This is a genomic window from Sphingomonas sp. Leaf67, from assembly GCF_001421965.1.
Classification (GTDB): Bacteria; Pseudomonadota; Alphaproteobacteria; order Sphingomonadales; family Sphingomonadaceae; genus Sphingomonas.
This window is the reverse complement of the sequence record NZ_LMLP01000001.1, coordinates 732591-786284: the sequence shown is the minus strand read 5'-3', so window position 1 is coordinate 786284 and position 53694 is coordinate 732591. Positions and strand designations below refer to the sequence as shown.

Here is a 53694-nt window from a genome sequence, read left to right as displayed (position 1 = left end):
AGGGGTTGAGCTTGTCGAAAGCCCGTATCGAAGCACCGCCCCAAACGCGGTCCTTCGATGCGCTGCTTCGACAGGCTCAGCGGCTAGTCGGGACGAACGAGCAGAATAGTCTCACCGTCGCACGTCGATCAGCCACACCTTGGGCTGGCCGGTCGGCTTCGGAGTCCCGTCCAGCCTGCGGGCGCGGAGGATGCGAACCGGGTCGAGGATCATCTGCCCCTTCATCGCATCCGATCCGCCGCCGGTCGGCTTGGCGAGGATGCGCTTGACCGTCGCCATGCCGCCGACCACCCGCCCGAAGGCGGCATAGCCGGGAAAGTCGCCTTTCGCATCCATGCTCGGCATCGCGCCGACCAGCAGCACGAAATTGCCGCCCGCCGAATTGGGTTCGGGCCGCCGCGCCATCGAGATCGCGCCGTCGACGTGTTTGACGCCGGTCCGGTCGGTCCGTTCGTGGGGGAAGGGCGGCAGGATGCGTCGCGCATCGGTGCGGATGCCGCCCTGCACGAAGCCCAGCGACGGGTCGGCCTTGCGCCGCGCCGACCGGTAGAAGATCGTGCCGTCGAACCGGCCATCATCGACATAGGCGAGGAAATTCCTCGACGTCGCGGGTGCCCGCTTCACGTCGAGCGCGACGATGATCGGCCCCGCCGATGTGTCGAACCGGACCCGGACATAACCGGGTGTCGCACGGGTGGCGGACTGGGCGGACGCGGGCACGGCGAAGGCCAGCAGGATCAGGGCAAGCAGGATACGCATCGCCGCTACCTAACGTCCCGAACCGTCCGGCGAAAGCGCGTCAACCTGCTTGGGTGGCGGCCGTCGGCTCTACGCTCTCGGTTCGTCCGGGTACATCGATCGGGGCGCGGTCGGTGCCGTGTCCGCCCGTTGCGGTGGCGGCACCGGATCTAGCGGTCGGAATCGCATCGGTCGCCGCGCGGACCGGTCGGCGCGGTGGCGGACGCTAACGGAACGGGCAGCGGGCTTTGACGTTGACCGGGAAATCCTGCTGGGAGAATGTCATGACCCGCTTCGCCGCCGCTGCCACCTTGCCCGTCCTTGCGCTGCTCGGCGCCTGCGGGGGGCAGGAGATCACGACGACCAACGACAACAATGTCGTGCTGAACGATGCCTATGCCAATGCCGCCTTCCGCAACGATGGCGAGGTCGGCAACGAGATGATCGCGATCAATCCGATGGAGACCGAAGCCAATTCGGTGACGACCGCGGGCGACGCGATGATGGGCAACACCCCCGACGCGATGAACGCGACGATGGGCAACAGCGCCAACTGATCGCGTCCGATCGACGGGCCTGTGGCGGGCGGCGGGGCAGCGGCCTCGCCGCCCGTTCGTACATGCGGCGGTCCGCCGCGTGCCATTGACCGACCGGGGTGCCGCCTATATAGGCCGCCCGTCCCGCTGGGTCGGCGTCGTAGCCGTCGCTGGCCTGCATGTGGGTTGAAAGAGCTGAACATTGCTGGAGACATCGGCCTCGTGGCGATTCGCACACGTGGCCTTTGCGCATTTCTGACAGGAACGGCTCCGGCAAAGTAACCGCAAGATAAGGTGAAGGGCTTCATGCCGACGATCAACCAGCTGGTCCGCAAGGGCCGCGAACCGCAGAAGGCCAAGTCGAAGGTCCCTGCGATGGACCAGAACCCGCAGAAGCGCGGTGTCTGCACCCGTGTCTACACGACGACCCCGAAGAAGCCGAACTCGGCTCTGCGCAAGGTGGCCAAGGTCCGCCTGACCAACCAGCGCGAAGTCATCAGCTACATTCCGGGTGAAGGCCACAACCTCCAGGAGCACTCGGTCGTGCTCATCCGCGGCGGTCGTGTGCGCGATCTTCCCGGCGTTCGCTACCACGTCCTGCGCGGCGTGCTCGATACGCAGGGTGTCAAGGATCGTCGCCAGTCGCGTTCGAAGTACGGCGCCAAGCGTCCGAAGTGATCCCGCGCCGCGCTGATCACCAGCGCGGCCAGAGGTCCATCTACCCCCAGTAAGCCCCCGACAGGTTCGGGAACCGGCTGAAGATTGAAGGAATATCTGATGGCTCGTCGTCGTCGTCCCGAAAAGCGGGAAATCCTGCCTGATCCCGTATACGGGGATGAGGTTCTGACCAAGTTCATGAATTCGGTGATGCTGGACGGCAAGAAGTCCGTCGCCGAAGGCATCGTCTATTCGGCCTTCGAAACCGTCGAGAGCCGCGCGAAGCGCGATCCGCTGGGCGTGTTCCACGATGCGTTGAACAACGTGAAGCCGAACATCGAAGTACGTTCGCGCCGCGTCGGCGGTGCGACCTATCAGGTCCCGGTCGAAGTCCGCTTCGAACGCGCCCAGGCACTGGCAATCCGCTGGCTGATCACCTCGGCCCGCAATCGCAGCGAGAACACCATGTCGGCGCGCCTGTCGGGCGAGCTGATGGACGCTGCCAACAACCGCGGCAACGCGGTGAAGAAGCGCGAAGACACGCACCGCATGGCGGAAGCGAACCGCGCCTTCTCGCACTACCGCTGGTAAGTCTCGGCGGTGGCTTTTCACCGCTGATGCAACCGACTATATCGTGGGGAGCGGGCGACATGCCTCGCTCCCCACATTGCTAAGGAAGCACGATCATGGCCCGCAGCCATCCGCTCGAACGGTATCGCAACATCGGCATCATGGCGCACATCGACGCCGGCAAGACGACCACCACCGAGCGTATTCTTTACTACACCGGCAAGTCCTACAAGATCGGCGAAGTGCACGAAGGCACCGCCACCATGGACTGGATGGAGCAGGAGCAGGAACGCGGCATCACCATCACCTCGGCGGCAACCACCTGCAAGTGGCGTGCGGAAGAGGGCAAGGGTGAAGAGCACCTGATCAACATCATCGACACGCCGGGCCACGTCGACTTCACCATCGAAGTCGAACGCTCGCTGCGCGTGCTCGACGGCGCGGTCGCCTGCTTCGACGGCGTTGCCGGCGTCGAGCCGCAGTCGGAAACCGTGTGGCGTCAGGCCGACAAGTACGGCGTGCCGCGCATGTGCTTCGTCAACAAGCTCGACCGCACCGGAGCCGACTTCTATTTCTGCGTCGATTCGATCATCGAACGTCTGGGCGCACGTCCGGCGGTCCTGTATCTCCCGATCGGTATCGAAGGCGGCTTCAAGGGTCTCGTCGACCTGGTCGAGAACCGCGCGATCATCTGGCTCGAAGAGTCGCTGGGCGCGAAGTTCGAATATCAGGACATCCCGGCCGACATGGCCGAGAAGGCCGCGAAGTATCGCAGCGAACTGATCGAAATGGCCGTCGAGCAGGACGACGACCTGATGGAAGCCTATCTCGAAGGCAATGAACCGTCGGTCGCCGATCTGAAGGCACTGATCCGCAAGGGCACGCTGGCGATGAGCTTCGTGCCGATCGTCTGCGGTTCGGCGTTCAAGAACAAGGGCGTGCAGCCGCTGCTCGACGCCGTTGTCGACTATCTGCCTTCGCCGCTGGACATTCCGGACGTGCAGGGTGTGAAGCTTGACGGCGAGACCCCGGATTCGCGTCCGCCGGCCGACGACGCGCCGATGTCGCTGCTCGCGTTCAAGATCATGAACGATCCGTTCGTCGGCACGCTGACCTTCGCCCGCATCTATTCGGGTACCCTCACCAAGGGCGGGTATCTGAACTCGGTGAAGGACAAAAAGGAAAAGATTGGCCGTATGCTCCTGATGCACGCGAACTCGCGTGAGGACATCGACGAAGCGCGTGCGGGCGACATCGTCGCGATCGCGGGTCTGAAGGAAACGACGACCGGCGATACGCTGTGCGACACGTCCAACCCGATCATCCTCGAGCGGATGGAGTTTCCGGAACCCGTCATCGAACTGTCGGTGGAACCGAAGACCAAGGCCGACCAGGAAAAGATGGGCATTGCGCTCAATCGTCTGGCTGCCGAGGATCCCTCGTTCCGCGTGTCGACCGATCACGAATCGGGCCAGACGATCATCAAGGGCATGGGTGAGCTTCACCTCGAAATCCTCGTCGATCGCATGAAGCGCGAGTTCAAGGTCGAGGCGAATGTCGGCGCACCGCAGGTGGCGTATCGCGAATATCTCGCCAAGCCGGTCGAACTGACCTACACCCACAAGAAGCAGTCGGGTGGTTCGGGCCAGTTCGGCGAAGTCAAGGTCAAGGTCATTCCGGGCGAGCGCGGCACGGGTTACCAGTTCTTCGACGAGATCAAGGGCGGCAACATCCCGCGCGAATATATCCCGTCGGTGGAAAAGGGTATGCGCGAGACGGCGCAGACCGGTTCGCTGATCGGCTTCCCGATCATCGACTTCGAAGTCCACCTGATCGACGGCAAGTACCACGACGTCGACTCGTCGGCACTGGCGTTCGAAATCTGCGCGCGTGGCGCGATGCGCGAAGCGGCCCAGAAGGCCGGCATCAAGCTGCTCGAGCCGATCATGAAGGTCGAGGTCGTTACCCCGGAAGATTATCTGGGCGACGTCATCGGCGACATGAACAGCCGTCGTGGCCAGATCCAGGGCACCGACAGCCGCGGCAATGCGCAGACCGTCGAAGCGATGGTCCCGCTCGCCAACATGTTCGGCTATGTGAACCAGCTCCGCTCGTTCACCCAGGGTCGCGCGCAATACTCGATGCAGTTCTCGCACTATGACGAAGTGCCGCAGAATGTTGCTGACGAAGTGAAGGCGAAGATGGCCTGAGGCGCACGGAGCTAAAGCTTGCTTAGCTCCGAGACGCCGAAAGGCCGGCCGGCGGGGCGGTCAGAAGACCGTCCCGACCGACGGCAAGGGATTTACTCCCTTGTCGGCTCCCCCGCACGGGGGCTGGCATTACGAAACAACACCCGCTAAAGGGCCGCGTTCGCGTGGCCCCGGCGGCACCGAATTCGAATCAGAAGGTAGGAAAATGGCTAAGGCAAAATTCGAGCGGAACAAGCCGCACCTCAACATCGGTACCATCGGTCACGTCGACCACGGCAAGACCTCGCTGACCGCCGCGATCACCAAGGTGCTGGCTGAAACGTCGGGCGGCGTCGCCGTCGACTTCGCCAACATCGACAAGGCTCCGGAAGAGCGCGAGCGCGGCATCACCATCTCGACCGCCCACGTCGAGTACGAAACCGCCGCCCGCCACTATGCGCACGTCGATTGCCCGGGTCACGCCGACTATGTGAAGAACATGATCACCGGTGCCGCGCAGATGGACGGCGCGATCCTCGTCGTGTCGGCCACCGACGGCCCGATGCCGCAGACCAAGGAGCACATCCTGCTCGCCAAGCAGGTCGGCGTTCCCACCATGGTCGTCTTCCTGAACAAGGTTGATCTGGTCGACGACGAGGAAATCCTCGAACTCGTCGAGATGGAAATCCGCGAAGAACTATCGAAGCGTGAATTCGACGGCGACAACATTCCGATCATCCGTGGTTCGGCCACCTGCGCGCTGTCGGGTTCGAACGACGTGTTCGGCAAGGAAGCGGTTCTCGCGCTGATGGCGGCGGTCGACGAGTCGATCCCGCAGCCGGAGCGTCCGCTGGACAAGCCGTTCATGATGCCGATCGAAGACGTGTTCTCGATCTCGGGTCGTGGTACCGTGGTCACTGGTCGCGTCGAAACCGGCATCGTCAAGGTCGGTGAAGAAGTCGAAATCGTTGGCATTCACGAATCGGTCCGCAAGACCGTCGTCACCGGCGTCGAAATGTTCCGCAAGCTGCTCGACCAGGGCCAGGCCGGCGACAACATCGGCGCGCTGATCCGCGGCGTTGCCCGTGACGAAGTCGAGCGTGGTCAGGTTCTGGCGAAGCCGGGCTCGATCACCCCGCACACCGACTTCCAGTCGTCGGTGTACGTGCTGTCGAAGGACGAGGGTGGCCGTCACACGCCGTTCTTCGCCAACTATCGTCCGCAGTTCTACTTCCGCACGACCGACGTGACCGGCACCATCGAACTGCCGGAAGGCACCGAAATGGTCATGCCGGGCGACGAAGTCGCGCTGGGCGTGAAGCTGATCGCACCGATCGCCATGGACGTCGGCCAGCGTTTCACCATCCGTGAAGGCGGTCGTACCGTCGGCGCAGGGGTTGTCAGCGGCATCGACAAGTAATATAGCGACTCGAACAGGCGGCGGTCCCCGGAGACGGGGGCCGCCGTTTGCTATTTAATGAGGGCACCCCGCTTTTTGGCCGGTGTTTCCACCAAGCCTTTTGTTAATCAAGAGCCGTCCCAACGGCCCGCTCTTTCGCATCGGTAGGACCATGGACAACAATATCCGTATTCGCCTGAAGGCGTTCGACCATCGCGTGCTCGACCAGGCGGCCGGCGATATCGCCGACACCGCGCGTCGCACCGGCGCCCTGATCCGTGGACCGATTCCGCTGCCCACGCACATCGACAAGTTCACGGTCAACCGCGGCCCGCACATCGACAAGAAGTCGCGCGAGCAGTTCGAGACCCGGACCTACAAGCGTCTGCTTGACATCGTGCAGCCGACCCCGCAGACCGTTGACGCGCTTATGAAGCTCGACCTCGCGGCAGGGGTGGACGTAGAGATCAAGCTGGCGTAATAGCCGGCTTCCGCGACGCAGGGTGATTCCGCCCTGTGTCGCGCTTTCGCTTCCCGCGTATGTGAAATGACACGCGCACGGTCGAAGCCGGGAAAGCAACCACAGGGATACCGAACGGCACGACGCTTCCGGGCAAATGCCGTTGTCCGCGTCCCCGCTATCGTCGATGCAACTCCCTCATGGAGCAATTCGGCGATGTCTGGCCCTGGCGGGGGCGTGCAGATCGCAAGGGCTGGGGCTTCGGAGGCGGGTGACCGCGCACCGGAGCCTTTTTCGTTAGGCAAGCTCGTCGTCAAGACGAGCCTCTGTTGGAGGAGTTGGTCATGCGTACTGGTGTGATCGCGAAGAAAATGGGTATGACCCGGCTGTTCCAGGACGATGGGCGCCACGTGCCCGTCACCGTCCTGCAGCTGGAAGACGTGCAGGTCGTCGCCCGTCGTGAACTGGATCGGGACGGGTACGTCGCGGTGCAGCTCGGTGCCGGCGTCGCCAAGGCGAAGAACGTCGCCAAGCCGCAGCGCGGCCATTTCGGCAAGGCCGAAGTGACCCCGAAGGCGCGCGTTGTCGAGTTCCGCGTGGCGGACGATGCGTTGCTCGATGTCGGTGCCACCATCGGCGCCGATCACTATGTTGCCGGCCAGCTGGTCGACGTTTCGGGCCGTACGCAGGGCAAGGGCTTTGCGGGTGCCATGAAGCGCTGGAACTTCGGCGGTCTGCGCGCGACGCACGGCGTGTCGGTGTCGCACCGTTCGCACGGTTCGACCGGTCAGCGTCAGGATCCGGGCAAGGTCTTCAAGAACAAGAAGATGGCCGGCCACATGGGCGACCGTAACCGCACGCAGCAGAATTTGCAGGTCGTGTCGACGGACGTCGAGCGCGGGCTGATCTTCATCAAGGGTTCGGTTCCCGGTCACAAGGGAAGCTGGCTGACGGTCAAGGACGCGGTGAAGGTCGCGCGCCATGCCGACGCTCCGTATCCCGCTGGTCTGAAGAGCGCCAACAGCAACGACGCCGCCGCATCGGCTGCGACCGACGGCCAGGAGGGCTGATCATGAAGGTCAAGGTACAGACCCTCGATGCCGTCGAAAACGGCGATATCGAGCTGAACGACGAGGTGTTCGGCCTCGATCCGCGTGCGGACATCCTGCACCGGGTCGTGACGTGGCAGCTCGAAAAGCGTCGCGGCACCGCCCGCGGCACCCGCGAGCGTGCAGACGTTGCCCGCACCGGCAAGAAGCTGGGTCGCCAGAAGGGCGGCGGTGTCGCCCGTCACGGTGATCGCCGCGCTCCGGTGTTCGTCGGCGGCGGTAAGGCGCACGGCGCCCGCGTCCGCGACTTCAACCCGGGGCTGAACAAGAAGGTTCGCGCGCTCGGTCTGAAGATGGCGCTGTCGAGCCATGCCAAGGCGGGTTCGCTGGTCATCCTCGACGGTCTGACCGTTGCGGACGGCAAGACGCAGGTCCTGCTCGGCAGCCTTGCCAAGCTGGGCTTCGGCAAGAAGTCGCTGGTGATCGATGGCGATGCCGTCGAAAACAGCTTCGCGCTGGCCGCTCGCAACCTGCGTCAGGTCAATGTCCTGCCCGCCGGTGGCGCGAACGTCTATGACATCCTGAAGCACGACACGCTGGTGCTCACCCGCGCCGCCGTCGAAAAGCTGGAGGCCCGCTTCAATGGCTAAGCAGCAACAGTCGGCTATCGACATCCGTCATTACGACGTGGTGCTTAGCCCCCACATCACCGAAAAGTCGACGATGCTCTCCGAGCATAACGCCGTCGTCTTCAAGGTCGCGAACAAGGCGTCGAAGCCGGAGATCAAGGCAGCGGTCGAAGCACTGTTCAACGTCACCGTCACCGGCGTGAACACGATCGTGACCAAGGGCAAGACCAAGAAGTGGAAGGGCGCGCCCTACACCCGGTCGGACTTCAAGAAGGCGATCGTGACCCTGGCCGACGGCCAGTCGATCGACATTACCGAGGGGGCCAAGTAACATGGCACTCAAGCAATATAATCCGACCACGCCGTCGCAGCGTGGCCTGGTCCTGATCGATCGTTCGGCCCTGTACAAGGGTCGTCCGGTCAAGGCGCTGACCGAAGGCAAGACCAAGTCGGGCGGCCGCAACAACAAGGGCCATGTGACCTCGCGCGGCATCGCCGGCGGTCACAAGCAGCGCTATCGCATCATCGACTTCAAGCGTCGGCTGTGGGATGTCGAAGGCACCGTGGAACGGATCGAATATGATCCCAACCGCACCGCGTTCATCGCGCTCGTCAACTATGGCGATACCGATGGCAAGGCCAACGTCGCCTACATCATCGCGCCGCAGCGTCTGAACGTCGGTGACAAGGTCGTCGCCGGCAAGAAGACCGACGTGAAGCCGGGCAACGCGATGGAACTGGGCCAGGTGCCGGTCGGTACGATCGTCCACAACGTCGAGATGAAGCCGGGCAAGGGCGGTCAGATCGCCCGTTCGGCCGGCACCTATGTGCAGGTCGTCGGTCGCGACAAGGGCATGGTCATCGTCCGTCTGAACTCGGGTGAGCAGCGCTACATCCACGCCGCCTGCATGGCGACGATCGGTGCGGTGTCGAACCCCGACAACCAGAACCAGAATCTGGGCAAGGCCGGTCGTAACCGCTGGCTCGGCAAGCGTCCGCTGACCCGCGGCGTCGCCAAGAACCCGGTCGACCACCCGCACGGCGGTGGTGAAGGCCGGACTTCGGGCGGTCGTCATCCGGTCACCCCGTGGGGCAAGCCGACCAAGGGCGCGCGCACGCGGCACAACAAGGCGACGGATAAGATGATCATCCGTAGCCGTCACGCGAAGAAGAAGGGCTAAGCGATGGCTCGTTCCGTATGGAAGGGTCCGTTCGTGGACCTCAATCTGCTGAAGAAGGCGGAAGTGGCGCAGGACGCCGGCACCCGTTCGGGTCCGATCAAGACCTGGTCGCGCCGTTCGACGATCCTGCCGCAGTTCGTTGGCCTGACGTTCAACGTTTATAACGGCCGCAAGTTCGTGCCGGTTTCGGTCAACGAGGACATGGTGGGCATGAAGCTCGGCGAATTCGCGCCGACGCGCTTCTTCCCCGGCCACGCCGCCGACAAGAAGGGCAAGCGCTGATGAGCAAGCAGGCAGCACCGCGCCGCGTCGGTGACAAGGAAGCTCTGGCGGTCGCGACTCAGGTCCGCGGCTCGGCCCAGAAGCTGAACCTCGTCGCCGCACTGATCCGCAACCGTCCGGTCGGCGATGCGATGAACATCCTCGCCTTCTCGAAGAAGGCGATGGCGATCGATGTCCGCAAGTGCCTCGCTTCGGCGATCGCGAATGCGGAAAACAACCACAACCTCGACGTTGACGCACTTGTCGTCAAGGAAGCCTCGGTCGGCAAGTCGATCACGATGAAGCGTTTCGCGACCCGTGGTCGCGGCAAGTCGACGCGCATCCTGAAGCCGTTCAGCCGCGTGCGCATCGTCGTGTCCGAGGTGGAGGAAGCGTAATGGGTCACAAATCCAATCCCATCGGTCTGCGTCTGCAGATCAACCGCACCTGGGACAGCCGTTGGTACGCCGAAGGCGCCGACTATGGCCGTCTGCTGCTGGAGGATCTGAAGATCCGCCAGTTCATCATGAAGGCGCTGCCGCAGGCGGCGATCTCCAAGGTGGTGATCGAGCGTCCGGCCAAGCTGTGCCGCATCTCGATCTTTGCAGCACGTCCCGGCGTGATCATCGGCAAGAAGGGCACCGACATTGAAAAGCTTCGCAAGAAGCTCGGTTCGATGACCTCGTCCGACGTGTCGCTGAACATCGTCGAGATCCGCAAGCCGGAAATCGACGCGAAGCTCGTCGCGCAGGGCATTGCCGATCAACTCGAGCGTCGTATCGCCTTCCGTCGCGCCATGAAGCGCGCGGTGCAGTCGGCGATGCGTCTGGGTGCCGACGGCATCCGCGTCGCTTGCGGCGGTCGTCTGGGCGGTGCGGAAATCGCCCGTTCGGAAGGCTATCGCGAAGGTCGCGTTCCGCTGCACACGCTGCGTGCCAACCTCGACTATGCCGAGGCACAGGCGCACACCGCGTATGGCGTCTGCGGCGTCAAGGTCTGGATCTTCAAGGGTGAGATCCTCGGCCATGACCCGATGGCGCAGGACCGGCTGATGATGGAGGCTCAGACCTCCGGCGTGCGCCCCGCGCGCGACGATCACCGCCGCTAAGGATAATTTGAGATGCTGCAACCAAAGCGCACCAAGTTCCGCAAGGCCTTCAAGGGCCGTATCCATGGCGATGCCAAGGGCGGTACGTCGCTGAACTTCGGGTCCTATGGCCTGAAGGCGATGGAGCCGGAGCGGATCACCGCCCGCCAGATCGAGGCGGCTCGCCGCGCGATCACGCGTCACATCAAGCGCCAGGGCCGCTTGTGGATCCGGATATTCCCGGATCTGCCGGTGTCGTCGAAGCCTGCCGAAGTCCGCATGGGCTCGGGCAAGGGTTCGCCCGAATTCTGGGTCGCCCGCGTCAAGCCGGGTCGCATCCTGTTCGAACTGGACGGCGTGCCCGGCCCGCTCGCCGCGGAGGCGTTCGAACGCGCCGCGATGAAGCTGCCGATCGCGGTCAAGGTCGTTGCCCGTCTGGGCGACACCTCGCACCTGGAGGGTTGAGAATGACGAAGGCAACCGATCTTCGCGCCAAGAGCGACGACCAGCTGGTCGATGAACTGTCGAGCCTGAAGCGTGAGGCGTTCAACCTCCGTTTCCAGGCGGCGACCAGCCAGCTGGAAAAGCCGACCCGCGTGAAGGAAGTCCGTCGCGACATCGCGCGGATCAAGACGCTGCAGGGCGAGCGTTCGCGCTCGTCCGACAAGTAAGGACGAGAGACATGCCGAAGCGCGTGCTGACCGGGATGATCGTCTCGGACAAGACCGACAAGACGGTGGTGGTCAAGGTAGAGCGGAAGGTCAAGCACCCCCTCTACGGCAAGATCATCCGCCGTTCGAAGAAGTATCATGCCCATGACGAGGGCAATGAATATCGCGAAGGCGAGACCGTGCGCATAGAAGAGACCGCGCCGATCTCGAAGCTGAAGACCTGGAAGGTGATCGAGCGGGTGAACACCCACGCGACGCCGGCGGAAGTCGCAGCCGAGGCGTAAGCCTTTGCACGGGGTGGGTGCCATCGGCTTCTCACCCCGACGCAATTCCGGGGTCAGATCCGGATATGACGGACATTCGCGGAAGGGCGCTTGCCTTTTCGCCATGGGGCGGTTATTGGGCCGCTCCCCCCGGCCCGGCGTGGTCCGCAGCCGGGGGTTCATTTTTCAAGGCGGGGTCCGGTCGGAATCGGCCCCATAGGGTAAGGAATCGCATCCATGATCCAGATGCAATCCAATCTCGACGTCGCTGACAACAGCGGCGCGAAGCGGGTGCAGTGCATCAAGGTGCTGGGCGGCTCGAAGCGCCGCACGGCCGGTGTCGGCGACGTCATCGTCGTCAGCATCAAGGAAGCCGCTCCGCGCGGCCGCGTGAAGAAGGGTGACGTGCACCGTGCCGTCATCGTTCGGACCGCCAAGGACATCCGTCGCACCGACGGTTCGGTGATCCGTTTCGACGGCAACGCCGCGGTGCTGGTCAACAAGAACGAGGAGCCGATCGGCACCCGTATCTTTGGCCCGGTGGTCCGCGAGCTGCGCTCGAAGGGCTTCATGAAGATCATCTCGCTCGCCCCAGAGGTGCTGTAATGGCTGCTGCGAAGATCAAGAAGGGCGACACCGTGATCGTCCTGTCGGGTAAGGACAAGGGCAAGACCGGTCAGGTCACCCAGTCGCTGCCCAAGGATGGCAAGGTCGTCGTGTCCGGCGTGAACATCGCCGTTCGCCACAAGAAGCCGAACCAGGCCGACCCGCAGGGTGGTCTGGTGCGTTCGGAAGCGCCGATGCACGTCAGCAAGGTCGCGCACGTCGTCGACGGCAAGCCGACCCGCGTGCGCTTCGAAGTGCGCGACGGCAAGAAGGTCCGGGTCGCCGTAAAGGGCGGGGAGGTCATCAATGGCTGATAAGTACACGCCGCGCATGAAGTCGATCTATGACGATCGCATCGTGAAGGCGATGACCGAGAAGTTCGGTTACAAGAACGTGATGGAAATCCCGCGCCTCGACAAGATCGTCCTGAACATGGGCGTTGGCGAAGCGACGCAGGACAAGAAGAAGGTCGAGCAGGCCAGCTCCGAAATGGAGCTGATCGCCGGCCAGAAGCCTGTCGTCACGAAGGCGAAGAAGTCGATCGCGCAGTTCAAGCTGCGTGAAGGCATGGCGATCGGCTGCAAGGTCACGCTGCGTCGCGAGCGGATGTACGAATTCCTCGATCGCTTCATCACCATCGCACTTCCTCGCGTTCGCGACTTTCGTGGGCTGAACCCGAAGTCGTTCGATGGCCGCGGCAACTATGCTTGCGGCATCAAGGAACAGATCGTGTTCCCCGAAATCAACTATGACCGCATCGACAAGGTGCGCGGCATGGATGTGATCGTGACCACCACCGCCAAGACCGACGAAGAGGCTCGCGAGCTTCTGCGTCTGTTCGGTTTCCCCTTCCCGCAGGAAGAGGGCGCCGAGGAAAAGAAGGCGGCATAACCAACCCGCTCCCCTTCGCCGGGGAGCGGTCTGTGCTTTAACGAAGAGAGCTTAAGTCCATGGCGAAACTGAGTTCCGTGAACAAGAACGAGCGCCGTCGTGCGCTCGTCAAGAAGTTCGCACCCAAATATGCGAAGCTGAAGGCGATCGCAGCCGACCAGTCGCTCGACGAGACCGAGCGTCTGATCGCGCGGCTGAAGATGGCCGAGATTCCCCGCAACGGGAATCCGACCCGCATCCGCAACCGTTGCGAGCTGACGGGTCGTCCCCGCGGCTATTATCGCAAGTTCCGTCTCGCCCGCGTCATGCTGCGTGAACTGGCCAATAAGGGCCTGATCCCCGGCGTCACGAAGTCGAGCTGGTAAGGAACACAGCAATGGCATTGACCGATCCCCTGGGTGACATGCTCACCCGCATCCGCAACGGCCAGCGCGCGCGCAAGGACTCCGTCCTGACGCCTGCCAGCAAGTTGCGGGCCCGTGTCCTCGACGTGCTTCAGCGCGAGGGCTATATCCGTGGCTACAGCGAAGAGCAGATGGGCCCCGCGGCCGGCATCCGCATCGAGCTGAAGTATTTCGAAGGCCAGCCGGCGATCAAACACGTCGCGCGCGTCTCGAAGCCTGGTCGTCGGGTCTATTCGGGTTCGCAGGAACTGCCGAAGGTCCGCAACGGCCTTGGCATCACCATCGTCTCGACGCCGCGTGGCGTTCTGTCCGACGCCGAAGCGCGCGAACAGAATGTCGGTGGCGAAGTGCTCGCGGAGGTCTTCTGATGAGCCGCATCGGTAAGAAGGCAGTCCCGGTTCCGGCCGGCGTCACCGCCAACATCGCAGGGCGCGAGCTGAGCGTCAAAGGTCCGAAGGGCACGCTCACGCTGCCGCTGGCCGATGACATCGCCTATGCCGTCGAAGGCGACACCATCTCGGTGCAGCCGGCGAACGAAACCAAGCGCGCTCGCGCGTTCTGGGGCATGCAGCGTACGCTCGTGCAGAACCTGATCACCGGCGTGACCACCGGCTTCACCAAGAAGCTGCTGATCACCGGCGTCGGCTATCGCGCCGCGGCCCAGGGCAGGAACCTGAAGCTGCAGCTCGGCTACAGCCACGACGTCAACATCGACGTGCCGGAAGGCATCGAGATCAAGACGCCCGATCAGACCACGATCGAAATCAGCGGGATCGACAAGCAGAAGGTCGGTCAGATCGCTGCCGAGATCCGTCGTTGGCGTAAGCCCGAGCCGTACAAGGGCAAGGGCATCAAGTACGACGGCGAGTTCATCTTCCGCAAGGAAGGGAAGAAGAAGTAATGACCAAGGGTCTCTCCCTCTTCGAGAAGCGCCGTCGGCGCAATCGCACCGCGCTGAAGGCGCGTTCGGGCGGCCGTGCGCGGCTGTCGATCCATCGTTCGGGCAAGCACATCTATGCCCAGGTCATCGACGATGCAGCCGGCCACACGGTCGCTGCCGCCTCGACCCTGGAAAAGGACGTGCGCAGTGCATCGGGCGCGAACATCGATGCCGCCAAGGGCGTCGGTACCCGCGTTGCGGAAGCGGCGAAGGCCGCCGGCGTGACGCAGGTCGTGTTCGACCGTGGCGGCTTCCTGTTCCACGGCCGCGTCAAGGCGCTGGCCGAGGCCGCCCGCGAAGCCGGATTGGAGTTCTAAGACATGGCTGACGAAAACAATCAGGCCGAAACCCCCGCCGCCGACGTGTCGGCAGCGCCGGGTGGCGAGCAGCCGCAGGGCCGTGGTCCCCGCGGCGGTCGCGGTCGCGGCGGTCCGGGTGGTCCCGGCGGCGGTGGTCGCGGTGGCCGTGACGGCAATCGTGGTGGTCGTCGCGACGACCGTCGTGGCGGTCCGGACGATGGTGGCGAAGAGCTGATCGAAAAGCTCGTGCACATCAACCGCGTGTCGAAGACCGTCAAGGGCGGCAAGCGCTTCGGTTTCGCCGCGCTCGTCGTCGTCGGCGACGGCAAGGGTCGCGTCGGTTTCGGGCATGGCAAGGCGCGCGAAGTGCCGGAAGCCATTTCGAAGGCGACCGCCGCTGCCAAGAAGGCCATGGTTCGCGTGCCGCTGAAGGACGGTCGCACGCTGCACCATGACGGCAACGGTCACTTCGGTGCCGGTCGCGTGACGCTGCGGTCGGCTCCGGCCGGTACCGGCATCATCGCGGGTGGTCCGATGCGCGCCATCTTCGAATCGCTCGGCGTTGCCGATGTCGTGACGAAGTCGGTAGGCACGTCGAACCCGTACAACATGATCCGTGCGACCTTCGAAGCCCTGAACGATCAGTCGTCGCCGAAGTCGGTGGCGCAGCGTCGCGGCAAGAAGATCGCCGACCTGCTGGGTCGTGGTGGATCGCAGACCGCCGAGGCTGATGCCGCGGCGATCGTGGAGTAACGAGCGATGGCAACCGTCAAGATCACCCAGACCGGGTCGCCGATCCGTCGGACCAAGGACCAGCGTGCAACGCTGATCGGTCTCGGCCTCAACAAGATGCACAAGACCGTGGAACTGACCGACACCCCCGAGGTGCGCGGCATGATCCGCAAGGTGCACCACATGGTATCGGTAGAGGGCTGAGGCCCTTCATCTTTACCGGTGACAAGCATGGGGAAGGGGGCTAAGCGGCCCCCTTCCTCTTTTATCAAGCGCGAACATAGCGAAAGCGAGTGCACATATGAAACTCAACGAAATCCGCGACAATGACGGCGCCCGCAAGAGCAAGATGCGCGTCGGACGCGGCATCGGCTCGGGCAAGGGCAAGACCGCTGGTCGCGGCCAGAAGGGCCAGAAGAGCCGTGAAGGCGTCTCGATCGCCGGGTTCGAGGGCGGTCAGATGCCGCTTCACATGCGGATCCCGAAGCGCGGCTTCAACAACATCTTCGCCAAGGACTATGCCGAAGTGAACCTCGGCGCGATCCAGAAGGCGATCGACGCCGGCAAGATCGAAGCCGGTGCGGCGCTCGATCACGCGGCGCTGAAGGCAGCCAACCTCGCCCGTGGTGGCAAGGACGGGGTCCGTCTGCTCGGCAAGGGCGAACTGACCGCCAAGCTGACCTTCACCGTCGCCGGTGCGTCGAAGTCGGCGATCGAAGCGGTCGAAAAGGTCGGTGGTTCGGTGTCGGTCATCGAAGTCGTGCCCGCGCACGAAAAGGCCGCTGCCAAGAAGGGCAAGACGCTCGCTGCCAAGAAGGCCGCGCACGCGTAACGTTCCCACCTGTTCGGTTCGACCAGCTTCGAGCATAGTCGAGAAGCGACCGTCGAGAACTCCCGCCTGGGAAAATGCGTTCTCGATACACGCTCTCGACAAGCTCGATCGCTACTCGAACCGAACGGGATGAACCAAAAGGGGTAGGGTAAACCACCCCTTAGACATCCCGGCTGCAACCCCTATATGGTCGCCCGGGGGGTGGGCTCATGGCCCGCCAGCATCATTCGGGACATTTCCATGGCAGCCGCATCAGACGGTCTTGCGACCAATCTCAATCTATCGAAATTCGGTAAGGCGACCGAGCTTAAGAAGCGCTTGTGGTTTACGCTCGGGGCGCTGATCGTGTTCCGCATGTTGAGCTATGTGCCGCTGCCGGGCATCGACCCGACGCAGCTGGGCCTGCTCGCCAACCAGACGCAGGGCGGCGTCCTCGACTTCTTCAACACCTTTTCCGGCGGTGCGCTGACGCGCATGTCGGTCGTCGCGCTGGGCGTCATGCCCTACATCACCGCGTCGATCGTCGTGCAGCTCGCGACGTCGCTCAGCCCGCAGCTCGCCGCCATCAAGAAGGAAGGCGAGTCGGGCCGCAAGAAGCTCAACCAATATACCCGCTACGGCACGGTCGCGCTGACCGCGATCCAGGGCTATACAATCGCGGTCGGTCTCGAAGCGTTCGGCGCATCGGCCGGCGCGCAGGCGGTGATCGAGCCGGGGATGGCCTTCCGCATCGCGGCGGTCATCTCGCTGATCGGCGGCACGATGTTCCTGATGTGGCTGGGCGAGCAGATCACCAGCCGCGGCATCGGCAACGGCATCTCGCTCATTATCATGGCCGGCATCGTCGCGCATCTGCCGACGACGCTGTTGCAGCTGTTCGAGGGCAGCCGTTCGGGCACGATGAACCCGCTGACGCTGATCGGCATCATCGCGGCCGTCGCTGGCCTCGTCCTGTTCATCTGTTTCATGGAGCGTGCCCAGCGCCGCATCCTGATCCAGTACCCCAAGCGTCAGACGGCGCGCGGCGTACAGGCCGATCGCAGCCACCTGCCGCTCAAGATCAACACCGCCGGCGTCATCCCGCCGATCTTCGCGTCGTCGCTACTGCTGATGCCGGTGACGATCACCCAGTTCGCCGGACAGGCGACGGCGGGGGAGAGCCGGTGGGGCGATTTCATCATCACCCTGAACCAATATCTGGCGCATGGTCAGCCGCTCTACATGCTGCTGTACGGCGCGGGCATCGTATTCTTCTCGTTCTTCTACACCGCGATCGTCTTCAATCCAGAAGAGACCGCCGACAATCTGAAGCGCTATGGCGGGTTCATTCCCGGCATCCGCCCGGGCAAGAATACCGAGAATTACTTCGACTATGTGCTGACCCGCATCACGGTCATCGGCGCGGCCTATCTGGTCATCATCTGCCTGTTGCCGGAATATTTGGTGTCGGCGCTGTCGATTCCCTTTTATCTCGGCGGCACCAGCCTGCTCATCGTGGTCAACGTCACGATGGACACGGTAACGCAGATCCAGTCGCATTTGCTGGCGCACCAGTATGGCGACCTGATCAAGAAGGCGAAGCTGAAGGGTGGACGCCTGCGCGGGTAAGCGCATTACGGATGCATCAGGGTTAAGTGGGGGCAGCTATGGACATCATCCTTCTCGGACCGCCGGGGGCGGGCAAGGGCACCCAGGCCGCGCGGCTCGAAACGGCGCGCGGCATGGTGCAGCTGTCGACCGGCGACATGCTGCGGGCAGCGGTCAAGGCGGGTAGTCCGGTCGGGTTGCAGGCCAAGGCGGTGATGGATGCCGGCGAACTGGTGTCCGACGCGATCGTATCGGCGCTGATCGGCGAACGGCTCGATCAGCTGGGCGATCAGGGCGCGATCTTCGACGGTTATCCACGCACCGCGGCCCAGGCCGACGCGCTCGATCTGCTGCTCGAACATCGCGGGCGCAAGCTGACCCACGTGATCGAGCTGGTCGTCGACGAGGACGCACTGGTCGAACGGATCGTCGGCCGCTTCACCTGCGGTAATTGCGGTGCGGGCTATCACGACCGCTTCAAGCAGCCGGCCGTGGCCGGCGTATGCGATGTTTGCGGCGCCACCGACTTCAAGCGTCGTCCCGACGACAATGAAGCGACGGTGCGGACCCGCATGGTCGAATATCGTGCGAAGACTGCGCCGATCCTGCCGCTTTATGATTCGCGCGGGATCGTTCACCGTGTCGACGGCATGGCGGACATGGACGACGTCACGGTACAGATCGCGTCAATCCTCGACGCCTGACGGGGCGGGCGTTGGTACGTGCTTTTTTGATGGTTCTCTATCCTCACCCCGGCATTCGTCGGGGTGACGTGTTTCGGGGGCTGGCGAAATCGTGATGGCCCCAGCGGATGGCATCGCGCGCCGGTTCCGCAGCGCACGTCCTACCCGATTTTTGGTTCCGTTGGGCGGTTGACACCATGGGAATCGGTCCGTATCAGCGCTCTACCCCGACATACTGGTTTACGGTGACGCTTCCGTGCGTTCGCCGCGATCATGCGTGAAGGGGCGCAACGCTACGAGATGGAGGGTCGCTGCCATGCGACACTCCGTGGAGCTGGGAGAATTTAATTCATGGCACGTATCGCGGGTGTTAATATCCCGACCAACAAGCGCGTGATCATCGCGCTGCAGTATATCCACGGCATCGGTCCGGCGAAGGCCAAGCAGCTGACCGATCAGCTCGGTATCGCTTCGGAACGCCGCGTGCAGGATCTGAGCGATCAGGAAGTGCTCCAGATCCGTGAGGCGATCGACGCCAGCCACACCGTGGAAGGCGATCTGCGTCGTCAGACCGCGATGAACATCAAGCGTCTGATGGATCTGGCCTGCTATCGTGGCCTGCGTCACCGCAAGGGCCTGCCGGTCCGCGGTCAGCGCACGCACACCAACGCGCGCACCCGCAAGGGCAAGGCGAAGCCGATCGCGGGTAAGAAGAAGTAAAAAACAGTCCGGGGGACTGTTTTTAACTTCTTCTCCGTCGGGGACATGTTCGAGGCTGACCGCCTCCCGATCTCCGTACCACGCACGATATACAGGTCAGGATTTCCAACAATGGCACGTGAACCGCAGCGCATTCGCCGTCGCGAGCGCAAGAATATCACCGCCGGCGTCGCGCATGTGAACGCCAGTTTCAACAACACCATGATCACGATCACCGACGCGCAGGGCAATGCGATCTCGTGGTCGTCGGCCGGCGCGATGGGCTTCAAGGGCTCGCGCAAGTCGACCCCGTACGCCGCGCAGGTCGCCGCCGAGGACGCCGGTCGCAAGGCTGCCGACCACGGCGTGCGCACGCTCGAAGTCGAAGTGAAGGGTCCGGGTTCGGGTCGTGAATCGGCCCTTCGCGCGCTGCAGGCGGTCGGTTTCCAGATCACGTCGATCCGCGACGTGACCTCGATCCCGCACAACGGCGTCCGTCCGTCGAAGCGTCGCCGCGTCTGATCCGTGCCTGCCGCCTCGCCGGGTTCGTCCGGCGGGGCCGTTCTTTCATGGCGCGGACCCGTCCTTTCCGCGCCGCCAAGCTAGGGGAAGCCCGTGTCCGTCAACGCTAAGAACTGGCAGGAACTCAAGAAGCCGAGCGGCCTCGAGAAGAAGCCGGGCGGCGATCCCAAGCGCCGTTCGACCTTTGTCGCGGAGCCGCTGGAGCGTGGGTTCGGCCTGACGCTCGGCAACGCGCTGCGTCGCGTGTTGCTGTCGTCGCTGCAGGGCGCCGCCGTAACCTCGATCAAGATCGAGAATGTCCTTCACGAATTCTCCAGCCTTGCCGGCGTCCGCGAGGACGTGACCGACATGGTGCTGAACGTGAAGCAGATCGCGCTGCGGATGCAGGGCGAAGGCCCGAAGCGCCTCCAGCTGTCCGTCACCGGCCCGGCCGAAGTGAAGGCCGGCGACATCGCCGTCACCGGCGATATCGAGGTGATGAACCCCGATCTGGTGCTGTGCCATCTCGACGATGGTGCGACGCTCAACATGGAACTGACCGCGGACGTCGGTAAGGGCTATGTGCCTGCCGCCGGCAACCGTCCGGCCGATGCGCCGATCGGTCTGATTCCGGTCGACGCGCTGTATTCGCCGGTCCGTCAGGTCAGCTACAAGGTCGAGAACACCCGCGTCGGGCAGGAACTCGATTACGACAAGCTGACGCTGACCGTCGAAACCGACGGCACCGTGACCCCGGAAGACGCGCTGGCCTATGCCGGTCGCATCCTTCAGGACCAGCTGGCGCTGTTCGTCCACTTCGACGACTCGGCACTGCCGCGCGCCGCCGCTGTCGGCACGCAGGTGGCAGCACCGGCGAGCGAAGGTCAGGGCGATACCGCGCAGATCAACCGCTACCTGCTCAAGAAGGTCGACGAGCTCGAACTGTCGGTTCGTTCGGCCAACTGCCTTAAGAACGACAACATCATCTATATCGGCGATCTGGTCCAGAAGACCGAAGCCGAGATGCTGCGCACCCCGAATTTCGGCCGCAAGTCGCTGAACGAAATCAAGGAAGTGCTGTCGTCGATGGGCCTTCGCCTCGGCATGGACATCCCCGGATGGCCGCCGGAGAACATCGAAGAGATGGCGAAGAAGCTCGAGCAGGAAATTATGGGCTGATTTTGCACCGGGGCAGGCGAGCCTGCCCCGGAGACAGAACCAGCCCGGCCGGCGGCCTTTCAGGCCGTCCGACGACACGGGCTTCGCCCGTGTCCGACGTGGCAAACGAATACGCGGCAAGTGTGACTTTTGTGACCTTTGCCGCGAAGAGGCGAACCGGTGGCGGCCTCCAACAGCCACCTGCTCTGGGGATTCCGTGACACGGCCCCTTAACGAACGAAGGAAATATCCATGCGTCATCGCGTCGGCGGCCGTAAGCTGCAGCGTACCTCGGCCCATCGTATTGCGCTGTTCCGCAACATGTCGGCCGCGCTCATCAAGCATGAGCAGATCACCACCACCGTCGCCAAGGCGAAGGAACTGCGTCCCTACGTCGAAAAGCTGATCACGCTGGCGAAGAAGGGCGGCCTGTCGAACCGTCGTCTGGCCCATGCCCGGCTGCTCGACGATGCGCAGCTGACTAAGCTGTTCGACGTGCTGGCGACCCGCTATGCCGATCGCAACGGCGGCTATACCCGCATCATCAAGGCCGGCATCCGCGCGTCGGACGCCTCGCCGATGGCGATCATCGAATTCGTCGACCGCGACGTGTCGGCCAAGGGCCAGGATTCGGGTCCGGTCATGAACGACGAGGATTTCGACGAAGCCGCCTGATCGGCTTTCGATCGAATGACAGCGAAGGGCGGTCGTATTTCGGTACGGCCGCCCTTTTCCGTTGGGACGTTCCCGGGGTTGCGTGGGGAGCGGCAGGGCCTATCGTGGTCGGTAACACCGGATACCGGTCCGGCCGCCTGTCCATGGAGCAACGATGTACCGCCATGCCCTTGTCGCGATTGCCTGCTTGATGACCAGCACGACCGCCCTTGCCCAGAGCATCGCCTATCCGCAGACCCGCACCGTCGATCAGGTCGACGAGCAGTTCGGGGTGAAGGTCGCCGATCCCTATCGCTGGCTGGAAAACGACGTTCGCAACGACCCCGAGGTCGCCGCATGGGTCGCGGCGGAGAACAAGGTCACCGACGCCTATCTGGCGACGCTGCCCGGCCGCAACATCTTAAAGCAGCGGCTGACCCGGTTGTTCGATTACGAACGCTTCGGTGTGCCGAACCGCGAAGGTGGCCGCTATTTCTACAGCCGCAATTCGGGGTTGCAGAACCAGTCGGTGCTGTACGTCCGCGACAGTGTGAACGGGCTAGGGCGGGTGCTGATCGACCCCAATGGCTGGTCGAAGGACGGCGCGACGGCGCTGGCCGAATGGGCCCCGTCGAAGGACGGCAAGCGGCTGCTCTATTCGATCCAGGACGGCGGCAGCGACTGGCGCAAGCTGCGCGTGCTCGACGTGGATACGGGCAAGACGCTCGACGACCAGATCGACTGGGTCAAATACGGCCTGACCGCGTCATGGGTGAAGGATGGATCTGGCTTTTATTATGCCCGCTTCCCGACCCCGGAAAAGGGGCAGGAGTTCCAGAGCCAGAACCTGAACGCGCAGGTCTATTTCCACAAGCTAGGCACGCCGCAGACTGCCGACCGGCTGATCTACGAGCGCCCCGATCAGCCGCGCTTCACCTTCTATCCCGGCATCACCGACGATGGCCGCTGGCTGATCATCTCGACCAGCGGCCCCGGCGACCATACCGAAATCGCGGTCCTCGACCTGACCAAGCCGAACGACACGCCGCGGACGATCGTCAACATCGACAATGTCGACTGGTCGTCGATCGGGTCGAAGGACAGCACCCTGTACCTGACCACGACGCAGGGCGCGCCGCGCCTGCGCATCGTGACGCTCGACATGGCTGCGGTGAATCCGGCACCGAAGGAAGTGGTCGCCGAGGACAAGGCCGTGCTGAACGGCGCGTCGCTGGTGGGCGGCCGGATCATGGCCGCCTATCTGGTCGATGCGAAGACCGAGGTGAAGCGCTTCACGCTCGACGGCAAACCCGATGGCAGCATTGCGCTGCCCGGCATCGGCACGGTCGGCGGCGTCGGTGGCGAACTCGACAACAACGAAGGCTTCTTCGCCTTTTCGAGCTTCGCGACGCCGACGACGATCTATCGCTACGACGTCGCGACCCGCGCGGTGACCCCTTGGGCCAGTCCGAAGGTAGCGTTCGATCCCGCGCAGTACGACGTCCGCCAACGCTTCTACGCATCGAAGGACGGGACGAAGGTTCCGATGTTCATCGTAAGGCGCAAGGACGTGAAGGGTCCGGCACCGACGCTGCTCTATGCCTATGGCGGGTTCAACGTGCCGATCCTGCCGGGCTTCTCTGCCGGGCGTATCGCATGGCTGGAACAGGGCGGCGTGCTCGCCGTCGCCAATATCCGCGGCGGCAGCGAATATGGCAAGGAATGGCATGACGGCGGCAAGCTGCTGAACAAGCAGAATGTCTTCGACGATTTCATCGGCGCGGGCGAAGACCTGATCGCGCAAGGGATCACGTCGAAGGGGCAGCTGGCGATCCAGGGCGGATCGAATGGCGGCCTGCTGGTCGGTGCCGTCGTCAACCAGCGGCCCGATCTGTTCGCGGCGGCGCTGCCGGCGGTCGGCGTGATGGACATGCTGCGCTTCGACCGCTTCACCGCCGGGCGCTACTGGGTCGACGATTACGGCGTGCCCGTCAAGGAAGCCGATTTCCGCAACCTGCTGGGCTATTCGCCCTATCACAATGTGAAGGCCGGCGTGACCTATCCGGCGATCCTCGCGACCACCGCCGACACCGACGACCGCGTGGTGCCCGGCCATACCTTCAAATACACCGCGATGATCCAGTCGAAGGACATCGGTCCGAAGCCGCATCTGGTGCGGATCGAGACCCGCGCCGGCCATGGTTCGGGCAAGCCGACCGACAAGGTGATCGAGGAAACCGCCGATCTGTGGGCGTTCATCGCCAAGTGGACCGGCATGCAGGTGAAGCCGATCGGGTAAGGTTCACGCGAAGGCGCGAAGGCGCAAAGAGAAGAAGAGTGGTTCGCGCGGAGGCGCGGAGACGCGGAGGGGTTGCGGTCGTGGAACCTCTCCGCCGCGCCAGCGGCCTTCAACTCATTGGCAGGGGGCGAAGGCGTCTACCGATCGCAGAACGATCGCCAGATCCGCAACCTCTCTGCGCCTCCGCGCCTCTGCGCGAAAACTCCCTTCTTCTTCTCTTCGCGTCTTCGCGCCTTCGTGTGAGCCCGAATTCTTCCTGACCACACCGACGACCCCCAAAGGGCTGGCACACCCCCGAAGCTCTGCTATCGGGTGCGGATGAACGAGACCCCCGACTCCATCCTGATCGTCGACTTCGGTAGCCAGGTGACGCAGCTGATCGCGCGTCGCGTGCGCGAGGCCGGCGTCTATTCCGAAATCGCTCCGTTCCAGAAGGCCGGGGAAGCGTTCGAACGGATGCAGCCGAAGGGCGTGATCCTGTCGGGCGGTCCCGCCTCGGTCTGCGACGACGGCAGCCCGCGCGCGCCGCAGGCGATCTTCGATTCCGGCGTGCCGGTGTTCGGCATCTGCTACGGCCAGCAGGTCATGACCGAGCAGTTGGGTGGCAAGGTCGAGAAGGGCCATTCGGGCGAGTTCGGTGAAGCCTATGTCGAAGTGGCCGAGACCTGCGGCCTGTTCGACGGCCTGTGGGCCACGGGTGAGCGGCATCAGGTGTGGATGAGCCATGGCGACAAGGTCGCGGCGATCGCGCCCGGCTTCCACGTCGTCGCCACCAGCCCCGGCGCGCCGTTCGCGATCATCGCCGACGACGCCCGGCACTATTATGGCGTGCAGTTCCATCCGGAGGTGTTCCATACGCCCGATGGCGCCAAGCTGATCGCCAATTTCGCGCGCCACGTCTGCGGGCTGTCGGGCGACTGGACGATGGCCGAGTTCCGCGAACTCAAGATCGCCGAAATCCGCGACCAGGTCGGTTCGGCCAAGGTCATTTGCGGCCTGTCGGGCGGTGTCGACAGCTCGGTCGCGGCGCTGCTGCTGCATGAGGCGATCGGGGACCAGCTCACCTGCGTGTTCGTCGACGGCGGCATCCTGCGCGCGGGCGAGGCCGAACAGGTCGTCAGCCTGTTCCGCGGCCATTACAACATCCCGCTGGTCCATGTGGATGCGCAGGACCTGTTCATGGACGGTCTGGCCGGCGTCACCGATCCGGAGGCCAAGCGCAAGTTCATCGGCAAGACGTTCATCGACGTGTTCGAGGCTGAAGCGAACAAGCTCGGCGGCGCGCAGTTCCTCGCACAGGGCACGCTCTACCCCGACGTGATCGAAAGCGTCAGCTTTACCGGCGGCCCGTCGGTGACGATCAAGAGCCACCACAATGTCGGCGGCCTGCCCGAGCGCATGAACATGGCGCTGGTCGAGCCGTTGCGCGAGCTGTTCAAGGACGAGGTCCGCGCGCTGGGTCGCGAACTGGGCCTGCCCGACATCTTCGTCGGCCGCCACCCGTTCCCCGGACCCGGCCTCGCCATCCGTATTCCGGGTGAAGTGACGCGCGAACGCTGCGACATTCTGCGCAAGGCCGATGCGATCTATCTCGAGGAGATCCGTAAGGCCGGGCTGTACGACACGATTTGGCAGGCGTTCGCGGTACTCCTGCCAGTGCGCAGCGTCGGGGTGATGGGCGATGGCCGCACCTATGACAATGTCCTCGCTTTGCGCGCGGTGACCTCGACCGATGGCATGACCGCGCAGGCGTTCCAGTTTCCCGGCGACTTCCTGCCGCGCGTGGCAACCCGCATCATCAACGAGGTGAAGGGCATCAACCGCGTCACCTACGATTATACCAGCAAGCCGCCGGGCACGATCGAGTGGGAATGATCCGGAGAGCCGATCGTCCGGGGGACGATCGGCCCCGGATCATTCGCCCCGCGCAAGCGGGGCGCTGACGAAGCGCTTCCGGCGACCCTAGCCTGCGACGACCGCCTCCGGCTGCATGATGACGCTGTTCGCCGCCACGTCCTGCAACAGCCAGACATTGCCACCGATCACCGCCCGGTCACCGATCGTGACCCGGCCAAGGATCGTCGCTCCGGCATAGATCACGACATCGTCCCCCACGATCGGATGCCGGGCCACGCGCTGCGCGAACGGACCACTGGCGGAACGGGGCTGCGATCGATGCGGGGTTCGCGCGCCGAGCGTGACATGCTGGTACAGCCGCACCCGCGCGCCGATGACGGCGGTTTCGCCGATCACCACGCCGGTGCCATGATCGATGAAGAAGCCGGGACCGATCGTCGCACCGGGATGAATGTCGATGCCGGTACGTTCGTTGGCGATCTCCGACACGATCCGCGCGACGATCGGCACGCCCAGCGAGTCGAGTTCGTGCGCCAGCCGATGGTGCAGGATCGCGACCGCGCCGGGATAGCAGATCAGGATTTCATCGACGCTGCGTGCCGCCGGATCGCCGCGAAAGATCGCGGCGACGTCGGTATCGATCAGCGCCCGCACGCGCGACAGCGTGCCGGCGAACAGCCGCAATATCTCCGCCGGCCGTTCGGGTGCGAAGTCGATCGCCGAAACATCCTGCCAATAGGCGAATTCGGCGCGGATCGCTTCGTCGAGCAACGCAAAGGCGGCGTCGAGTCGCTCGGCAACGAACCGGTCTTCGCCAGCCGCGTCGCCCGCAAAGCCGCCGATTCGGCCGGGGAACAGGGCGTGCGACAGATACTCGACCGACTGTGTCAGCGTGGTTCGCGACGGAAAGATCGCCGGTTGCTGCCGGCTCGGTTGCGCCCGCCGCCATGCCATGCGCGCGGTCGACAGGGCACGGGTGGCGTGGTCGATGATCTGGCGGCGGTCTTCGTCGGGCTGGGACATGCGGATCGCTTCGAAACAAAAAAGGTCGGGCGACTTGACGACGCCCGACCAAGGTTACGCTTAGGGAGCTACCAAAGCGTCGCGGACACCACGCCGAAGCGCGGCGAAACTCAAAGGCCGGTAGTATTGCCGGTCGTGGTCGGCGTCGGATCGACCAGAAGCGCGCTGTCGTTCGACACCAACGCGTCGTTGTTGACGGCCGTCAGGTTCGTTTCGATCGAAGCGTCGGCGGCCGGCGGATTGCCCGAACACCCGCCAAGCCCGACCAGCGCAATGGCCGCCAGCGATGCGATGTAGTTCGTCAAACCCGGTCTCCCGTTCGTCGCCGCCTGGGCAGCCGTTGCAGCGCCCATAGTAGAAAGCGATGACGGGGAGACTATAATCCCATTACTTTAGTGGGGTAATGCGCTGCTATCGATGCGCATGGCGAAACGCAGCCGGGCGCCAGCGCGCAAACCATCACGTCTGGATAGGCGTGATGGTCGGGTGTGCGGGGTGGTGGAGCTGAGGGGAATCGAACCCCTGACCTCTGCAGTGCGATTGCAGCGCTCTCCCATCTGAGCTACAGCCCCGCCCCTCATCCGGCCATGCCGGGGCCGTTTCTGTAGCGGGCAGTTTTGGCGGATGCAACGGCTCTCGCGCAGTCGCCGCGACAAAATCCGATCGCCCGTTCGCATGGCGATCGATCGCTCGCGCGGCGCTCTTCGTCGCGGCCCATGATCCCGATTGGAACCAACCGCAGGGTCGGCGCTTGTTCGCATACGACATGGCAGCCCGCGCTGCTGCGCCGCCATAACATGAAACATCTGCAGGAGATTTCCATGGGTTATGATCGCTATCCGCGCAACGAAGACTCATCGTGGAACGACCGGTCGGGCGACGACGGACGCTGGCGCGACCGCGACGATCGTTCGCGCAGCAGCTATGGTGGCTCGCAGGGTTATGGCAGCGCACAGGGCTCGCGCGGCTATGGCGAGCAGAATTATGGCGGATCGTCGTCGCAGCGCGACGACCGCGATGGCTCGCGCGGCCGGGACTATTACGGCAGTTCGTCGGGCAGCCGTTCCTCGGGTTCGACCTATGGTGCCGACCGGAACCGTGGCTATGCCAGCCGCGACTTCGACCAAAATGACCGCGGGTCCAGCAGCTATGGATCGCAGGGCGACCGCTATCAGGGCGGCTATGGCAACGACGACAACCGCTACGGTACCAGCAACCGTTATGGCAGCGACGACAACCGCTACGGTACCGGCAACCGCTATGGCGAACGGAACCGCGGCGACAACCGCTATGGCGCAGACCGCAACCAGGATCGCAATCGCAGCGATCGGGACTATGATGCCGAGGATCGCGGCTTCCTTGCACGGGCCGGCGACGAGGTCCGGTCGTGGTTCGGCGACGAAGACGCGGAACGTCGGCGCGAGCGCGACCAGCGCTATGACGAGCAGATGTCGCGCTATGACGACCGGCACAGCGACCATGCCTATCGCTCGTGGCGCGACACGCAGGTCAGCGCGTTCGACCGCGACTATGATGAATATCGTCAGGAAAATGCGACCCGCTTCCAGAACGAATTCACCGCGTTCCGGACCGAGCGTCAGACGCAGCGCGACAGCCTGACCCGCGTTACCGAGCATATGGAAGTGCTCGGCTCCGATGGCGAGCATGTCGGCGTCGTCGACAAGGTGCGCGGCGATCGCATCATCCTGACCAAGAGCGATGCCGCTGCCGGTGGCCATCATCATTCGATCCCGTCGCGCTGGGTCGAATCGATCGATGACAAGGTGAAGTTGCGCAAGACCGCCAGCGAAGCCAAGAAGGCGTGGCGCGACGAGGAAGAGCAGCAGGCGATGTTCGGCAGCCAGTCGTCGGCGCAGCGCGGCTATGGCAATGACCGCTTCGGCAACGACCGTAACACCGATACCAACCGTACGACCGGCCAATATGGCAGCGGATCGACCGCGACCACTGGTCAGGCGCTCGGTTCGGGCACGTCGACCACGGCCGGCACCGGCATCGGCGGCACGACCAATACCGGCACGACCGGCACCGGCACGTCCGCCACGTCGTTGAGCGACAGCGAGACGAACCTCAATCGCAGCTTCCCCGGAACCTATTGATCGGTTCGCAGCGGCGACAGGCGGAGGGGGTCGGGAAACCGGCCCCCTTTGCTTTAGGGGTGTCGCGCCTTACGTAGCGGAACGAAACTGATATGGAGCGTTGAGAATGGCGAAGGCTTGGCATCTGGTGCGACGGCCGAACGGAATGCCGGTGGCGGAGGATTTCGCATTGCGCGACCTGCCGGCGCGCGAGCTGGCGGACGGAGAGGTGCGCGTCGCCAATCGCTGGCTGTCGGTCGATCCCTATATGCGCGGGCGGATGAACGACGGGAAAAGCTATGTGCCGCCCTTCGCCTTGGATGCGCCCATGGAGGGTGGCGCGGTCGGCGAGGTGATCGAGAGCCGGGCGGCGGAGCTGCCGGTCGGTACGCAGGTTCAGCACATGGCGGGATGGCGGGACGAGGCGATCGTCGCGGCCAAGGGTGTGCAGAAGCTGCCCGACCTCGGCATTCCCGATCAGGCGTTTCTGGGCGCGCTCGGCATGCCCGGCATGACCGCATGGTTCGGGTTGCTGGCGGTTGCGGAGGCCAAAGCCGGCGACACGGTGTTCGTTTCGGCGGCGGCCGGTGCGGTCGGATCGACCGTCGTGCAGATCGCTAAAGCGAAAGGCATGACCGTCATCGGTTCGGCGGGCGGTACCGCGAAGACCGATTGGGTCCGCTCGCTGGGGGCGGACCATGTCATCGATTACAAGGGTGATTTGCCGCTGGTGAAGGCGCTGGGCGCTGCCGCACCGGACGGTATCGACGTCTATTTCGACAATGTCGGCGGCGATCATCTCGACGCGGCGCTGGCCCATGCCCGGCAGGGCGCGCGCTTCGCGATCTGTGGCATGATCGACGGCTATAATGCGTCGCATGCGACCAGCCTGCGCTATTTGATGCGGGTAATCGCCGCGCGTATCCGTGTGCAGGGCTTCATCGTCAGCGACTTCTTTGGGCGCATCGGCGAATTCCATCAGGGCATGGGCGAGCTCGTAGCGAGCGGCAAGTTCCAGCGCGAAGAGACGGTGGTCGACGGACTGGAGGCGACGCCCGACGCGTTCCTCGGCCTGTTCAGCGGCAAGAACAAGGGCAAGATGCTGGTAAAGCTATAAATTCCTCCCCGCTTTGCAGGGAGGATCTAGGGCCGATCGAAATTCAGTAAGGTTTCGACCACTCCCCTCCCTGACAAGGGAGGGGTCGGGGGGTGGGTTGGCCCGCGAGGGAGCGACCCGCCAGCCACAGACCAACCTACCCCCAGCTCCTCCCTTGTCAGGGAGGGATAAGTTCGCTGGCCTGACAGCTGAATATCGATCGGTCCTAGTGCAGCTTGGTGATCTTCAACCCGTCTTCCTTCGCGCGCTGCTTGATCGACTCCTCGCTGCGCGTCAGCGCCTTGGCGAGCGCCTTCAGCGCCATGCCCTTGCCGGCAAGCTGATGCAGCTTCTGGATTTCATCGGGTCGCCAAGGCTGGCGATGACGTTCGAATTTTTCGGCCATGGCGTTGCTCCTAAGAGTCCGTTGGAAAATGCGCTGTGGCACATTTTGCGGTACCGGCCCGCTCCCCCTCCCGGCCACCCACACGATATCTTGACGGGTGGCCGGGAGGGGGGCGGGCCGGCACCGCCTGCAAAACTCGCTCTCTCGCGAGTTTTCAAACAGCCTCTAACAACCCCGTGCCAGCCGGACCAGCGCGGCGTCGAGCGATTGCAGGAAGCGTGATCGATCGGTCTTGCCGAATGGCGGCGGCCCGCCCAACTGCTCGCCGCCGGCACGCAGATCGGCCATGATCGCCCGCGTCGCGATCGCGCCGCCGATCGACGCGCCGGTGAACGGCTTGCCGTTGGGCGCGATGACCGTGGCGCCGGCCTTCAGACAGCGGTCGGCGAGCAGGATGTCGGCCGTTACCACCACGCAGTCCCTGCCGGCCGCCTCTGCGATCCAGTCGTCGGCGGCATCGAACCCGTCCGATACCACCACCCGTTCGACCCATGGCACCAACGGCACGCGCAACTGGCTGTTGCTGACGATCGCCACGCGTGCGCCGAGCCGCTCGGCGACGCGGTACACCTCGTCCTTGACCGGACAGGCATCGGCGTCGACCAGAATGCGGATCACGATTCGATCGGACCCGTCTCGATCACCTCGATCGCATCGCTCCGGCCGCCGAAATCAGCCGTTTCGCCGGCCATCAGCCCGGTGAGCGCGACGGCGAGCGGCGCGGTGAACGGGATACGCCCGGCCGCCGGATCGGCTTCGTCGCTGCCGACCAGTTCGATCGTCTTGCGCTGCCCGTTCAACCGATAGGTCACCCGCGATCCGAACGCGACCTCGTCCTCGGGGATCGGCGCGATCTCGGCCGTCGAATGCCGCGTCCGCCAATAGCGCAAATCGCGCTTGATCGCCGTCGTCCGCTCGGCATCGCCATCGGCCCCGGCCAGTTCGGCCTCCAGCCGTTCGACCTGATTGGCCATCGCCTGCAGCCCGCGCCGCGTCACCAGATTGGGGCCGGGCGGCAACGGCAGTTCGAAGCGCGGCTCCTTATGTTCGTCGTCATCCTCCCGCCGGAACGCAACGCTCATTAGATCGCACCCGAAAAGGTGTCGCACTGCGCCGGGTCGCCGCTCTGCAGCCCACGCTGCAACCACTTCATCCGCTGGGCCGACGTGCCATGGGTGAAGGTCTCGGGAGATGCGCTGTTCCCCTGCAGCGTGTCGTCGCCGATCGCCTGAGCAGCGCGCAGCCCTTCTTCGATATCACCCGGTTCTAGGCGGTTGCGGTTCCGTGCCGCCCAGACGCCGGCATAGCAATCGGCCTGCAACTCCAGCCGTACCGACTGGGCGTTGCCCTGCGCCTTTGGCAGCGTCTGCTGGGCACGGCTGACGGTCTCGGCTTGTCCGGTCAGGTTCTGGATATGATGGCCGACCTCATGCGCGATGACATAGGCCTGCGCGAAGTCGCCCGCCGCGCCGAACCGCTGCGACAACTCCCGGAAGAAGCTGGTGTCGAGGTATACGCCACGATCCGGCGGGCAATAGAAGGGACCCATCGCCGACTGCGCCGCGCCGCATCCTGACTGCGCGCCCTGCTGGTAGAAGCGCATCGTCGGCAGGGGGTATTGCTGCCCCTGTTCGCGGAAGATCGCTGTCCAGGTCTGGTTGGTCGATTGCAGGACGCGGCAGGCGAACAGCTCTTCGGCGGTATCGCACGGAACATTGCCTTGCTGCGAACCCTGTTGCGTCGTCGGGGCCTGCCCGCCGGTCAGCAGGCCACCGCCACCCGAGAACACGAGGAATGCGATGGCGACGACGGCAAGAATACCGATCGTCCCGCAGCCGAGCCCACGTCCCAGCAACAATGGCAGCAAACCCAGCAGGTTGAAACCGCCGCCGCCGCCACCACCCCGGCCGAGATCCTCTACATTGCTGGCGGGATCGAGATCGTCGAGGCGCATGGGCGGCGGTCCGTTCGTTAAAGGTCCGTACTGAAATGCGCGAAACGGCAACTGCGTTGCAACCGGCGTGCACGAAATCGGTTGTAGGGGCGTTGCAACCGATTCGTATAACCCACAAAGTGTCCCCGATGGCCGAAGCCGATCCCCGCCTGCGCCGACAATCCCCGCCCGGCCTGCCACTCCCCGACTGCGTCGCGCTGGTGTTGCAGGGCGGTGGCGCGCTCGGCAGTTATCAGGCGGGGGTGATCGAACGGCTGGGTGAAACCGGGATCGAGGTCGACTGGGTCGCCGGGATTTCGATCGGTGCGATCAACGCCGCGATCTTTGCCGGCAACCCGCCCGAACACCGCGTCGCGCGGCTCCGCGATTTCTGGACGCAGGCGGCGGGCGTGCTGCCGTGGTTCCCGATCCTGCCCGACGACCGGGTGCGCGAATGGGTGCATGAATGGTCGGCGGGGGTGGTGCTCGCGACCGGCGTGCCCGGCTTCTTCGGTCCACGCGGGCTGCCTCCGCAATTCGCCGCGCCCGGTACCGCTGCCGCGCTCAGCTACTATGACACGACGCCGTTGCGCGAAACGCTCGACCGGCTGGTCGACTGGGATCGGGTCAATGACGGACCGGTGCGGCTGTCGGTCGGGGCGGTCGATATCGAAAGCGGCAACTTCGTCTATTTCGACAGCGCGCGCGAACGGCTGGATGCGCGACACGTCATGGCGTCGGGCGCGTTGCCGCCGGGTTTGCCGCCGGTCGAGATCGACGGGCGCTGGTATTGGGACGGCGGGCTGGTATCCAACACCCCGCTGACCCACATCCTCGACCATCAGCGCGATCCGATGCTGGTGTTTCAGGTCGATCTGTTTCCCGCCGAAGCGCTGCTGCCGCGCACGATCGGCGATGTCGTCGCCCGCGAAAAGGAAATCCGCTTTTCCAGCCGAACGCGACAGGTGACCGCCGACCGGCTGCGCCTGCGGCAGGAGCGCGAGCTGATCCGGCGCATGGTCGGCAAGCTGCCGGTCGAACTGCGTGACGATGCCGATGTCCGCGCGCTGGAGGCGATGGCCGACGAACACCCCTTGAGCCTCGTCCACCTCATCTACCGCGCCAATCACTGGGAGGGCGGGGCGCGCGACTTCGAATTTTCGGCACGCGCGATGGAGGAGCATTGGGCGGCGGGTCGGGCGGCGATCGCCGTCACGCTCGCCAATGCCCGCGTCGTCGCCGAAAACATCCTCGACGGTCGGACCGCCGCGTTCGACCTCACCCCGCATCTCCATCAACGCCAAGGATAATCTATGTTCCTGAAGGGCAAGACCGCGATCGTCACCGGTTCCACCTCCGGCATCGGCCTCGCCTATGCGAAGGCATTTGCCGCAGAGGGCGCGACCGTCGTCATCAACGGCTTCGGCGACGAAGAGAAGATCGAGGCCGAACGCGCCGCGCTGGCGCAGGCGAGCGGCGCCGAGGCGCGCTACGACAAGGCCGACATGACCAAGCCGGACCAGATCGCGGCGATGGTCGACAAGGCGGCGGCGGAGTTCGGATCGGTCGACATCGTCGTCAACAATGCCGGTATCCAGCATGTCGCGAAGATCGAGGAGTTTCCGATCGACAAATGGGATGCGATCCTCGCGATCAACCTGTCGTCGGCCTTCCACATGATCCGGGCCGCCGTGCCGCATATGAAAAAGGGCGGATGGGGCCGGATCATCAACACCGCGTCGGCGCACAGCCTGGTCGCCAGCCCCAACAAGTCGGCTTACGTCACCGCCAAACACGGGCTGGCCGGGTTGACCAAGACCGTCGCACTGGAAGTCGCGACCTTCGGCATCACCGCCAACTGCATTTCGCCCGGCTATGTCTGGACCCCGCTGGTCGAACAACAAATTCCCGATACCATGGCCTCGCGCGGCCTGACCCGCGAACAGGTGATGAACGACGTGCTGCTGGCGGCACAGCCGACCAAGGAATTCGTCACGTCCGAACAGGTCGCAAGCCTCGCGCTCTATCTGTGCCGGGACGAGGCGAAGGCGATCACCGGTACCAACCTGTCGATCGACGGCGGCTGGTCCGCGGCATGATTGCAGCATGAAGCGGAGCGCGTGCATCGCCGGGCTGATGCTCGGCCTGTCGACCGGCGGTTGTGGCGGCGGGGCAGGGGCGGCATCGGCCGGCACCGCCCCGTCGGAGCGTCCCGCCGCCGGTGACGACTGGCGGCGCGTGGCGACGCCGACCGATCGCGACCGGCTGCGACGCTGGCGCGAGGCGTGGATGGCGGCCTTGCCCCGCGCCCGTGCCGCCGATCCGGCGGCGATCGCCGAACAGGGCGCATTGTTTCAACCCGACCTGGCGCTGACCGGCACAGCCCCGTCCGGACGCTATCGTTGCCGGGTGTTCAAACTCGGCGCGGCGGGCAGCGCGATGCGCGATTTCACCGCCTATCCGCCGTTCGACTGCCGCATCGCCGACGAAGGGCGGGTGCGGAGTTTCTACAAGGAAACCGGCTCGCAGCGCCCGGTCGGGCTGTTGTTCGCCGATGGCGACCGGACGGTCTTCCTCGGTACGCTGTTGCTCGGGGACGAACGGGCGGCGCTGCAATATGGGCAGGACCGCGACCGCGACATGGCGGGCGTGCTGGAACGCATCGGTGAGCGGCGCTGGCGGCTGGTGCTGCCCTATCCGCGGTTCGAATCGCTGCTGGACGTGATCGAACTGGTGCCGGCGGACTGATCCTACGGACGCCAGCCATTCGTCATTCCCGTCCGCGCGGGAATGACGAACAGCACTGCCCTACGCCGGCAGCGTCCGCCGGACCGTCTCGTAGCAATCGTCGATATGCGAATTGCCGACCAGTTTCATCGCCCCGAAACTGATGCCCGCCGCCGCGATCTGCCCGGCGAACGGCACGAGCCGCAACAACGACTTGCTGGCATAGCGCGCGCCGACCCGGCGAATCAACATCGTCACCACCCGCCGGGTGATCGACCGGCCGATGACGCCGTTGCCCAGATTGGCGGCGATCAACAGCACCTGCTTGGCCCGATCGGGCTCGAGCGCCTGAACCTGCTTCTCGCTCAGCCCGAACCGGTTGCTGATGTCGGGCAGCAACTTCGTCAGGATATTGGCGTCGACGATCAGGTCCGCGCCGGGCACCGGCACTGCCGAGGCACCCGCCGATACCAGCGCGCGCTTGGTCACCAGCTTGCGCGCGTCGTCGCGGACGCGGTCGAGTTCGGCGATGGTCGTGATGTGCATGATGGCCCCGTATCGTTTCGTTGCCGCATCAACGCCGTTCTTGCCAAGCGGCTCCCGATCTTTCAGTTTGCCGATATTCGATATTTAGGACGGACCTGTTGATGATCGTACGTCTCGGCGCGTTGCTTGCCACGACCGCTTTCGCGCTTCCGGCGAATGGAGCCGCCATGCCGCAAACCCCGACTGCCGTCGCCGCCATCGACACCACCCCGCTGACGGCGAAATGGGGCGGGCCGTATCAAGGGGTGCCGCCATGGGACAAGGTGACGCCGGCGATGTTCCCGGCCGCCTTCCCGGTGGCGATGGCCGAGATGCGCCGCGAGATCCACGCGATCCGTGACGACAAGCGACCGGCGACGTTCAGGACGGTCATCGAACCGCTGCAACTGGCCGGCAACATGATGGACCGGGTCGGGTCGATGTGGGGCGTCTATACCAGCAACCTCGCGACGAAGGAGGTGCAGGCGATCGACCGCGAATGGTCGCCCAAACTGTCGGCGTTCAACGACGAACTGTTCCTCGACCCGAAACTGTTCGCCCGGATCAAGGCGGCGTACGACAGCCGCGCCAAACAGAATCTGAACCCCCAGCAATTGCGCCTGCTGGAGCGGACCTATCGCAGCTTCGTCCGGCGCGGCAGCCTGCTGACCGATGCGCAGCGTCAGCAGGTCAGCGGCCTGAACCAGCAGCTGTCGGTCGCCTATAACGACTTCAGCCAGAAGGTCCTTGCCGACGAGGAGACGTGGATCGTCGTCGACGATGCAAAGCAGTTGGCGGGCCTGCCCGACAGCTTCGTCGCATCGCTGAAGGCGGCGGCCGACGAACGCGGCCTTGCCGGTAAATGGGCGATCGTGAACACGCGGTCGTCGGTCGCGCCGGTGCTGACCTATGCCACCGACCGGGCTTTGCGCGAAAAGGTCTGGCGGGCGTTCACCATGCGCGGCGACAATGGCGGCGCGAACGATACCAAGGCGACGATCGCCACGATCCTGAAGCTGCGGCAGGAGCGGGCAAAACTGCTCGGCTTCCGCAACCACGCCTATCTCCGCATGGACGATACGATGGCGGGCACGCCTGCCAATGCGAAGGCGCTGATGATGCGCGTCTGGCCCGCCGCCGTCGCGCGCGTGCGGGAGGAAGTGGCGGACATGCAGGCGCTTGCCGTGAAGGACGGCGCCACCATCACGATCGCGCCATGGGATTATCGCTTCTATGCCGAAAAGGTGCGCAAGGCGAAGTACGACCTCGATGAAAGCGAGGTGAAGCCGTATCTGCAACTCGACAATATCCTTGCCGGTGCCTTTTATGCGGCGGGACGGCTCTACGACCTGAAATTCACCGAGAATACCGGGCAGATTCCGGTGTTCGAAAAAAATGTTCGGACCTTCGTCGTGACCGACGCGCGGACGGGCAAGAATGTCGGTGTGTTCTATTTCGATGCGTTCGCGCGTTCGGGCAAGCGATCGGGGGCATGGGCGACCCGGTATCGCGGCCAGCAGAAGCTGGGCGGCGAGACCAACGTGCTGGCGTCGAACAACAATAATTTCGTGAAGGGCGCGGCCGGACAGCCGACGCTGATCAGCCTCGACGACGCGACGACGCTGTTCCACGAATTCGGCCATGCGATCCATTCGTTGTTGCAGGACGTAACCTATCCGGGTCTTGCCGGTACGCCGCGCGACTTCGTCGAATATCCCAGCCAGGTGAACGAAAACTGGTTGCTGACCCGCGACGTACTCGACCGCTATGCCAAACATTACCAGACCGGCCAGCCGATGCCGCAGGCGCTGGTCGACAAGATCGAAAAGTCGTCGACCTTCAATCAGGGTTTCTCGACGGTCGAGTATCTGTCGTCGGCGATCGTCGACATGGCATTGCACGACCGTGAAACGCCGGTGACCGACCCGGCGGCGTTCGAGCGCGACACGCTGGCACAGATCGGGATGCCCAAGGAGATCGTGATGCGGCACCGCCTGCCGCAGTTCAATCACCTGTTCTCGTCCGATGCCTATTCGGCGGGCTATTATTCCTATCTGTGGTCGGAAGCGATGGACGCCGACACTTGGGCCGCGTTCGAGGCGACCGGCAATGTCTGGGACAAGGCAACGGCGGATCGTTTCCGCAAGACGCTGCTGTCGACCGGCAACGAAACGGACCGCAAGGAAGCCTATCGCGCCTTCCGTGGACGCGACCCGGACGTGACCGCGCTGTTCAAGCGCCGCGGCTTCCCGGTCCAGTAATTCCTCCCCGACACGGGGAGGGGGACCAGCGAAGCTGGTGGAGGGGGGCGTCCGCATACGGACCCGTTGCGAGTGCGGATACCCGCTCCACCGTCCTGCGGAAGGTCCCCCCTGCCCCCATGAATGGGGGAGGAATTTCGGTCGTAACCTCACGCCATTTCGACGAAAGCGCCCACCGGACCCGTCCTCCCTCTCGCCAAGCGCGTTGAAATTATATAACAAGCGCTTGTAACGAGTCTACGCGACCGAAACCGGCGACGTGGAAGCGACATGGAGAGTGCATGACCGGCGATAGCCGCACGAATCTGCCGCGCCTTGCGCTGCATGTGCCCGAACCCAAATTCCGTCCCGGCGACGCGGTCGACTTTGCCGACGTGGCCGTGCCCGCCGCCGGTGCGCAGCCGCGTCCCGACACGACTGCCGCCCCCGACAGCTTCCACGAACTGTCCTACACGTTGGTCCGGGTGCTGGATGCGCAGGGGCAGGCGGTCGGCCCGTGGAACCCGCGCCTCGACCCGGACGTGTTGCGCCGGATGCTGCGCCACATGGCGACGGTCCGCGCCTTCGACGAGCGCATGTTCCGCGCCCAGCGGCAGGGCAAGACCAGCTTCTACATGAAATGCACCGGCGAAGAGGCGATCGCCGTCGCCGGCACGATGGCGCTCGACCGCGACGACATGACCTTCCCCAGCTATCGGCAGCAGGGCATCCTGATCGCGCGCGATTACCCGATGGTCGAGATGATGAACCAGATCTACTCGAACCGCGGCGACAAGCTGCAGGGCAAGCAGCTGCCGATCATGTATTCGTCGAAGGACTATGGCTTCTTCTCGATCTCGGGCAACCTGACGACGCAATATCCGCAGGCGGTCGGCTGGGCGATGGCCTCGGCCTCCAAGGGCGATACCCGCATCGCGGCGACGTGGTGCGGGGAGGGGAGCACGGCGGAAGGCGACTTCCATTCCGCGCTGACCTTCGCCACGGTCTATCGCGCGCCGGTGATCTTCAACGTCGTCAACAACCAGTGGGCGATCAGCAGCTTTTCGGGGTTCGCGGGGGCGGAGGCGACGACCTTTGCCGCGCGGGCGATCGGCTATGGCATCGCCGGCCTGCGGGTCGACGGCAATGACGCGCTCGCGGTCTATGCCGCGACGGCATGGGCGGCCGAGCGGGCACGGACCAATGCCGGTCCGACGCTGATCGAGCATTTCACCTATCGTGCCGAGGGCCATTCGACCTCCGATGACCCGTCGCAATATCGATCGGCGGGCGAACCGACGGCATGGCCGCTGGGCGATCCCATCGCGCGGCTGAAAGGACATCTGATCGCGATCGGCGAGTGGGACGACGAGCGTCACGCGGCAATGGATCGCGACGTCGCCGAACGCGTACGCGCTGCCCAGAAGGAAGCGGAAGCCAACGGCATTCTCGGTCACGGCCTGCACCAGCCGCTCGACACGCTGTTCGACGGCGTGTTCGAGGAAATGCCGTGGCACCTGCGCGAGCAGCAGGCGCAGATGATGGCCGAGGAGGAAGCCTCCGGCCGCCCCTGGGCGCGCAAGGAGGGCCACTGACATGGCGCGCATGAACATGATCCAGGCGATCAATTCCGCCATGGATGTCATGATGGATCGCGATCCGAACGTCATCGTGATGGGCGAGGATGTCGGCTATTTCGGCGGGGTGTTCCGCGCGACCGCGGGCCTTCAGAACAAATATGGCAAGACCCGCGTGTTCGACACGCCGATCACCGAATGCGGCATCATCGGCGTCGCGGTCGGCATGGGGGCCTATGGCCTGCGTCCAGTGCCGGAAATCCAGTTCGCCGATTACATCTATCCCGCGCTCGACCAGCTGGTCAGCGAGGCGGCCCGGCTGCGCTATCGCTCGGCCGGCGATTTCATCGCGCCGATCACGGTCCGCTCGCCGTTCGGCGGCGGCATCTTCGGTGGACAGACCCACAGCCAGTCGCCCGAAGGCATCTTCACCCACGTATCGGGCATCAAGACGGTGATCCCGTCGACGCCCTATGATGCTAAGGGGCTGCTGATCGCTGCGATCGAGGACAATGACCCGGTCCTCTTCTTCGAACCCAAGCGCATCTATAACGGCCCGTTCGACGGCAATTGGGACAAGCCGGCGCAGAACTGGTCGAAACACCCGCAAGGTGAGGTACCCGAGGACTATTACCGGATCGAGCTGGGCAAGGCGAAGGTCGTGCGCGAAGGTGGCGACCTGACCATTCTCGCCTATGGCACCATGGTCCATGTCGCGCAGGCGACCGTGGAAGCAGCCGGGATCGACGCCGAAATCCTCGATCTGCGCACGCTGGTGCCGCTCGATATCGAGGCGATCGAGGCGTCTGTGAAGAAGACCGGCCGCTGCATGATCGTGCACGAGGCGACCCGGACGGGCGGCTTCGGTGCCGAACTGTCGGCGCTGGTGCAGGAACGCTGCTTCCACCATCTCGAAGCGCCGATCGAGCGCGTGACCGGCTTCGACACGCCGTATCCGCATAGCCTCGAATGGGCGTATTTCCCGGGGCCGGTCCGCATCGGACAAGCGCTCAAGAAAATCATGCAGGACTGACAAGCCATGGCACGTTTCTCCTTCCGCCTGCCCGATATCGGTGAAGGCATTTCCGAGGCCGAGATCGTCGCATGGCACGTCGCCGTCGGCGACCGTGTCGAGGAAGACGGCCGTCTCGCCGACATGATGACCGACAAGGCGACGGTCGAGATGGAAAGCCCGGTCGCGGGCACCGTCGTCGAACTGGCGGGCGAGCCGGGCGACCAGGTGGCGATCGGCGCGACACTGGTCGTGATCGAGACGGCCGAAGAGGTCGTCCAGCCGGCCGAACCCGAGCGGGTCGAGGCGGAAAATCCGGGTGTGGAGGAGGTTGCAACCTCTCCCCGGAACGGGGAGGGGGACCATGCGCAGCATGGTGGAGGGGGCGCGCCGCTGGACGCAACGCCAGCTGCCGTCCCGCAAGAGGCCACCCCCCTCCACCATCCGGCTACGCCGGACGGTCCCTCTACCCATGAACGGGGAAGAGTTCTGGCCTCACCGGCCGTCCGCGCCCGCGCAGCCGACCTCGGCATCGACCTGTCCGCCGTCCACCATGACGGTCCCCACATCCGCCATGCCGATCTCGACGCGTACCTCCGCTACGGCAGCGCACAGGGCTATCACACCCCCAACGTATCGCGCGCCCGCCCGGACGAAACCGTCAAGGTCATCGGCATGCGCCGCCGCATCGCCGAGAACATGGCGGCGGCCAAGCGCCACATCCCGCACTTCACCTATGTCGAGGAGATCGACGTCACCGCGCTGGAGGCGATGCGCGGCGACCTGAACATGGCGCGTGGGTCCCGGCCAAAGCTGACCATGCTGCCGCTGCTGATCGTCGCGATCTGCCGCACGCTGTCCGATTTCCCGATGCTCAACGCGCGCTATGACGACGAGGCTGGGGTGGTGACGCGGTTCGGGCGGGTGCATCTGGGCATGGCGGCGCAGACCGATGCCGGGCTGATGGTTCCGGTAATCCGCGACGCGCAGGACCTGAACCCGTGGCAGCTCGCGACCGAGATCGTCCGGCTGGCTGAGGCGGCACGCACCGGCAAGGCGAAGTCGGAGGAACTGTCGGGCGGCACGATCACCGTCACCTCGCTGGGGCCGCTCGGCGGCATCGCGACCACCCCGGTCATCAATCGCCCCGAAGTCGCGATCATCGGCCCGAACCGCATCGTCGAACGCCCGGTGTTCCGCGCGCGCGCCGGTGGCGGCGAGGAAATCGTCAAGGCCAAGCTGATGAACCTGTCGATCAGTTGCGATCACCGCGTCGTCGACGGTCATGACGCCGCCAGCTATGTCCAGGCGTTGAAGCGGCTGATCGAAACGCCGGTACTGCTGTTCGCCGACTGATCGCGGAGGAAGCGGGCAAGGTTGACGATCGCGGCGCACTGATCCTCCCCGGCACGGGGAGGGGAACCAGTGAAGCTGGTGGAGGGGGGCGTCCAAGCAACGCAACCGTTGCGTTGCGTTGCGTGGACGCCCCCTCCACAACCGCTTCGCGGCGGTCCCCCTCCCCGTGCCGGGGAGGACTCTAGGCGATCGGCTCGTCGAACATCAGCGCGCGGACGAACCGCACCGGCGGCGATCCGTGTGAGATCGCGCTATTGTTGTAGCGCATCAGATCGAACCTGCCGCCCGCGCGCCGTTCGGCTTCGCGGCGCATGTCCATATGCTCGCTATACCCCACGAAATAGCTGAGCAACTGCGTCGACCCAAGCCGGGCGCGGGTCCATTTGCCGGCAGCCTCGCGCTCCTGCTGGAACGCACCTTCCATCATCAGCTTCATCGCCTGTGCTTCGGTCAGCCCCTCGGTATGGATGCCGATGTCGAGCAGCGTGTTGGTGATCGATCGCATCCGCATCTTGAGCACGGTCAGCTTGAACAGCGGATCGCCGTCGAGATAGTCGGCGTCGGCCATCAGCCGTTCGGCATAGACCGCCCAGCCTTCGACGAACGGACCTGACGACAATACCGCGCGCAGCACCGACTTGTTCTCGTTGCTGTGCGCGATCTGAAGATAATGGCCCGGCATCGCCTCATGGATCGACAGGTCGTGGAGCATATAGTCGTTATATTCGCGCAGGAACGAGGTCGTCTGCGCCTCGGTCCAGTCCGCCGGGATCGGCGACACGGCATAGAAGGTGCCGAGATTCTTTTCGAGCGGGCCGGGGCTGTCGCAATAGGCGACGGCGACGCCCTGCTGGAATTTCGGCATCTCGATGATCTGGACCGGGGTGGTCGGCACCCGCACCAGTTTCTTCTCACGCACGAATGCCGTCGCCTGTTCCAGCGTCGCGCGCGCCTTCGACATCACCTGCGACCGGGTCGGCCGGCGGGCATAGCTCATTTCGAGGGCGGCCTCGATCGCCTTTTGCTGCTGCGCGGGGGTTGGTTTGGCGGGCGTGGCCGGGGCCTTCGGACGGCCGCGCAGCACGATGCGTGCCTGTTCGTACATCTCGGCACGTGTGTCGGCGGCGGCGCGGACGGCGCGGGCCTTGATCTCGGTCCGCGACAGCGGCGACAGGAGGGCGAATTTCACCTTCTGATCGTACAATTCGCTCGACAGGCGGAACTCGCCCCTGGCGGCTGGCACCAGCACCGTGTCGAGCCAGCGCTGCTGTTCGGCGGTCGCGGTCTTCAGCGTCGCGACGGCGCGGTCGAACTTCGCACGGTCGCCGCGGTTCAGCGTGCCGCGATGCGGCGCGAGCATCGTCTCGACGATCTGCAGGATGCCGTCATTCTGTTTGGCGACGGTGGTGGCGTAGATGGCGGGAACACGTTCGGGGACGATGCTGGTGCGCATCTGCGCATACATGGCCGGCACCTGCTCCATCCGCCGCGTCGCCGCGCGCAACCGCTGCGGCCACGGCGCGAAGTCCCGCGCGGCCAGCGCGTACAGGCCGCCCGAAATGGTGCCGGCCGCCCCCTGCGGGTCCCACGCAAAGGGTTGCAGGACTTCGAGCGTCCACAATTGATAGCGTAGGTCGTTGTCGAGCAGCGCGGCATCGACCTGATCGTCGCGCGACAGCGTGTCGCGCGGAATGGCGTTCAGTTCGAGCAGCGTCGCGCGCAGGAACGCCGCGTCGCGGGCGCGACCGGCGGCGGACAGATCCTCGACCTCGCTGTCATGGGCGTGATTGCCGAGCGCGGTGGCATAGCCCGGATGCAGCTTTGCCATGCCGTCGAGATAGCGTTTCGACAGCCGCGCGAAATCGCCGGCCGGGCCGCTTTGCGCCAGCGCCGGAAAGCTGCCGGCCAGCTGCGCGAGCGCCATCAGCGCGACGAAATGGCGGCGATCCATGTGGCAATTCCCCCTATATTCTCTGCCGGCCACGCTACCGGGCCGGTGCCGACGCACAAGCGGATTCAGCGTGCCTCGCGCAGTTCGATCGCGCGGGCGAAGACCGCTGCGAACATCTCGGGCGTCAGTCGCCCGATATTCTGGTTGTAGCGTGAGCAGTGATAGCTATCGATCAGCGTCCGCCCGCCGGGCATGGCATGTTCGGCCAGATGCGCGAACGGCGCCTTGGGCAGGCGACCGCCCAGCACCTTGACCGCCGACTGGTGCGCGATGGCACCCAGCGCGACGACGACGCGCAGCGACGGCATCGCCGCCAGATCGGCGTCGAGGAACGGGCGGCACGTGCGGATTTCCTCCGGGGACGGCTTGTTTTCGGGCGGCAGGCAGCGGACCGCGTTGATGATCGCGATCCCCTTGGGCACCGGCGCGTCCTCGACCCGGCCACTATAGCTGCCCTCGGCCAGCCCGGCGGCGATCAGCGTGTCCCAGAACAGCGGCCCCGACCGGTCGCCGGTGAACGGGCGGGCGGTGCGGTTGGCACCCTGCAATCCCGGCGCGAGGCCGATGATCGCCAGCCACGGATCGGGATCGGCCAGCACTGGCACCGGCGCGTTCCACCATGTCGGATGTTCGACGCGCAGCGTTTCGCGCAGCTCGACGAGGCGCGGGCAGCGCGGGCAGTCGCGCGACGGCTCGGCAGCGGACGGCTCGGCGGCGGGCGCGGCTTCGAGCGGGTCATGGGCGGCGGCGTCGGGGTCGAGCGGGGCGGGGGTGGTGATTTCCATGTCCGCGCGATAGGCGCGGGCGATGACGACCTCAACCTATGCGATAGCGATCGGATCGAACCGGCGGGGGCGGCATGGCGGTCCGACCGCGACGATCCGCGCGGCGATCGCGGCGCTGAAGGGGGTAAGCGCGGTCGCGCCGGTCATCGGCAGCGCGCCGCTGGGGCCGTCGCTGCGACGCTATGCCAACACGGCAGCGCTGATCGACAGCGATCTGTCGCCAGCGGCGCTGCTGATCCGGTTGAAGGCGATCGAGCAGGCGTTCGGGCGGCGGCGCGGACGGCGCTGGGGATCGCGCGTCCTCGACCTCGATATCGTCCTGTGGTCGGGGGGATGCTGGTCGGGGCCGGGGCTTACCGTGCCGCATATCAGCTTTCGCGAGCGCGACTTCGTGCTCGGCCCGCTCGTCCGGATCGCGGGCGACTGGCGCGATCCAGTGAGCGGGCGGACGGTGCGGCAACTCCATCATCTGGTTGACCGCGCCCGCCCGCAAGATTAGGGGACGTCGCTTCGTGGGCCCGTAGCTCAGTTGGTAGAGCAACGGACTTTTAATCTGTAGGTCTCGGGTTCGAATCCCGACGGGCTCACCACCGCACCTTCAGAAATCGAACCGTGCCGTGGCCGAAATGGCGCGGCCGTTGAGCAGGCGTCCGCGCACGATGCCGCTGGTCGGGATGCGATCCTCGTCGATGCCGGTCAGCGCCACCACGTCGAACAGGTTGGTGGCGTTGAGCGACAGCAGCAGCCGGTCGGTCGCATGGACCTGTGCAAAGGCGTTGGTGGTGACATAGCCCGGCATCTTCAGCAGGTTGACGTCCTGCGCGAAGCTGTCGGTGGTGCCGATCAACACCGCGCCTACCGCGAACCGGTCGGTGCTGATCTGCGGCGTCGCCTGAAAGATCAGGCTGGCCTGGTGACGCGGCTTGTTGCCGTTGACGGTCGGATCCACCCGGTCGCGGACGATGGTGGCGTCGGTATAGGTCGCGCCGCCGTTCAGGCTGAACAGCCCCATGCGGAACCCGCCTTCGAATTCCAGACCCTTCGCATTGTAATCGCGGGCGATCACCGCTCCGGTCGAGGTGTTGATGTTCGAATCCTGCGCGTCGACATGGAAGCCGGTCAGGTTCAGCGTCAGGTTCGGCTGGCGGTATTTCACGCCGATCTCGGCCTGCTTCACCGGGTCGTAGGCGGCGGACGGAATGGCGAGCCGGCCGGTCGCATTGTCGATGACCGAACCGAAGGTGATGCGGTCGGCATTGGCCCGCGCGCCATGGCTGTAGCGGGCGAACACCGCCAGCGGCTCAGCGATGCGGAAGTTCACGCCGGTCGAATAGGACAGGTAGCGATAGCGATAGTCGACCAGCCCCGGTGCCGTCGGGGTCACGCCGACGCGCTGTTCGGGCGCGGAAATCACGCTGTCGCCATCGATGTCGCGGGCGACCTGTCCGACCCGACCACCCCCCAGCTCGACGCCGAAGACCTGCCCCCTCGCACTGCCGAAGTCGTAGCGCAGGCTGCCGCCGATCGACACGCGGCCGATCTTGTAATTGGCCGACGCGAACGGCGCGTTGACGCTGTAGTTCAGCCGCAGGGTGCGGCGCTGCGTGCCCGACAACGGGTTATAGGCATAGATGCCGCCCGCCGTGCGCGCCGCGCCGGCGCTGGTGAACACGTCGAGCAACTCGGCATCGCCGCCGCCCTTCACTTCGGTGATCGCGGTGCCGTACAGGATCGAGGTGTCGATCGCCTGCCGCGCGACATAGAAGCCGGCGGTGGTGGTCAGGTCGCCGTCGCCGACCTTCCACACGCGGCTGGCGCGCAGGTCGTTGGTGACGTTGCCGACATCGGCCTGCCGCCGGTCGCGGATGTTGTAGATGCCGATCAGCCCGTTGCCGTTCAGCGCGGTCGGATCGACGATCGCCTTGCCGGCGTTCGCACCGCTGGCGTAGCGGAAGCTGCCGCCGGTCGCGCCGAGCCGGGCGAGGGCCGCCGCCGGGGTCAGGTACAGCGCGGTGAACGGGCCGACCAGCCCGCCGCTGCGGCTCGACACGCGGAAGCGGTCGATGACCGTCCAGTCGCTGAGCGTCATCGCGGTTTCGACGCCGAATGCCAGTTGCCGGACGTGCTGGCCCTTGCGGATATCCTCGACGATCGGCTGGTTGCGTTCGTCGAGCACGACGAAGGATTGCAGCGCGCGGGTCGACAGCGTGTCGCGGGTCGGATCGAACCCGGCGACGGCGCGAAGTTCGGGGTCGTCGTTGCTGCCGGAAATGCCCAGCGGCACCGAATCATAGGATGGCGAGCGGTCGTCGAGATATTTGCCGTACAACCGGATGTAGCCGCCGGTGAATTCGCGGGTGACGTTCGCCTTGATCTGGCCGCCGCGCTGCCCGTCGAACCCGATGCGGCGCACGCCCTCGCCCTGGCGATAGAAGCCGCCGATATGGAATCGGGTCTGCGCGTCGATCCGGCGACCATAGTCGAAATCGGCACGATATTGGTCGAAGTCGAGACCCGCGCTCAGCGCCACCGCGCCGCCGTCCCGCTCGCCGGTCTTCGATATGAAGTTGATAATCCCCCCCGGCGCGTTCGACGCAAACGTCGAGGCGGAGCCGCCGCGGATCGCCTCGACCTGCGCGAGGTTCAGATCGACGCGGAGCGCGGTGTCGGCGCTGGCACCGACGATGTCGCCGAACTCCATCACCGGCAGGCCGTCTTCCTGCAACTGGATGAACTTCGCGCCCGAGGACGAAAGCGGCAGGCCGCGAATGGTGATGTTCGAGATGCCGTCGCCGGTCGGCGCCTCTGCCAGCACGCCCGGAATGTCGCGCAGCAATTCGCCGATCGAACGCGGTGCGAGCTTGGCGATCTCGGCTTCGCGCAGGACGCTGGTCGAGGTCGCGCTGTCGAGCCGGTCGCGGCCCTTGGCGACGCCGGTCGTCACGGTATCCGCACCCGCCGGTTGCTGCGGCGGCTCCGCAGGGAGCGCCGGTGCCGCGGCCAATACCCATGCCAATGCTGTCGCCGACAAACCCAAACCCATCTTCATCCTCCCCGAATGCTATTGATGCGATCTGGCAGGATTTATTTGTTGTTTGGTTAAGAGCGTAATGGATGGAAATATTGGTCATGAAAATCCAGCGGTAACAGGGACGCTTGATCTTGGCAGGGCAAGTCGTTGCCGCGTTAGGAGCTTGTTAGCCATCTTCCCTTATTCTGATCGCGAGAATGGCATTGCGAGACCGGCGTCCTGACCGGTCCGGTCGGTGCCAACGGCCATGGGACCGGCAAAGGGGGATGTGACCGTTGATGCGGGTACAAAGAGCGATGATCCGGTTTCGGGACGGCTCCACCCGCGCGAAGCTGACGATCGCGTTCGGCATTCTGCTGGCAACCGCGATCGCGATGATCGCGCTGGTCGCGCATCAGATCGATTCGATCCAACGTGCAGCGGACCTGAACCAGCAAAGCGCCAAGATCATCCGCCTGTCGCATGTCGCCGAAAAGGGCGTGATCCGCGTCAACTCGCAACTGCGCGGCGTGCTGTTGACCGGCAATTTCAACTATCTCGACACCTATTACGAAGGGCGCGCGCAGTTCGTCGGGTCGATGCGGACCTTGTTGACGCTGGTCGATCGGCCGGAACAACGCGCCTTGCTGCGCGACGCGCTCATCGCCTTTGCCGATTGGAGCCGGCACTACAGCGACCCGCTGGTAACGATGGCGCGGGAGCCGGGCGGGCGGGAACGAGCGGCGCACGTGCTGATCGCGGCGGGTGCAAAGGCGCGCGTCACATACATCAACAAGATGGTCGAAGCGGTACGCGACAGCGAGGAACGGCGCATCGCCATCCGCGCGGCGGAATTGCACGAGACCATGACCCAGGCCTTTGTCGCGCTGGGCGGGGGCGGTATCGGCCTGATGGCGATCGCGGCGGCCATGGGATGGCTGCTGACGCAGTCGATCGCGGTCCCGCTGGCCCGGCTGACCGGCATCGTCGATGCGCTGGCACGGCGCGATTTCGCGGTCAGCGTACCGCCGGAGCATCGCAAGCGGCGCGACGAGATCGGACGGATCGCCCGGTCGCTGGAGGTATTCCGCGTTGCCGGCATCGAGAACGAACGGCTGGAAGCCGAAGCGAGGCGGTTGACCGACGCCCATGCGCGCGACGCCGAGGACGCGGCCCGGCGCGTCCGGATCGATGCCGAGCGCGACCGCGATACCATCCGCATCATCGGCGCGGGGCTGGCAGCGATCGCACGGGGCGACCTGACCTTCCGCCTGCACGCCGGGCTGTCGGGCGATGCGGCGGTGCTGAAACAGGATTATGATTCGGCGCTGGCGCAACTGGGTGGCTTGCTGGCCAGGGTCGACCAAATGGTGCGGGCGGTCGACTGCGAGACTCGCAGCGTCGTCGTCGTCGCGGAACAACTGACCCAGCGGACCATCGAACAGTCGGACGCGATCGGCGTGGTCGGCGATCGATTGACGCAGGTCACGGCCCTGATCGACCGCAACACCGTCGGGGTTCGGCGGGTCGCCGAGGTCGCGCATTCGACCGGGCAGGCCGCCGAACAGTCGCGCCGGACCGTGGCGGAGGCGGTGCGGGCGATGGCACGGATCGACGAGAGTTCGGAACAGATCGGCGCGATCGGCGGGCTGGTCCGGTCGATCGCCGAACAGACGCATCTGCTGGCCCTCAACGCGCAGATGGAGGCGGCCCGTGCCGGCGCGGCGGGCAATGGTTTCGCGGTCGTCGCACGGGAAGTCAGCCAGCTCGCCACGCGGTTGCGGGTGGCGAGTCACGATATCGCCGAATCGCTGTCCTCCGCCCGGTCGTGCGCGGTCGAGGGTGTCGATCTGGTCGGGGCGGCCAGCGGCAAGCTGGCCCTGATCCTGCGCGATGTGAAGGAGATGTCGACGCTGGTCACCGATCTGGCGGGCGCGGCCGAGCGGCAGGCGCGCGACGTGCAGGACGTGGACGCGCGGATGCGCGACATCGCCGGCGTCACCGAACGCAACGCGGTGGCGGCGGGCGAGGCGGGCGAGACGCTGGCCCGGTTGTTGACCGGGGCCGATGCCCTTGCGCGGTCGCTGGCGCAGTTCCGCATTCCGGGCGCGATCGAACCGGTGGCGCGGCCGGTCGCCGCCTGACGCGATTTGCGTAACGACGGGCATCCGTTTCATCGCGTTCCGCGTTCGGTCGGGCATGGTCGATCCGCTGCACTCCGAACCTCGTCCGTCCCGCCGGTTGCCGTGGAGCATCATCGGCGTCGCGATGGCCGGATGCCTGCTGCTGATCCTGTTCTTTCTGGGTACGCGGGTCGTGGAGGGCGATACCTTCGCGCTAGACCGGCGGTTGCTGCTGGCATTGCGCGGAAGCGATGGCGCACCGGTCGGCTCGGCGCATTTCGCGTCGATGGTGCGCGACGTTACCGCGCTGGGTAGTACGACCGTACTGACGATCGTCATCGTCTTCGTCACGCTGCTGTTGGCCAGCATGGGGCGGTGGCGCACCGGGGCGCTGGTCGCGCTGGCCTGTACCGGTGGCATGCTCGCCAACGTGGCGCTCAAGCATGGGGTGGCGCGGGCACGGCCCGATCTGGTCCCGCATCTGATGACGGAGACGTCGAACAGTTTCCCCAGCGGCCACGCCGCGAATTCGGCGATCGTCTATCTGACGCTGGCGACGCTGGCATGGCCGTTGCTGCAGCGTCCGGCGGCGCGTGCCTGTGCGATGACCGCGGCGGTGCTGCTGGTCGTCGCGATCGGGGGCAGCCGGGTCTATCTAGGCGTGCATTGGCCCAGCGACGTTCTGGCAGGCTGGCTGTTCGGCGCGCTGTGGGCGATCGGGTGGTGGCGGATCGAGTTGCGGGTGCTGGGCGGGCGGTAACGACGGAAACCTTTGCCACGTCGGGTGCGCGGGCGTAGCGTTAGCGCAAACAATATCGTTCGATGCGATCGACATAGGAGAGAAGCATGACGGCAAGGTTCGCTTTGGTCGCGGCGGCGCTGATATTCGGCGCGGGCGCGGCGCAGGCCCAGACCCCCGGCGGCGCGGCCCCGTCGACCGACGGCCGGCTGGGCAACGACACGTCGCGCAGCGCGACCAGCGATCGCGATCAGCAATTCGCGCTCGACAATCTGCGCGACGAAGCGGGCACGACGACCAACGCCCGACCGACGCGGCGCAACACCAATCGCATGGTTCCGGCCGTCGCCGCCGATCTGCTGGTCGGTGCGAACGTGTATGATTCGTCGGGCGCGGCGCTCGGCACGATCGAGGCGGTGAAGCCCGAGGGTGTTCAGCTGCTGTCGGGCGGTTCGCGGGCGATGATCCCGGCGGACGTGTTCGCGGTCAAGGGCAACCGGCTGATGCTGAACGTGACCAAGGCCGAATTCGACAAACAGACCGGCGCGGCGAAATAAGGCGACAGGGGCGGGCGCTGTCCGACACCGGGCAGCGGGACCGGCCTATCCGCCGAGTTGCGCCAGCATCGCCTTTGCCGCCGCGGTCTCGGCTTCCTGCTTCGACGTGCCGGTCGCCTCGACCGCGGCGAGTTTGCCGATCGTCACGCGAACGGTGAAACGGGGAGCGTGGCCGGGGCCGCTCTTGTCGACGATCGCATATTCGGGCGGGCGGCGGTTATGCGCGGCGGCCCATTCCTGCAACGCCGATTTCGGATGGCGCGGTACGCGCAGTTGCGCATCGATCCGCGACGACCAGAGGTTGCGGACCAATGCGCGCGCGGCATCGTGGCCGTGGTCGAGATAGAAGGCACCAATCAGCGCCTCCATCACGTCGCCCAGCACATTGTCGCTGTCGCCCGCGCCATCGTCGCGCGCCTGCTTGCCGAGTTTCAGATGGGGAACGACGCCGATTGCCCGCGCGATGTCGGCACAGACCGCGCCGGTGACCAGCGCGTTGAACCGTTTCGAGAGCGCGCCCTCGCTTTCGGCGGGAAAGCGGTCGTACAGCCATTCGGCGACCGACAGGCCGAGCACGCGGTCGCCGAGAAACTCGAGCCGCTCATAGGTCGCCTGCGCGGTGCTGCCATGGGTCAGGGCCCGCTGATATTCGTCGATGCGGGTCGGGGCGCGGCCCAGCGCCTGTTCGACCCAGCGGGTCAGGGCGTCGCTCAGAAGCCTTCCCCGATCCGGCTCCACCGTGCGGCCGAAACCCACGTCCATGGCAGCAGCCACTGCGCCGAACCATCGGTCGAGAAGAAGTTCACGACCGCCTTGCCCTCGATATTCTGGAGCGGCACGATGCCGATCCCGCCGCCCTCGCGCGCGGGGAAGCGGCTGTCGGCGCTGTCGTCGCGATTGTCGCCCATCAGGAACGCGTGACCGGTCGGCACGGTGAACACGCCGGTATCGTCGGCTTCGGTCGTGCCGAGGTCGAGGACGTTGTAGCTCTTTCCGCCCGGCAGCGTTTCCCGGAATTGCGGATAGGCGCAGACCGGCTTTTCGGCGACGACGCGCTGGAATTCATACGCGCAGTCGGTGTTGGGCGACACCGGCACGACGAAGTCGGGCATACGCTGCTTCGAAATCGCCTTTCCGTTCAGGAACAGCTGGCCGCCGCGCATCTGCACCGTGTCGCCGGGAATGCCGATCACGCGCTTGATATAATCCTGTCTGGCGGTCGGCGGCGCCTTGAACACCACCACGTCGCCCCGTGCCGGCGTGCGCGGCAGGATGCGACCCGGGATCAGCGGCAGGTTCCACGGCAGCGAATAGCGCGAATAGCCGTAGTTCCATTTGGTGATGAACAGATAGTCGCCGATCAGCAGCCGCGGCTGCATCGACCCCGACGGGATCGAAAAGGGCGAGAACAGGAACGATCGGATGATGAACACCACGATCGCCAGCTTCAGCAGGAAGACCATCAGGTCGGCCCCTTCCGAACGCTTCGGCTTGGAGCTGGCGGGAGTCGCGGGGACGGTGTCGAGAGCCATGCTTCGCCCATGCGGGGGGCGGGGCGGGGCGTCAAGCGGTTGGGTGACGATAGAAGGGTGTGGACCTGCCCCGGTCATCCGCCCTAGGGCAGTCGGCAAGTCAACCGACGACAGATGAGGCACGATATGGCGATGCAGGACTGGTCCGCGATCGAAGCGTTGAAGCAAACCGGGCTGACCGAACTGTTCGCGAACGACCCCGACCGTTTGGGCAAGCTGACGCTCGACGTCGGCGGCATCCATTTCGATTTTGCCAAGACGCATCTCGACGATGCCGCGCTCTCGGCCTTTACCGGGCTGGCGACGACGATGGAACTGGCCGCCAAGCGCGACGCACTGTTCAGCGGACAGGTCATCAACGTCACCGAGGGCCGCGCCGCGACCCACACCGCCGAACGTGGCGAGGGCAATCCCGAGGACGTCGCGCAGGCGCGCGCGTTCCAGGCGCGGATGCGGCAGGTGATCGACGCGATCGAGGCCGATGCGTTCGGCCCGGTCCGCCACATCCTGCACGTCGGCATCGGTGGATCGGCGCTCGGCCCCGACCTGATCTTCGACGCGCTGGGTCGCGACGAGGACAAGTACGACGTCGCGATCGTGTCGAACGTCGACGGCGTGGCGATGGAGGAGGCGCTCAAGGGCTTCGATCCGGCCGCCACGCTGCTGGTCATCGCGTCCAAGACCTTCACCACCACCGAGACGATGCTGAACGCCGGGTCGGCGCTGGCATGGATGAGCGAAGGCGGGGTCGAGGACCCCTATGGCCGCGTCATCGCGCTGACCGCCGCGCCGGACAAGGCGGTGGAATGGGGCGTCGACGAAACCCGCGTGCTGCCATTCATGGAGAGTGTCGGCGGGCGCTATTCGCTGTGGTCGTCGATCGGCTTTCCGTTCGCGCTGGCGCTGGGCTTCCAGGCCTATGAAGAATTGCTGGAAGGCGCGGCCGAGATGGACCGCCACTTCCGCCTTGCCGACCTTCACGAGAACGCACCGGTCCTCGCCGCCTTTGCCGACCTGTATTATTCGCAGGTGGCAGGGTGCGAGACGCGTGCGACCTTTGCCTATGACGAGCGGCTGCGGCTGCTGCCGTCGTATTTGCAACAGCTCGAAATGGAATCGAACGGCAAGTCGGTGACGGCAGCCGGCGAGCCGCTCGGCCGCAATTCGGCGG

Annotated in this window: 61 protein-coding genes and 2 tRNA genes (1 of these 63 cut by a window edge); 49 read left to right on the top strand and 14 right to left on the bottom strand. The window is 65.1% G+C overall.

Translation table 11 applies throughout. From position 1 onward, the window contains the following. Window positions 1-111 precede the first annotated feature (111 nt). Window positions 112-759: a peptidylprolyl isomerase gene (locus ASE90_RS03840; RefSeq protein ID WP_055996130.1), complete on the bottom strand. Its 648-nt coding sequence runs from the start codon at window positions 757-759 to the stop codon at window positions 112-114. 263 nt (window positions 760-1022) lie between these two features. On the opposite strand from ASE90_RS03840, the gene ASE90_RS03835 reads away from it, so the two are divergent. The 34 genes from ASE90_RS03835 (at window position 1023) to guaA (ending at window position 25850) form a co-directional block, all read left to right on the top strand. After that, the gene (locus tag ASE90_RS03835; protein ID WP_055996127.1) at window positions 1023-1295 is read left to right on the top strand and encodes a hypothetical protein; all 273 of its coding nucleotides are present in this window, start codon (window positions 1023-1025) and stop codon (window positions 1293-1295) included. A 285-nt stretch (window positions 1296-1580) separates the two neighbouring features. Next, window positions 1581-1952 (top strand): 30S ribosomal protein S12, encoded by a 372-nt coding sequence (gene rpsL / locus ASE90_RS03830; RefSeq protein ID WP_055757399.1) that lies wholly within the window; start codon window positions 1581-1583, stop codon window positions 1950-1952. 99 nt (window positions 1953-2051) lie between these two features. Next, a complete protein-coding gene (rpsG, locus tag ASE90_RS03825) occupies window positions 2052-2522 on the top strand; it encodes a 30S ribosomal protein S7 (protein WP_055997235.1) in 471 nt (156 codons plus the stop codon). A 95-nt stretch (window positions 2523-2617) separates the two neighbouring features. Continuing rightward, complete coding sequence (gene fusA, locus ASE90_RS03820; protein ID WP_055996124.1) at window positions 2618-4711, top strand: elongation factor G; 2094 nt, start codon at window positions 2618-2620, stop codon at window positions 4709-4711. A 205-nt stretch (window positions 4712-4916) separates the two neighbouring features. Then, entirely contained in the window at window positions 4917-6110 is a 1194-nt protein-coding gene (tuf, locus tag ASE90_RS03815; protein ID WP_055756924.1) for an elongation factor Tu, read from the top strand. Between the two features lie 151 nt (window positions 6111-6261). Continuing rightward, entirely contained in the window at window positions 6262-6570 is a 309-nt protein-coding gene (gene rpsJ, locus ASE90_RS03810) for a 30S ribosomal protein S10 (protein ID WP_033921125.1), read from the top strand. 323 nt (window positions 6571-6893) lie between these two features. Beyond that, window positions 6894-7619, top strand: a complete 726-nt coding sequence (gene rplC, locus ASE90_RS03805; protein WP_055996122.1) for a 50S ribosomal protein L3 — start codon at window positions 6894-6896, stop codon at window positions 7617-7619. 2 nt (window positions 7620-7621) lie between these two features. Continuing rightward, the gene (gene rplD, locus ASE90_RS03800; RefSeq protein ID WP_055996119.1) at window positions 7622-8248 is read left to right on the top strand and encodes a 50S ribosomal protein L4; all 627 of its coding nucleotides are present in this window, start codon (window positions 7622-7624) and stop codon (window positions 8246-8248) included. Continuing rightward, window positions 8241-8558: a 50S ribosomal protein L23 gene (locus ASE90_RS03795; RefSeq protein ID WP_055996116.1), complete on the top strand. Its 318-nt coding sequence runs from the start codon at window positions 8241-8243 to the stop codon at window positions 8556-8558. Before rplD ends, ASE90_RS03795 begins: the two co-directional genes overlap by 8 nt. A 1-nt stretch (window position 8559) precedes the next feature. Continuing rightward, window positions 8560-9408, top strand: coding sequence for a 50S ribosomal protein L2 (gene rplB, locus ASE90_RS03790; RefSeq protein WP_055996113.1), 849 nt, complete (start codon window positions 8560-8562; stop codon window positions 9406-9408). A gap of 3 nt (window positions 9409-9411) precedes the next feature. Further along, window positions 9412-9690 (top strand): 30S ribosomal protein S19, encoded by a 279-nt coding sequence (rpsS, locus tag ASE90_RS03785; RefSeq protein WP_055996110.1) that lies wholly within the window; start codon window positions 9412-9414, stop codon window positions 9688-9690. Next, window positions 9690-10067 carry a 50S ribosomal protein L22 gene (gene rplV / locus ASE90_RS03780; protein WP_055996106.1) on the top strand — a complete coding sequence of 126 codons (378 nt, stop codon included), beginning with the start codon at window positions 9690-9692 and terminating at the stop codon, window positions 10065-10067. Before rpsS ends, rplV begins: the two co-directional genes overlap by 1 nt. Further along, window positions 10067-10777 (top strand): 30S ribosomal protein S3, encoded by a 711-nt coding sequence (gene rpsC, locus ASE90_RS03775; protein WP_055996103.1) that lies wholly within the window; start codon window positions 10067-10069, stop codon window positions 10775-10777. Before rplV ends, rpsC begins: the two co-directional genes overlap by 1 nt. A gap of 12 nt (window positions 10778-10789) precedes the next feature. After that, complete coding sequence (rplP, locus tag ASE90_RS03770) at window positions 10790-11221, top strand: 50S ribosomal protein L16 (protein ID WP_055756910.1); 432 nt, start codon at window positions 10790-10792, stop codon at window positions 11219-11221. 2 nt (window positions 11222-11223) lie between these two features. Further along, on the top strand, window positions 11224-11427 hold the full coding sequence (gene rpmC, locus ASE90_RS03765) for a 50S ribosomal protein L29 (protein ID WP_055996100.1): 204 nt from the start codon (window positions 11224-11226) through the stop codon (window positions 11425-11427). Window positions 11428-11438: 11 nt separating this feature from the next. Further along, the gene (gene rpsQ, locus ASE90_RS03760; RefSeq protein ID WP_055763313.1) at window positions 11439-11711 is read left to right on the top strand and encodes a 30S ribosomal protein S17; all 273 of its coding nucleotides are present in this window, start codon (window positions 11439-11441) and stop codon (window positions 11709-11711) included. A 216-nt stretch (window positions 11712-11927) separates the two neighbouring features. Then, on the top strand, window positions 11928-12296 hold the full coding sequence (rplN, locus tag ASE90_RS03755; RefSeq protein ID WP_055996097.1) for a 50S ribosomal protein L14: 369 nt from the start codon (window positions 11928-11930) through the stop codon (window positions 12294-12296). Further along, a complete protein-coding gene (gene rplX, locus ASE90_RS03750; RefSeq protein WP_055996094.1) occupies window positions 12296-12610 on the top strand; it encodes a 50S ribosomal protein L24 in 315 nt (104 codons plus the stop codon). Before rplN ends, rplX begins: the two co-directional genes overlap by 1 nt. Continuing rightward, window positions 12603-13187: a 50S ribosomal protein L5 gene (gene rplE, locus ASE90_RS03745; RefSeq protein ID WP_055996091.1), complete on the top strand. Its 585-nt coding sequence runs from the start codon at window positions 12603-12605 to the stop codon at window positions 13185-13187. Before rplX ends, rplE begins: the two co-directional genes overlap by 8 nt. A gap of 59 nt (window positions 13188-13246) precedes the next feature. Beyond that, window positions 13247-13552 carry a 30S ribosomal protein S14 gene (gene rpsN / locus ASE90_RS03740; protein WP_055756896.1) on the top strand — a complete coding sequence of 102 codons (306 nt, stop codon included), beginning with the start codon at window positions 13247-13249 and terminating at the stop codon, window positions 13550-13552. An 11-nt stretch (window positions 13553-13563) separates the two neighbouring features. Then, a complete protein-coding gene (gene rpsH, locus ASE90_RS03735; RefSeq protein WP_033921102.1) occupies window positions 13564-13959 on the top strand; it encodes a 30S ribosomal protein S8 in 396 nt (131 codons plus the stop codon). After that, a complete protein-coding gene (gene rplF / locus ASE90_RS03730; RefSeq protein ID WP_055996088.1) occupies window positions 13959-14492 on the top strand; it encodes a 50S ribosomal protein L6 in 534 nt (177 codons plus the stop codon). The genes rpsH and rplF overlap by 1 nt, the downstream gene beginning before the upstream one ends. Further along, window positions 14492-14848, top strand: a complete 357-nt coding sequence (gene rplR / locus ASE90_RS03725) for a 50S ribosomal protein L18 (protein WP_055996084.1) — start codon at window positions 14492-14494, stop codon at window positions 14846-14848. The genes rplF and rplR overlap by 1 nt, the downstream gene beginning before the upstream one ends. A gap of 3 nt (window positions 14849-14851) precedes the next feature. Next, window positions 14852-15583 (top strand): 30S ribosomal protein S5, encoded by a 732-nt coding sequence (rpsE, locus tag ASE90_RS03720; RefSeq protein WP_082438708.1) that lies wholly within the window; start codon window positions 14852-14854, stop codon window positions 15581-15583. Between the two features lie 6 nt (window positions 15584-15589). Further along, window positions 15590-15766: a 50S ribosomal protein L30 gene (rpmD, locus tag ASE90_RS03715; protein ID WP_055996081.1), complete on the top strand. Its 177-nt coding sequence runs from the start codon at window positions 15590-15592 to the stop codon at window positions 15764-15766. A 97-nt stretch (window positions 15767-15863) separates the two neighbouring features. After that, a complete protein-coding gene (rplO, locus tag ASE90_RS03710) occupies window positions 15864-16394 on the top strand; it encodes a 50S ribosomal protein L15 (RefSeq protein WP_055996078.1) in 531 nt (176 codons plus the stop codon). A 240-nt stretch (window positions 16395-16634) separates the two neighbouring features. Then, on the top strand, window positions 16635-18002 hold the full coding sequence (gene secY / locus ASE90_RS03705; RefSeq protein WP_055996075.1) for a preprotein translocase subunit SecY: 1368 nt from the start codon (window positions 16635-16637) through the stop codon (window positions 18000-18002). A 38-nt stretch (window positions 18003-18040) separates the two neighbouring features. Next, window positions 18041-18685 (top strand): adenylate kinase, encoded by a 645-nt coding sequence (locus ASE90_RS03700; RefSeq protein ID WP_055996072.1) that lies wholly within the window; start codon window positions 18041-18043, stop codon window positions 18683-18685. Window positions 18686-19015: 330 nt separating this feature from the next. Beyond that, window positions 19016-19384: a 30S ribosomal protein S13 gene (gene rpsM, locus ASE90_RS03695; protein ID WP_055996068.1), complete on the top strand. Its 369-nt coding sequence runs from the start codon at window positions 19016-19018 to the stop codon at window positions 19382-19384. A gap of 111 nt (window positions 19385-19495) precedes the next feature. After that, entirely contained in the window at window positions 19496-19885 is a 390-nt protein-coding gene (gene rpsK / locus ASE90_RS03690) for a 30S ribosomal protein S11 (protein ID WP_055996065.1), read from the top strand. A gap of 93 nt (window positions 19886-19978) precedes the next feature. Further along, on the top strand, window positions 19979-21043 hold the full coding sequence (locus ASE90_RS03685; protein ID WP_055996062.1) for a DNA-directed RNA polymerase subunit alpha: 1065 nt from the start codon (window positions 19979-19981) through the stop codon (window positions 21041-21043). A gap of 231 nt (window positions 21044-21274) precedes the next feature. Then, complete coding sequence (gene rplQ / locus ASE90_RS03680) at window positions 21275-21697, top strand: 50S ribosomal protein L17 (RefSeq protein WP_055996059.1); 423 nt, start codon at window positions 21275-21277, stop codon at window positions 21695-21697. Between the two features lie 190 nt (window positions 21698-21887). Then, on the top strand, window positions 21888-23975 hold the full coding sequence (locus tag ASE90_RS03675) for a prolyl oligopeptidase family serine peptidase (protein WP_235531638.1): 2088 nt from the start codon (window positions 21888-21890) through the stop codon (window positions 23973-23975). A gap of 318 nt (window positions 23976-24293) precedes the next feature. Further along, window positions 24294-25850, top strand: coding sequence for a glutamine-hydrolyzing GMP synthase (guaA, locus tag ASE90_RS03670; RefSeq protein WP_055996053.1), 1557 nt, complete (start codon window positions 24294-24296; stop codon window positions 25848-25850). 87 nt (window positions 25851-25937) lie between these two features. On the opposite strand, the gene epsC is transcribed toward guaA, so the two are convergent. From epsC to ASE90_RS03655, 3 genes are all read right to left on the bottom strand, one after another. Next, window positions 25938-26855 carry a serine O-acetyltransferase EpsC gene (epsC, locus tag ASE90_RS03665; protein ID WP_055996050.1) on the bottom strand — a complete coding sequence of 306 codons (918 nt, stop codon included), beginning with the start codon at window positions 26853-26855 and terminating at the stop codon, window positions 25938-25940. Between the two features lie 110 nt (window positions 26856-26965). Continuing rightward, window positions 26966-27160 carry a hypothetical protein gene (locus ASE90_RS03660; RefSeq protein WP_055996047.1) on the bottom strand — a complete coding sequence of 65 codons (195 nt, stop codon included), beginning with the start codon at window positions 27158-27160 and terminating at the stop codon, window positions 26966-26968. A 191-nt stretch (window positions 27161-27351) separates the two neighbouring features. Then, window positions 27352-27427: transfer RNA gene (locus tag ASE90_RS03655), tRNA-Ala, on the bottom strand. A 249-nt stretch (window positions 27428-27676) separates the two neighbouring features. On the opposite strand from ASE90_RS03655, the gene ASE90_RS03650 reads away from it, so the two are divergent. Continuing rightward, on the top strand, window positions 27677-28975 hold the full coding sequence (locus ASE90_RS03650) for a DUF2171 domain-containing protein (RefSeq protein WP_082449528.1): 1299 nt from the start codon (window positions 27677-27679) through the stop codon (window positions 28973-28975). 106 nt (window positions 28976-29081) lie between these two features. After that, the gene (locus ASE90_RS03645) at window positions 29082-30071 is read left to right on the top strand and encodes an NADP-dependent oxidoreductase (RefSeq protein WP_082449379.1); all 990 of its coding nucleotides are present in this window, start codon (window positions 29082-29084) and stop codon (window positions 30069-30071) included. Window positions 30072-30276: 205 nt separating this feature from the next. Here ASE90_RS03645 and ASE90_RS03640 read toward each other — a convergent pair whose 3' ends face one another. From ASE90_RS03640 to ASE90_RS03625, 4 genes are all read right to left on the bottom strand, one after another. Next, window positions 30277-30456 carry a hypothetical protein gene (locus ASE90_RS03640; protein WP_055996041.1) on the bottom strand — a complete coding sequence of 60 codons (180 nt, stop codon included), beginning with the start codon at window positions 30454-30456 and terminating at the stop codon, window positions 30277-30279. A 165-nt stretch (window positions 30457-30621) separates the two neighbouring features. Beyond that, window positions 30622-31071 (bottom strand): YaiI/YqxD family protein, encoded by a 450-nt coding sequence (locus ASE90_RS03635; RefSeq protein WP_055997226.1) that lies wholly within the window; start codon window positions 31069-31071, stop codon window positions 30622-30624. After that, window positions 31071-31538: a GreA/GreB family elongation factor gene (locus ASE90_RS03630; protein ID WP_055996038.1), complete on the bottom strand. Its 468-nt coding sequence runs from the start codon at window positions 31536-31538 to the stop codon at window positions 31071-31073. Before ASE90_RS03630 ends, ASE90_RS03635 begins: the two co-directional genes overlap by 1 nt. After that, window positions 31538-32410 (bottom strand): neutral zinc metallopeptidase, encoded by an 873-nt coding sequence (locus ASE90_RS03625; protein WP_055996034.1) that lies wholly within the window; start codon window positions 32408-32410, stop codon window positions 31538-31540. The genes ASE90_RS03630 and ASE90_RS03625 overlap by 1 nt, the downstream gene beginning before the upstream one ends. 128 nt (window positions 32411-32538) lie before the next feature. Here ASE90_RS03625 and ASE90_RS03620 point away from each other — a divergent pair, with 128 nt between their 5' ends. The 3 genes from ASE90_RS03620 to ASE90_RS03610 are packed head-to-tail and all read left to right on the top strand — an operon-like array spanning window position 32539 to window position 35137. Continuing rightward, the gene (locus tag ASE90_RS03620) at window positions 32539-33699 is read left to right on the top strand and encodes a patatin-like phospholipase family protein (RefSeq protein WP_055996031.1); all 1161 of its coding nucleotides are present in this window, start codon (window positions 32539-32541) and stop codon (window positions 33697-33699) included. 3 nt (window positions 33700-33702) lie between these two features. Further along, window positions 33703-34488, top strand: a complete 786-nt coding sequence (locus ASE90_RS03615; protein ID WP_055996028.1) for a 3-hydroxybutyrate dehydrogenase — start codon at window positions 33703-33705, stop codon at window positions 34486-34488. Between the two features lie 7 nt (window positions 34489-34495). Then, window positions 34496-35137 carry a DUF4893 domain-containing protein gene (locus ASE90_RS03610; RefSeq protein WP_055996025.1) on the top strand — a complete coding sequence of 214 codons (642 nt, stop codon included), beginning with the start codon at window positions 34496-34498 and terminating at the stop codon, window positions 35135-35137. Between the two features lie 60 nt (window positions 35138-35197). On the opposite strand, the gene ASE90_RS03605 is transcribed toward ASE90_RS03610, so the two are convergent. After that, complete coding sequence (locus tag ASE90_RS03605; RefSeq protein WP_055996021.1) at window positions 35198-35662, bottom strand: hypothetical protein; 465 nt, start codon at window positions 35660-35662, stop codon at window positions 35198-35200. 167 nt (window positions 35663-35829) lie between these two features. On the opposite strand from ASE90_RS03605, the gene ASE90_RS03600 reads away from it, so the two are divergent. The 4 genes from ASE90_RS03600 (at window position 35830) to ASE90_RS03585 (ending at window position 41826) form a co-directional block, all read left to right on the top strand. Continuing rightward, window positions 35830-37902, top strand: coding sequence for a M3 family metallopeptidase (locus ASE90_RS03600; protein ID WP_235531637.1), 2073 nt, complete (start codon window positions 35830-35832; stop codon window positions 37900-37902). Window positions 37903-38183: 281 nt separating this feature from the next. Next, window positions 38184-39476: a 3-methyl-2-oxobutanoate dehydrogenase (2-methylpropanoyl-transferring) subunit alpha gene (locus ASE90_RS03595; protein WP_055996015.1), complete on the top strand. Its 1293-nt coding sequence runs from the start codon at window positions 38184-38186 to the stop codon at window positions 39474-39476. Between the two features lie 10 nt (window positions 39477-39486). Continuing rightward, the gene (locus ASE90_RS03590) at window positions 39487-40491 is read left to right on the top strand and encodes an alpha-ketoacid dehydrogenase subunit beta (RefSeq protein ID WP_055997223.1); all 1005 of its coding nucleotides are present in this window, start codon (window positions 39487-39489) and stop codon (window positions 40489-40491) included. Between the two features lie 6 nt (window positions 40492-40497). After that, window positions 40498-41826, top strand: a complete 1329-nt coding sequence (locus tag ASE90_RS03585; RefSeq protein ID WP_055996012.1) for a dihydrolipoamide acetyltransferase family protein — start codon at window positions 40498-40500, stop codon at window positions 41824-41826. Between the two features lie 181 nt (window positions 41827-42007). Here the strand turns inward: ASE90_RS03585 and ASE90_RS03580 are convergent, their stop codons facing one another. Continuing rightward, entirely contained in the window at window positions 42008-43777 is a 1770-nt protein-coding gene (locus tag ASE90_RS03580; protein WP_055996009.1) for a DUF885 domain-containing protein, read from the bottom strand. A 65-nt stretch (window positions 43778-43842) separates the two neighbouring features. Beyond that, window positions 43843-44562 carry a uracil-DNA glycosylase gene (locus ASE90_RS03575; RefSeq protein ID WP_082449376.1) on the bottom strand — a complete coding sequence of 240 codons (720 nt, stop codon included), beginning with the start codon at window positions 44560-44562 and terminating at the stop codon, window positions 43843-43845. Between the two features lie 22 nt (window positions 44563-44584). On the opposite strand from ASE90_RS03575, the gene folK reads away from it, so the two are divergent. Further along, window positions 44585-45061 (top strand): 2-amino-4-hydroxy-6-hydroxymethyldihydropteridine diphosphokinase, encoded by a 477-nt coding sequence (gene folK, locus ASE90_RS03570; RefSeq protein WP_055996006.1) that lies wholly within the window; start codon window positions 44585-44587, stop codon window positions 45059-45061. Window positions 45062-45076: 15 nt separating this feature from the next. Then, a tRNA-Lys gene (locus ASE90_RS03565) sits at window positions 45077-45152 on the top strand. A gap of 8 nt (window positions 45153-45160) precedes the next feature. Here ASE90_RS03565 and ASE90_RS03560 read toward each other — a convergent pair. Continuing rightward, window positions 45161-47605: a TonB-dependent receptor domain-containing protein gene (locus ASE90_RS03560; RefSeq protein WP_055997218.1), complete on the bottom strand. Its 2445-nt coding sequence runs from the start codon at window positions 47603-47605 to the stop codon at window positions 45161-45163. 284 nt (window positions 47606-47889) lie between these two features. Between ASE90_RS03560 and ASE90_RS03555 the strand changes: the two genes are divergently transcribed. The 3 genes from ASE90_RS03555 to ASE90_RS03545 all read left to right on the top strand — a co-directional run bounded on the left by ASE90_RS03555 (window position 47890) and on the right by ASE90_RS03545 (window position 50991). Continuing rightward, on the top strand, window positions 47890-49716 hold the full coding sequence (locus ASE90_RS03555; RefSeq protein ID WP_055996003.1) for a methyl-accepting chemotaxis protein: 1827 nt from the start codon (window positions 47890-47892) through the stop codon (window positions 49714-49716). Between the two features lie 55 nt (window positions 49717-49771). Beyond that, the gene (locus ASE90_RS03550; RefSeq protein ID WP_162235041.1) at window positions 49772-50455 is read left to right on the top strand and encodes a phosphatase PAP2 family protein; all 684 of its coding nucleotides are present in this window, start codon (window positions 49772-49774) and stop codon (window positions 50453-50455) included. Between the two features lie 86 nt (window positions 50456-50541). Continuing rightward, on the top strand, window positions 50542-50991 hold the full coding sequence (locus ASE90_RS03545; RefSeq protein WP_156357708.1) for a hypothetical protein: 450 nt from the start codon (window positions 50542-50544) through the stop codon (window positions 50989-50991). Between the two features lie 45 nt (window positions 50992-51036). On the opposite strand, the gene rnc is transcribed toward ASE90_RS03545, so the two are convergent. Then, complete coding sequence (rnc, locus tag ASE90_RS03540) at window positions 51037-51753, bottom strand: ribonuclease III (protein ID WP_082449367.1); 717 nt, start codon at window positions 51751-51753, stop codon at window positions 51037-51039. Further along, window positions 51702-52523 (bottom strand): signal peptidase I, encoded by an 822-nt coding sequence (gene lepB, locus ASE90_RS03535; RefSeq protein WP_055995995.1) that lies wholly within the window; start codon window positions 52521-52523, stop codon window positions 51702-51704. Before lepB ends, rnc begins: the two co-directional genes overlap by 52 nt. Window positions 52524-52637: 114 nt before the next feature. On the opposite strand from lepB, the gene pgi reads away from it, so the two are divergent. Continuing rightward, window positions 52638-53694, top strand: the 5' portion of a protein-coding gene (pgi, locus tag ASE90_RS03530; protein WP_235531636.1) for a glucose-6-phosphate isomerase. Its footprint extends 452 nt past the window's final position; only the first 1057 of its 1509 coding nucleotides appear in the window; it begins with the start codon at window positions 52638-52640; its stop codon lies beyond the right edge, outside the window.

What these genes read in the sequence shown, in the direction of transcription:
- ASE90_RS03840 (WP_055996130.1), bottom strand. Translation starts at nt 759, where the DNA reads ATGCGTATCCTGCTTGCCCTGATCCTGCTGGCCTTCGCCGTGCCCGCG.
- ASE90_RS03835 (WP_055996127.1), top strand. Translation starts at nt 1,023, where the DNA reads ATGACCCGCTTCGCCGCCGCTGCCACCTTGCCCGTCCTTGCGCTGCTC.
- rpsL (WP_055757399.1), top strand. Translation starts at nt 1,581, where the DNA reads ATGCCGACGATCAACCAGCTGGTCCGCAAGGGCCGCGAACCGCAGAAG.
- rpsG (WP_055997235.1), top strand. Translation starts at nt 2,052, where the DNA reads ATGGCTCGTCGTCGTCGTCCCGAAAAGCGGGAAATCCTGCCTGATCCC.
- fusA (WP_055996124.1), top strand. Translation starts at nt 2,618, where the DNA reads ATGGCCCGCAGCCATCCGCTCGAACGGTATCGCAACATCGGCATCATG.
- tuf (WP_055756924.1), top strand. Translation starts at nt 4,917, where the DNA reads ATGGCTAAGGCAAAATTCGAGCGGAACAAGCCGCACCTCAACATCGGT.
- rpsJ (WP_033921125.1), top strand. Translation starts at nt 6,262, where the DNA reads ATGGACAACAATATCCGTATTCGCCTGAAGGCGTTCGACCATCGCGTG.
- rplC (WP_055996122.1), top strand. Translation starts at nt 6,894, where the DNA reads ATGCGTACTGGTGTGATCGCGAAGAAAATGGGTATGACCCGGCTGTTC.
- rplD (WP_055996119.1), top strand. Translation starts at nt 7,622, where the DNA reads ATGAAGGTCAAGGTACAGACCCTCGATGCCGTCGAAAACGGCGATATC.
- ASE90_RS03795 (WP_055996116.1), top strand. Translation starts at nt 8,241, where the DNA reads ATGGCTAAGCAGCAACAGTCGGCTATCGACATCCGTCATTACGACGTG.
- rplB (WP_055996113.1), top strand. Translation starts at nt 8,560, where the DNA reads ATGGCACTCAAGCAATATAATCCGACCACGCCGTCGCAGCGTGGCCTG.
- rpsS (WP_055996110.1), top strand. Translation starts at nt 9,412, where the DNA reads ATGGCTCGTTCCGTATGGAAGGGTCCGTTCGTGGACCTCAATCTGCTG.
- rplV (WP_055996106.1), top strand. Translation starts at nt 9,690, where the DNA reads ATGAGCAAGCAGGCAGCACCGCGCCGCGTCGGTGACAAGGAAGCTCTG.
- rpsC (WP_055996103.1), top strand. Translation starts at nt 10,067, where the DNA reads ATGGGTCACAAATCCAATCCCATCGGTCTGCGTCTGCAGATCAACCGC.
- rplP (WP_055756910.1), top strand. Translation starts at nt 10,790, where the DNA reads ATGCTGCAACCAAAGCGCACCAAGTTCCGCAAGGCCTTCAAGGGCCGT.
- rpmC (WP_055996100.1), top strand. Translation starts at nt 11,224, where the DNA reads ATGACGAAGGCAACCGATCTTCGCGCCAAGAGCGACGACCAGCTGGTC.
- rpsQ (WP_055763313.1), top strand. Translation starts at nt 11,439, where the DNA reads ATGCCGAAGCGCGTGCTGACCGGGATGATCGTCTCGGACAAGACCGAC.
- rplN (WP_055996097.1), top strand. Translation starts at nt 11,928, where the DNA reads ATGATCCAGATGCAATCCAATCTCGACGTCGCTGACAACAGCGGCGCG.
- rplX (WP_055996094.1), top strand. Translation starts at nt 12,296, where the DNA reads ATGGCTGCTGCGAAGATCAAGAAGGGCGACACCGTGATCGTCCTGTCG.
- rplE (WP_055996091.1), top strand. Translation starts at nt 12,603, where the DNA reads ATGGCTGATAAGTACACGCCGCGCATGAAGTCGATCTATGACGATCGC.
- rpsN (WP_055756896.1), top strand. Translation starts at nt 13,247, where the DNA reads ATGGCGAAACTGAGTTCCGTGAACAAGAACGAGCGCCGTCGTGCGCTC.
- rpsH (WP_033921102.1), top strand. Translation starts at nt 13,564, where the DNA reads ATGGCATTGACCGATCCCCTGGGTGACATGCTCACCCGCATCCGCAAC.
- rplF (WP_055996088.1), top strand. Translation starts at nt 13,959, where the DNA reads ATGAGCCGCATCGGTAAGAAGGCAGTCCCGGTTCCGGCCGGCGTCACC.
- rplR (WP_055996084.1), top strand. Translation starts at nt 14,492, where the DNA reads ATGACCAAGGGTCTCTCCCTCTTCGAGAAGCGCCGTCGGCGCAATCGC.
- rpsE (WP_082438708.1), top strand. Translation starts at nt 14,852, where the DNA reads ATGGCTGACGAAAACAATCAGGCCGAAACCCCCGCCGCCGACGTGTCG.
- rpmD (WP_055996081.1), top strand. Translation starts at nt 15,590, where the DNA reads ATGGCAACCGTCAAGATCACCCAGACCGGGTCGCCGATCCGTCGGACC.
- rplO (WP_055996078.1), top strand. Translation starts at nt 15,864, where the DNA reads ATGAAACTCAACGAAATCCGCGACAATGACGGCGCCCGCAAGAGCAAG.
- secY (WP_055996075.1), top strand. Translation starts at nt 16,635, where the DNA reads ATGGCAGCCGCATCAGACGGTCTTGCGACCAATCTCAATCTATCGAAA.
- ASE90_RS03700 (WP_055996072.1), top strand. Translation starts at nt 18,041, where the DNA reads ATGGACATCATCCTTCTCGGACCGCCGGGGGCGGGCAAGGGCACCCAG.
- rpsM (WP_055996068.1), top strand. Translation starts at nt 19,016, where the DNA reads ATGGCACGTATCGCGGGTGTTAATATCCCGACCAACAAGCGCGTGATC.
- rpsK (WP_055996065.1), top strand. Translation starts at nt 19,496, where the DNA reads ATGGCACGTGAACCGCAGCGCATTCGCCGTCGCGAGCGCAAGAATATC.
- rplQ (WP_055996059.1), top strand. Translation starts at nt 21,275, where the DNA reads ATGCGTCATCGCGTCGGCGGCCGTAAGCTGCAGCGTACCTCGGCCCAT.
- ASE90_RS03675 (WP_235531638.1), top strand. Translation starts at nt 21,888, where the DNA reads ATGACCAGCACGACCGCCCTTGCCCAGAGCATCGCCTATCCGCAGACC.
- guaA (WP_055996053.1), top strand. Translation starts at nt 24,294, where the DNA reads ATGAACGAGACCCCCGACTCCATCCTGATCGTCGACTTCGGTAGCCAG.
- epsC (WP_055996050.1), bottom strand. Translation starts at nt 26,855, where the DNA reads ATGTCCCAGCCCGACGAAGACCGCCGCCAGATCATCGACCACGCCACC.
- ASE90_RS03650 (WP_082449528.1), top strand. Translation starts at nt 27,677, where the DNA reads ATGGGTTATGATCGCTATCCGCGCAACGAAGACTCATCGTGGAACGAC.
- ASE90_RS03645 (WP_082449379.1), top strand. Translation starts at nt 29,082, where the DNA reads ATGGCGAAGGCTTGGCATCTGGTGCGACGGCCGAACGGAATGCCGGTG.
- ASE90_RS03640 (WP_055996041.1), bottom strand. Translation starts at nt 30,456, where the DNA reads ATGGCCGAAAAATTCGAACGTCATCGCCAGCCTTGGCGACCCGATGAA.
- ASE90_RS03630 (WP_055996038.1), bottom strand. Translation starts at nt 31,538, where the DNA reads ATGAGCGTTGCGTTCCGGCGGGAGGATGACGACGAACATAAGGAGCCG.
- ASE90_RS03625 (WP_055996034.1), bottom strand. Translation starts at nt 32,410, where the DNA reads ATGCGCCTCGACGATCTCGATCCCGCCAGCAATGTAGAGGATCTCGGC.
- ASE90_RS03620 (WP_055996031.1), top strand. Translation starts at nt 32,539, where the DNA reads ATGGCCGAAGCCGATCCCCGCCTGCGCCGACAATCCCCGCCCGGCCTG.
- ASE90_RS03615 (WP_055996028.1), top strand. Translation starts at nt 33,703, where the DNA reads ATGTTCCTGAAGGGCAAGACCGCGATCGTCACCGGTTCCACCTCCGGC.
- ASE90_RS03610 (WP_055996025.1), top strand. Translation starts at nt 34,496, where the DNA reads ATGAAGCGGAGCGCGTGCATCGCCGGGCTGATGCTCGGCCTGTCGACC.
- ASE90_RS03605 (WP_055996021.1), bottom strand. Translation starts at nt 35,662, where the DNA reads ATGCACATCACGACCATCGCCGAACTCGACCGCGTCCGCGACGACGCG.
- ASE90_RS03600 (WP_235531637.1), top strand. Translation starts at nt 35,830, where the DNA reads ATGCCGCAAACCCCGACTGCCGTCGCCGCCATCGACACCACCCCGCTG.
- ASE90_RS03595 (WP_055996015.1), top strand. Translation starts at nt 38,184, where the DNA reads ATGACCGGCGATAGCCGCACGAATCTGCCGCGCCTTGCGCTGCATGTG.
- ASE90_RS03590 (WP_055997223.1), top strand. Translation starts at nt 39,487, where the DNA reads ATGAACATGATCCAGGCGATCAATTCCGCCATGGATGTCATGATGGAT.
- ASE90_RS03585 (WP_055996012.1), top strand. Translation starts at nt 40,498, where the DNA reads ATGGCACGTTTCTCCTTCCGCCTGCCCGATATCGGTGAAGGCATTTCC.
- ASE90_RS03580 (WP_055996009.1), bottom strand. Translation starts at nt 43,777, where the DNA reads ATGGATCGCCGCCATTTCGTCGCGCTGATGGCGCTCGCGCAGCTGGCC.
- ASE90_RS03575 (WP_082449376.1), bottom strand. Translation starts at nt 44,562, where the DNA reads ATGGAAATCACCACCCCCGCCCCGCTCGACCCCGACGCCGCCGCCCAT.
- folK (WP_055996006.1), top strand. Translation starts at nt 44,585, where the DNA reads ATGACGACCTCAACCTATGCGATAGCGATCGGATCGAACCGGCGGGGG.
- ASE90_RS03560 (WP_055997218.1), bottom strand. Translation starts at nt 47,605, where the DNA reads ATGGGTTTGGGTTTGTCGGCGACAGCATTGGCATGGGTATTGGCCGCG.
- ASE90_RS03555 (WP_055996003.1), top strand. Translation starts at nt 47,890, where the DNA reads ATGATCCGGTTTCGGGACGGCTCCACCCGCGCGAAGCTGACGATCGCG.
- ASE90_RS03550 (WP_162235041.1), top strand. Translation starts at nt 49,772, where the DNA reads ATGGTCGATCCGCTGCACTCCGAACCTCGTCCGTCCCGCCGGTTGCCG.
- ASE90_RS03545 (WP_156357708.1), top strand. Translation starts at nt 50,542, where the DNA reads ATGACGGCAAGGTTCGCTTTGGTCGCGGCGGCGCTGATATTCGGCGCG.
- rnc (WP_082449367.1), bottom strand. Translation starts at nt 51,753, where the DNA reads ATGGACGTGGGTTTCGGCCGCACGGTGGAGCCGGATCGGGGAAGGCTT.
- lepB (WP_055995995.1), bottom strand. Translation starts at nt 52,523, where the DNA reads ATGGCTCTCGACACCGTCCCCGCGACTCCCGCCAGCTCCAAGCCGAAG.